General features: G+C 64.0%; 60 protein-coding genes and 1 pseudogene (1 of these 61 cut by a window edge). 31 read left to right on the forward strand and 30 right to left on the reverse strand.

Annotated features, from left to right (window positions below; genetic code table 11):
* Positions 1 to 99: 99 nt before the first annotated feature.
* From NKI20_RS20480 to NKI20_RS20495, 4 genes and pseudogenes are all read right to left on the reverse strand, one after another.
* Positions 100 to 1,221 carry a tetratricopeptide repeat protein gene (locus tag NKI20_RS20480; RefSeq protein WP_023760092.1) on the reverse strand — a complete coding sequence of 374 codons (1,122 nt, stop codon included), beginning with the start codon at positions 1,219 to 1,221 and terminating at the stop codon, positions 100 to 102.
* Entirely contained in the window at positions 1,218 to 2,123 is a 906-nt protein-coding gene (gene ku / locus NKI20_RS20485; protein ID WP_352833588.1) for a non-homologous end joining protein Ku, read from the reverse strand. Before ku ends, NKI20_RS20480 begins: the two co-directional genes overlap by 4 nt.
* 440 nt (positions 2,124 to 2,563) lie before the next feature.
* Positions 2,564 to 5,043 (reverse strand): annotated as a pseudogene (gene ligD, locus NKI20_RS20490) (DNA ligase D).
* A gap of 112 nt (positions 5,044 to 5,155) precedes the next feature.
* Positions 5,156 to 5,380 (reverse strand): hypothetical protein, encoded by a 225-nt coding sequence (locus tag NKI20_RS20495; RefSeq protein ID WP_031260456.1) that lies wholly within the window; start codon positions 5,378 to 5,380, stop codon positions 5,156 to 5,158.
* A 512-nt stretch (positions 5,381 to 5,892) separates the two neighbouring features.
* On the opposite strand from NKI20_RS20495, the gene NKI20_RS20500 reads away from it, so the two are divergent.
* Positions 5,893 to 6,207, forward strand: a complete 315-nt coding sequence (locus NKI20_RS20500; RefSeq protein ID WP_352833592.1) for an EthD family reductase — start codon at positions 5,893 to 5,895, stop codon at positions 6,205 to 6,207.
* A 58-nt stretch (positions 6,208 to 6,265) separates the two neighbouring features.
* Here the strand turns inward: NKI20_RS20500 and NKI20_RS20505 are convergent, their stop codons facing one another.
* From NKI20_RS20505 to NKI20_RS20515, 3 genes are read right to left on the reverse strand one after another with little or no spacing between them, the layout of a single operon-like run.
* Positions 6,266 to 7,483 carry a GNAT family N-acetyltransferase gene (locus NKI20_RS20505; protein ID WP_352833595.1) on the reverse strand — a complete coding sequence of 406 codons (1,218 nt, stop codon included), beginning with the start codon at positions 7,481 to 7,483 and terminating at the stop codon, positions 6,266 to 6,268.
* An 8-nt stretch (positions 7,484 to 7,491) separates the two neighbouring features.
* Positions 7,492 to 8,799 (reverse strand): lipopolysaccharide biosynthesis protein, encoded by a 1,308-nt coding sequence (locus NKI20_RS20510; protein WP_352833598.1) that lies wholly within the window; start codon positions 8,797 to 8,799, stop codon positions 7,492 to 7,494.
* Positions 8,796 to 9,965: a glycosyltransferase gene (locus NKI20_RS20515; protein ID WP_352833601.1), complete on the reverse strand. Its 1,170-nt coding sequence runs from the start codon at positions 9,963 to 9,965 to the stop codon at positions 8,796 to 8,798. Before NKI20_RS20515 ends, NKI20_RS20510 begins: the two co-directional genes overlap by 4 nt.
* Before the next feature lie 318 nt (positions 9,966 to 10,283).
* Here NKI20_RS20515 and NKI20_RS20520 point away from each other — a divergent pair, with 318 nt between their 5' ends.
* On the forward strand, positions 10,284 to 11,453 hold the full coding sequence (locus tag NKI20_RS20520; RefSeq protein ID WP_352833604.1) for a DUF1972 domain-containing protein: 1,170 nt from the start codon (positions 10,284 to 10,286) through the stop codon (positions 11,451 to 11,453).
* Complete coding sequence (locus NKI20_RS20525; protein WP_352833607.1) at positions 11,450 to 12,712, forward strand: glycoside hydrolase family 5 protein; 1,263 nt, start codon at positions 11,450 to 11,452, stop codon at positions 12,710 to 12,712. Before NKI20_RS20520 ends, NKI20_RS20525 begins: the two co-directional genes overlap by 4 nt.
* On the opposite strand, the gene NKI20_RS20530 is transcribed toward NKI20_RS20525, so the two are convergent.
* A complete protein-coding gene (locus NKI20_RS20530) occupies positions 12,675 to 14,030 on the reverse strand; it encodes a VpsF family polysaccharide biosynthesis protein (RefSeq protein ID WP_352833611.1) in 1,356 nt (451 codons plus the stop codon). The two genes, NKI20_RS20525 and NKI20_RS20530, sit on opposite strands and share 38 nt — an antisense overlap.
* Before the next feature lies 1 nt (position 14,031).
* Positions 14,032 to 16,125 carry a GumC family protein gene (locus NKI20_RS20535; protein ID WP_352833614.1) on the reverse strand — a complete coding sequence of 698 codons (2,094 nt, stop codon included), beginning with the start codon at positions 16,123 to 16,125 and terminating at the stop codon, positions 14,032 to 14,034.
* A 227-nt stretch (positions 16,126 to 16,352) separates the two neighbouring features.
* Between NKI20_RS20535 and NKI20_RS20540 the strand changes: the two genes are divergently transcribed.
* Both NKI20_RS20540 and NKI20_RS20545 read left to right on the forward strand, forming a co-directional pair.
* Positions 16,353 to 17,849 (forward strand): glucosamine inositolphosphorylceramide transferase family protein, encoded by a 1,497-nt coding sequence (locus NKI20_RS20540; protein WP_352833617.1) that lies wholly within the window; start codon positions 16,353 to 16,355, stop codon positions 17,847 to 17,849.
* Between the two features lie 116 nt (positions 17,850 to 17,965).
* Positions 17,966 to 19,204: an FAD-dependent oxidoreductase gene (locus tag NKI20_RS20545; protein WP_352833620.1), complete on the forward strand. Its 1,239-nt coding sequence runs from the start codon at positions 17,966 to 17,968 to the stop codon at positions 19,202 to 19,204.
* 103 nt (positions 19,205 to 19,307) lie between these two features.
* Here NKI20_RS20545 and NKI20_RS20550 read toward each other — a convergent pair whose 3' ends face one another.
* Positions 19,308 to 19,517, reverse strand: coding sequence for a hypothetical protein (locus tag NKI20_RS20550; protein WP_352608685.1), 210 nt, complete (start codon positions 19,515 to 19,517; stop codon positions 19,308 to 19,310).
* 94 nt (positions 19,518 to 19,611) lie between these two features.
* Positions 19,612 to 20,661, reverse strand: coding sequence for a LacI family DNA-binding transcriptional regulator (locus tag NKI20_RS20555; RefSeq protein ID WP_352833623.1), 1,050 nt, complete (start codon positions 20,659 to 20,661; stop codon positions 19,612 to 19,614).
* Between the two features lie 143 nt (positions 20,662 to 20,804).
* Here NKI20_RS20555 and NKI20_RS20560 point away from each other — a divergent pair, with 143 nt between their 5' ends.
* From NKI20_RS20560 to NKI20_RS20570, 3 genes are all read left to right on the forward strand, one after another.
* Complete coding sequence (locus tag NKI20_RS20560) at positions 20,805 to 21,836, forward strand: hydroxyacid dehydrogenase (protein WP_352833626.1); 1,032 nt, start codon at positions 20,805 to 20,807, stop codon at positions 21,834 to 21,836.
* A 232-nt stretch (positions 21,837 to 22,068) separates the two neighbouring features.
* Positions 22,069 to 22,788, forward strand: a complete 720-nt coding sequence (locus NKI20_RS20565) for a Crp/Fnr family transcriptional regulator (RefSeq protein ID WP_502898143.1) — start codon at positions 22,069 to 22,071, stop codon at positions 22,786 to 22,788.
* A gap of 122 nt (positions 22,789 to 22,910) precedes the next feature.
* The gene (locus tag NKI20_RS20570) at positions 22,911 to 23,108 is read left to right on the forward strand and encodes a hypothetical protein (protein WP_352833628.1); all 198 of its coding nucleotides are present in this window, start codon (positions 22,911 to 22,913) and stop codon (positions 23,106 to 23,108) included.
* 117 nt (positions 23,109 to 23,225) lie between these two features.
* Here NKI20_RS20570 and NKI20_RS20575 read toward each other — a convergent pair whose 3' ends face one another.
* Positions 23,226 to 23,441, reverse strand: a complete 216-nt coding sequence (locus NKI20_RS20575; RefSeq protein WP_352833631.1) for a hypothetical protein — start codon at positions 23,439 to 23,441, stop codon at positions 23,226 to 23,228.
* 441 nt (positions 23,442 to 23,882) lie between these two features.
* Here NKI20_RS20575 and NKI20_RS20580 point away from each other — a divergent pair, with 441 nt between their 5' ends.
* From NKI20_RS20580 to NKI20_RS20590, 3 genes are all read left to right on the forward strand, one after another.
* Complete coding sequence (locus NKI20_RS20580) at positions 23,883 to 24,623, forward strand: Crp/Fnr family transcriptional regulator (RefSeq protein WP_352833634.1); 741 nt, start codon at positions 23,883 to 23,885, stop codon at positions 24,621 to 24,623.
* 288 nt (positions 24,624 to 24,911) lie between these two features.
* Entirely contained in the window at positions 24,912 to 26,894 is a 1,983-nt protein-coding gene (locus tag NKI20_RS20585; protein ID WP_352833637.1) for an acyltransferase family protein, read from the forward strand.
* Between the two features lie 74 nt (positions 26,895 to 26,968).
* Positions 26,969 to 27,301, forward strand: coding sequence for a hypothetical protein (locus tag NKI20_RS20590; protein WP_023760069.1), 333 nt, complete (start codon positions 26,969 to 26,971; stop codon positions 27,299 to 27,301).
* A gap of 54 nt (positions 27,302 to 27,355) precedes the next feature.
* Here the strand turns inward: NKI20_RS20590 and NKI20_RS20595 are convergent, their stop codons facing one another.
* The gene (locus NKI20_RS20595; RefSeq protein ID WP_352833639.1) at positions 27,356 to 27,958 is read right to left on the reverse strand and encodes a DUF6456 domain-containing protein; all 603 of its coding nucleotides are present in this window, start codon (positions 27,956 to 27,958) and stop codon (positions 27,356 to 27,358) included.
* A gap of 261 nt (positions 27,959 to 28,219) precedes the next feature.
* Here NKI20_RS20595 and NKI20_RS20600 point away from each other — a divergent pair, with 261 nt between their 5' ends.
* The gene (locus tag NKI20_RS20600; RefSeq protein WP_031260436.1) at positions 28,220 to 28,501 is read left to right on the forward strand and encodes a DUF982 domain-containing protein; all 282 of its coding nucleotides are present in this window, start codon (positions 28,220 to 28,222) and stop codon (positions 28,499 to 28,501) included.
* Positions 28,502 to 28,609: 108 nt separating this feature from the next.
* Positions 28,610 to 28,918, forward strand: a complete 309-nt coding sequence (locus tag NKI20_RS20605; protein WP_352833738.1) for a DUF982 domain-containing protein — start codon at positions 28,610 to 28,612, stop codon at positions 28,916 to 28,918.
* A 163-nt stretch (positions 28,919 to 29,081) separates the two neighbouring features.
* On the opposite strand, the gene NKI20_RS20610 is transcribed toward NKI20_RS20605, so the two are convergent.
* Together NKI20_RS20610 and NKI20_RS20615 are read right to left on the reverse strand one after the other, a co-directional pair.
* Positions 29,082 to 29,789, reverse strand: a complete 708-nt coding sequence (locus NKI20_RS20610) for a GcrA cell cycle regulator (protein WP_352833642.1) — start codon at positions 29,787 to 29,789, stop codon at positions 29,082 to 29,084.
* 118 nt (positions 29,790 to 29,907) lie between these two features.
* Positions 29,908 to 30,075, reverse strand: a complete 168-nt coding sequence (locus NKI20_RS20615; protein WP_352833644.1) for a hypothetical protein — start codon at positions 30,073 to 30,075, stop codon at positions 29,908 to 29,910.
* A gap of 323 nt (positions 30,076 to 30,398) precedes the next feature.
* Between NKI20_RS20615 and NKI20_RS20620 the strand changes: the two genes are divergently transcribed.
* The 3 genes from NKI20_RS20620 to NKI20_RS20630 all read left to right on the forward strand — a co-directional run bounded on the left by NKI20_RS20620 (position 30,399) and on the right by NKI20_RS20630 (position 31,800).
* Positions 30,399 to 31,103 carry an XRE family transcriptional regulator gene (locus NKI20_RS20620; protein WP_023760063.1) on the forward strand — a complete coding sequence of 235 codons (705 nt, stop codon included), beginning with the start codon at positions 30,399 to 30,401 and terminating at the stop codon, positions 31,101 to 31,103.
* A 98-nt stretch (positions 31,104 to 31,201) separates the two neighbouring features.
* Positions 31,202 to 31,492 (forward strand): ribbon-helix-helix domain-containing protein, encoded by a 291-nt coding sequence (locus tag NKI20_RS20625; RefSeq protein ID WP_172226328.1) that lies wholly within the window; start codon positions 31,202 to 31,204, stop codon positions 31,490 to 31,492.
* Positions 31,489 to 31,800 (forward strand): type II toxin-antitoxin system RelE/ParE family toxin, encoded by a 312-nt coding sequence (locus NKI20_RS20630; RefSeq protein ID WP_502898142.1) that lies wholly within the window; start codon positions 31,489 to 31,491, stop codon positions 31,798 to 31,800. The genes NKI20_RS20625 and NKI20_RS20630 overlap by 4 nt, the downstream gene beginning before the upstream one ends.
* Before the next feature lie 11 nt (positions 31,801 to 31,811).
* On the opposite strand, the gene NKI20_RS20635 is transcribed toward NKI20_RS20630, so the two are convergent.
* Positions 31,812 to 32,114 (reverse strand): hypothetical protein, encoded by a 303-nt coding sequence (locus NKI20_RS20635; protein ID WP_031260430.1) that lies wholly within the window; start codon positions 32,112 to 32,114, stop codon positions 31,812 to 31,814.
* Between the two features lie 187 nt (positions 32,115 to 32,301).
* On the opposite strand from NKI20_RS20635, the gene NKI20_RS20640 reads away from it, so the two are divergent.
* Positions 32,302 to 32,676: a hypothetical protein gene (locus NKI20_RS20640; RefSeq protein WP_352833649.1), complete on the forward strand. Its 375-nt coding sequence runs from the start codon at positions 32,302 to 32,304 to the stop codon at positions 32,674 to 32,676.
* A 62-nt stretch (positions 32,677 to 32,738) separates the two neighbouring features.
* On the opposite strand, the gene NKI20_RS20645 is transcribed toward NKI20_RS20640, so the two are convergent.
* The 3 genes from NKI20_RS20645 to NKI20_RS20655 form a co-directional block, all read right to left on the reverse strand.
* Positions 32,739 to 33,749, reverse strand: coding sequence for an ABC transporter permease (locus NKI20_RS20645; RefSeq protein WP_352731030.1), 1,011 nt, complete (start codon positions 33,747 to 33,749; stop codon positions 32,739 to 32,741).
* Positions 33,746 to 35,311: a sugar ABC transporter ATP-binding protein gene (locus NKI20_RS20650; RefSeq protein WP_352833654.1), complete on the reverse strand. Its 1,566-nt coding sequence runs from the start codon at positions 35,309 to 35,311 to the stop codon at positions 33,746 to 33,748. The genes NKI20_RS20645 and NKI20_RS20650 overlap by 4 nt, the downstream gene beginning before the upstream one ends.
* A 232-nt stretch (positions 35,312 to 35,543) precedes the next feature.
* Positions 35,544 to 36,491 carry a substrate-binding domain-containing protein gene (locus NKI20_RS20655; protein ID WP_023760056.1) on the reverse strand — a complete coding sequence of 316 codons (948 nt, stop codon included), beginning with the start codon at positions 36,489 to 36,491 and terminating at the stop codon, positions 35,544 to 35,546.
* Between the two features lie 505 nt (positions 36,492 to 36,996).
* On the opposite strand from NKI20_RS20655, the gene NKI20_RS20660 reads away from it, so the two are divergent.
* Complete coding sequence (locus tag NKI20_RS20660; protein WP_352731025.1) at positions 36,997 to 37,695, forward strand: RibD family protein; 699 nt, start codon at positions 36,997 to 36,999, stop codon at positions 37,693 to 37,695.
* A gap of 74 nt (positions 37,696 to 37,769) precedes the next feature.
* Here the strand turns inward: NKI20_RS20660 and NKI20_RS20665 are convergent, their stop codons facing one another.
* Complete coding sequence (locus tag NKI20_RS20665; RefSeq protein ID WP_352833658.1) at positions 37,770 to 38,660, reverse strand: SDR family oxidoreductase; 891 nt, start codon at positions 38,658 to 38,660, stop codon at positions 37,770 to 37,772.
* An 88-nt stretch (positions 38,661 to 38,748) separates the two neighbouring features.
* Here NKI20_RS20665 and NKI20_RS20670 point away from each other — a divergent pair, with 88 nt between their 5' ends.
* The 4 genes from NKI20_RS20670 (at position 38,749) to NKI20_RS20685 (ending at position 41,007) form a co-directional block, all read left to right on the forward strand.
* Positions 38,749 to 39,594 carry a helix-turn-helix transcriptional regulator gene (locus NKI20_RS20670; RefSeq protein ID WP_352833661.1) on the forward strand — a complete coding sequence of 282 codons (846 nt, stop codon included), beginning with the start codon at positions 38,749 to 38,751 and terminating at the stop codon, positions 39,592 to 39,594.
* A 137-nt stretch (positions 39,595 to 39,731) separates the two neighbouring features.
* Positions 39,732 to 40,484 (forward strand): pseudouridine synthase, encoded by a 753-nt coding sequence (locus tag NKI20_RS20675; RefSeq protein WP_352833740.1) that lies wholly within the window; start codon positions 39,732 to 39,734, stop codon positions 40,482 to 40,484.
* A 122-nt stretch (positions 40,485 to 40,606) separates the two neighbouring features.
* Positions 40,607 to 40,765, forward strand: a complete 159-nt coding sequence (locus NKI20_RS20680; RefSeq protein WP_352833663.1) for a VOC family protein — start codon at positions 40,607 to 40,609, stop codon at positions 40,763 to 40,765.
* Complete coding sequence (locus NKI20_RS20685; protein WP_352833742.1) at positions 40,765 to 41,007, forward strand: VOC family protein; 243 nt, start codon at positions 40,765 to 40,767, stop codon at positions 41,005 to 41,007. Before NKI20_RS20680 ends, NKI20_RS20685 begins: the two co-directional genes overlap by 1 nt.
* A gap of 12 nt (positions 41,008 to 41,019) precedes the next feature.
* On the opposite strand, the gene NKI20_RS20690 is transcribed toward NKI20_RS20685, so the two are convergent.
* Positions 41,020 to 41,601, reverse strand: a complete 582-nt coding sequence (locus tag NKI20_RS20690; RefSeq protein ID WP_352833666.1) for a histidine phosphatase family protein — start codon at positions 41,599 to 41,601, stop codon at positions 41,020 to 41,022.
* Positions 41,602 to 41,800: 199 nt separating this feature from the next.
* Between NKI20_RS20690 and NKI20_RS20695 the strand changes: the two genes are divergently transcribed.
* Positions 41,801 to 42,250 (forward strand): universal stress protein, encoded by a 450-nt coding sequence (locus tag NKI20_RS20695; RefSeq protein ID WP_352833669.1) that lies wholly within the window; start codon positions 41,801 to 41,803, stop codon positions 42,248 to 42,250.
* A gap of 108 nt (positions 42,251 to 42,358) precedes the next feature.
* Positions 42,359 to 42,649 (forward strand): type II toxin-antitoxin system TacA family antitoxin, encoded by a 291-nt coding sequence (locus NKI20_RS20700; protein WP_352608557.1) that lies wholly within the window; start codon positions 42,359 to 42,361, stop codon positions 42,647 to 42,649.
* Between the two features lie 93 nt (positions 42,650 to 42,742).
* Here NKI20_RS20700 and NKI20_RS20705 read toward each other — a convergent pair whose 3' ends face one another.
* Positions 42,743 to 43,045: a hypothetical protein gene (locus NKI20_RS20705; protein ID WP_352608558.1), complete on the reverse strand. Its 303-nt coding sequence runs from the start codon at positions 43,043 to 43,045 to the stop codon at positions 42,743 to 42,745.
* A gap of 56 nt (positions 43,046 to 43,101) precedes the next feature.
* Positions 43,102 to 43,392: a TSUP family transporter gene (locus NKI20_RS20710; protein ID WP_352608559.1), complete on the reverse strand. Its 291-nt coding sequence runs from the start codon at positions 43,390 to 43,392 to the stop codon at positions 43,102 to 43,104.
* On the opposite strand from NKI20_RS20710, the gene NKI20_RS20715 reads away from it, so the two are divergent.
* From NKI20_RS20715 to NKI20_RS20745, 7 genes are all read left to right on the forward strand, one after another.
* Positions 43,378 to 43,602 (forward strand): LysR substrate-binding domain-containing protein, encoded by a 225-nt coding sequence (locus NKI20_RS20715; protein ID WP_352608560.1) that lies wholly within the window; start codon positions 43,378 to 43,380, stop codon positions 43,600 to 43,602. The two genes, NKI20_RS20710 and NKI20_RS20715, sit on opposite strands and share 15 nt — an antisense overlap.
* Positions 43,603 to 43,761: 159 nt before the next feature.
* Entirely contained in the window at positions 43,762 to 44,262 is a 501-nt protein-coding gene (locus NKI20_RS20720) for an Lrp/AsnC family transcriptional regulator (protein ID WP_023760043.1), read from the forward strand.
* Positions 44,259 to 45,422 carry a saccharopine dehydrogenase family protein gene (locus NKI20_RS20725; RefSeq protein WP_352608561.1) on the forward strand — a complete coding sequence of 388 codons (1,164 nt, stop codon included), beginning with the start codon at positions 44,259 to 44,261 and terminating at the stop codon, positions 45,420 to 45,422. Before NKI20_RS20720 ends, NKI20_RS20725 begins: the two co-directional genes overlap by 4 nt.
* 104 nt (positions 45,423 to 45,526) lie before the next feature.
* Positions 45,527 to 46,315, forward strand: coding sequence for an ABC transporter substrate-binding protein (locus NKI20_RS20730; RefSeq protein ID WP_352608562.1), 789 nt, complete (start codon positions 45,527 to 45,529; stop codon positions 46,313 to 46,315).
* A gap of 169 nt (positions 46,316 to 46,484) precedes the next feature.
* Positions 46,485 to 47,156: an amino acid ABC transporter permease gene (locus NKI20_RS20735; RefSeq protein ID WP_352608563.1), complete on the forward strand. Its 672-nt coding sequence runs from the start codon at positions 46,485 to 46,487 to the stop codon at positions 47,154 to 47,156.
* A complete protein-coding gene (locus NKI20_RS20740) occupies positions 47,153 to 47,827 on the forward strand; it encodes an amino acid ABC transporter permease (RefSeq protein ID WP_352833678.1) in 675 nt (224 codons plus the stop codon). Before NKI20_RS20735 ends, NKI20_RS20740 begins: the two co-directional genes overlap by 4 nt.
* 26 nt (positions 47,828 to 47,853) lie before the next feature.
* A complete protein-coding gene (locus NKI20_RS20745; RefSeq protein ID WP_352833681.1) occupies positions 47,854 to 48,597 on the forward strand; it encodes an amino acid ABC transporter ATP-binding protein in 744 nt (247 codons plus the stop codon).
* 10 nt (positions 48,598 to 48,607) lie between these two features.
* Here the strand turns inward: NKI20_RS20745 and arsK are convergent, their stop codons facing one another.
* The 7 genes from arsK to NKI20_RS20780 all read right to left on the reverse strand — a co-directional run.
* The gene (gene arsK, locus NKI20_RS20750; RefSeq protein WP_352833684.1) at positions 48,608 to 49,849 is read right to left on the reverse strand and encodes an arsenite efflux MFS transporter ArsK; all 1,242 of its coding nucleotides are present in this window, start codon (positions 49,847 to 49,849) and stop codon (positions 48,608 to 48,610) included.
* Positions 49,842 to 51,269: an NAD(P)-binding domain-containing protein gene (locus NKI20_RS20755; protein ID WP_352833687.1), complete on the reverse strand. Its 1,428-nt coding sequence runs from the start codon at positions 51,267 to 51,269 to the stop codon at positions 49,842 to 49,844. The genes arsK and NKI20_RS20755 overlap by 8 nt, the downstream gene beginning before the upstream one ends.
* Before the next feature lie 44 nt (positions 51,270 to 51,313).
* The gene (locus NKI20_RS20760) at positions 51,314 to 51,634 is read right to left on the reverse strand and encodes an ArsR/SmtB family transcription factor (RefSeq protein ID WP_352833690.1); all 321 of its coding nucleotides are present in this window, start codon (positions 51,632 to 51,634) and stop codon (positions 51,314 to 51,316) included.
* Between the two features lie 63 nt (positions 51,635 to 51,697).
* Positions 51,698 to 52,120 carry an arsenate reductase (glutaredoxin) gene (gene arsC / locus NKI20_RS20765; RefSeq protein WP_352833693.1) on the reverse strand — a complete coding sequence of 141 codons (423 nt, stop codon included), beginning with the start codon at positions 52,118 to 52,120 and terminating at the stop codon, positions 51,698 to 51,700.
* A complete protein-coding gene (locus NKI20_RS20770) occupies positions 52,117 to 52,848 on the reverse strand; it encodes an aquaporin (RefSeq protein WP_352833695.1) in 732 nt (243 codons plus the stop codon). Before NKI20_RS20770 ends, arsC begins: the two co-directional genes overlap by 4 nt.
* A 13-nt stretch (positions 52,849 to 52,861) precedes the next feature.
* The gene (locus NKI20_RS20775; protein ID WP_352608572.1) at positions 52,862 to 53,194 is read right to left on the reverse strand and encodes an ArsR/SmtB family transcription factor; all 333 of its coding nucleotides are present in this window, start codon (positions 53,192 to 53,194) and stop codon (positions 52,862 to 52,864) included.
* 74 nt (positions 53,195 to 53,268) lie between these two features.
* Positions 53,269 to 53,695 carry the 3' portion of an RES family NAD+ phosphorylase gene (locus NKI20_RS20780; protein WP_352608573.1) on the reverse strand. Its footprint extends 272 nt past the window's final position, so only the last 427 of its 699 coding nucleotides appear in the window; its start codon lies off the right edge, out of view; it ends in the stop codon at positions 53,269 to 53,271.

Raw genomic sequence — 53,695 nt, forward strand, 5'->3', positions numbered from 1 at the left:
ATTATTCCCCCTCCCGGCCCCCGCCCCCCCCCGCCCCCGGGGGTTGGCGCCCCGCCCCCCCCCCCGAGGGGGGTGTTCAAGCGCCAGCATAAATTCCACTCACCCCGCCGTCCGCGCCAGCTGCATATCCACGAACTGCACGCCTTTGGCCGCCACCCCAGCCCATTCCGAATCTGCATCGAGGTCGAGATATCGCACCCACAGCCTACGCGCCTCCAGCAAATTGCCGGCGTCGAATTCCAGCCTCGCCAGGTTGAACACCGGATCGGCATAGGTCTTGTCCAGTGCGATTGCCTTCTGCAAATGCCTTCGCGCCGAAGCCTCGCGGCCTTGCTCGCTCATCAGTCCGGCGAGGTTGAACCACGCCTCGACGAAAGCCGGATCAAGCTTTATCGCCCGGGCATAATCGTGTGCGGCGTCCGCCGCGTGGCCGCCGGCGCGCAGGCAGTTGGCGCGGTTGAAGGCTGCAATCGCGTCACTCGGATCGATGGTCAGGCAGCGCTGGTAGAGTGCGGCCGCCCCGTCATGGTCGCCCCCCTCCTCCGCCGCTTCGGCCTCGGCGAACAGCTCTTCCAGCGTGTCGTCGCCCTCCGCCCCGGCCGTCCCGAGATCGAACAGCAACTGCCCGTCGAGTTCGCTCTGGCCGTCCTCAAGGTAGATCGCATCCGCGCGCCCGTGCTGCGAGCCGACATTGAGCGACTTGGCGGTGAGCGAAGCGACCGGGCCGGAACGATGGACGGAGCGCGCGATCGCGCCCCATGTCGCACCACCGGCGATGAGCCCGGCATATTTGCGCGCCAGGATCAGGTCGCGGAAGGAGTACGGTTCTGCGTCATGCTCGAACGCATCGAACAGGCTGAGCAGGTCGAGGTCGGCGCCCGATAGCCGCGATTGCTCGATCAGCGATTGACGCGACAGCGAAGATGCTTCCGGCGCCTTCATCAGCCCGAGTAGCCGCAGGAAACCGTTCTCGCTGAGGAGTACGCGCCCGGCTGTGCGCTCGGCGGCGACGCGGCGCTCGATCTCGGAGTCGCCGTTCTTCGTCAATCCAGCCTTGGGGAGCAGCGTGCGGCCGAACACGACATGGGTCGTGCGCCGGGTAATACCACGCCGCAACTGGCCGTGCTGGCGTTCCACTTCGCGCGCGGCCAGCCTGAGCGGAAACGCCGCCAGCGCGCCGACAGTGCCGAAGACGGCCCTCGGGACGGCCGGTGCCGTCATTTCTTGCTCTTGCCGACCGCCTTCAGCAGATTGGCCTTCAGCGGATTTTCAGCAGCGCCGCCCGCTGCCGCCTTCCTGGCGGCGGGCTTGGCAACCTCGTCGGCCTTGCTCTTCGACTTGGCCGGCGGCTTCGATTGCGAAAGGCTCGCCTTCAGCGCATCCATCAGATTGATGACATTGCCGCGCTCGGGTGCCGCCGCGATGATCGGCTTGTGGCCCTTCAGCTTCTCGCGGATCATCGCCATCAGGGCGATCTCATAGCGGTCCTCGTAGTTCTTCGGATCGAAGGTGGTTTCCTTCTGCTTGATCAGGGCTTCGGCGAGCTGCAGCATTTCCGGATCGGGCTTGCCGGCCGGGATGTTGCCAAAATATTCAGCCGTGCCACGCACTTCGTTCGGGTTCCTCAACGTGCACACGAACATGCCGTTCTCGCGCGCGCCGATCGTCACCACGCGTTCCCTGCTGGACAGCACAAGGCGGGCGATCGCCAGCTTGCCGGATTTGCGCATGGCTTCGCGCAGCACGGCGAAGGTCTCTTCCGCCATCGCGCCATCGGGCGCCAGATAGTACGGCGCGTCCTGATAGATGACGTCGACCTCGCCCTCATCGACGAAAGCCTCGATGTTCATCGTGTGGTTGGATTCGATGCGCACCGCGTCGAGGTCGGCATCATCGATGATGATGTACTGCTTGTCCTCGTATTCGTAACCCTTGACCAGGTCAGAACGCTCGACGAGCCCGAGTTCGGGGTCGACCGGCTTCATATTGATGCGGTTATGGGTCGTCTTGTGCAGCTGGTTGAACGAGATGCGTTCGCTGGCACTGGTGGCGGGGTATAGTCGCACCGGACAGCTGACCAGACTGAGTTTGAGGTAACCTTTCCAACTTGCCCTGGGCGCCATGAAACACTCCTACGCGGTCATGCACTGACTTTTTAGCTTGAGCATGATCTTATCCGAAAACCGGTTCCCACTTTTCGGGATCATACTCTCTGCAGCGCTTTTCGTCCGAAGGACGAACGAGGCTGCGGAAATCCTACACCGACCCCGCACGATACAGGGAAATTCCTGACGAAATGTTCCGGTACGTCTTTGTGGTCGTGAGTGGAGAATAATTCAAATTGTCGGAAGCGTCGATGGACTCTGGGCTCGGCTTCGCCGGACCTGGGTTCCTCGCCCCCATGAAATGGGGGAGAGGTGGCTCGGCGAAGCCGAGACGGAGAGGGGGAATGGCGCAACCCTATCCCAAGCTGGATCAGAGAAGCCATCTTCAACCGCTGGCGCCGCCCCCCTCTCCGTCCGCTTCGCGGACACCTCTCCCCCATTTCATGGGGGCGAGGAACTTAGTTCTTCAAGGTAGGCAAATCCCGCGCGAACTCGTCAATCTCCGCCCATGGATCCCCCGACGTCGCCAGCAGTCCCGGCAGCGAGGAATAATTCAGGTCCTGCGGCGCATCGATGGATTCGAGGTCGCTCCAGCTCACCGGTGTCGAGGCCGGCAGATTGGTGCGGGCGCGCAGCGAATAGGGCGCCGCCGAGGTGTGGCCGCGCGCGTTGCGGTGATAGTCGATGAAGATGCGCTTTTGCGGTTGTCCTTGCCCATGGTGGTGGTGAAGGTGTCGGGCGCGGTGGCGGCCAGATGCGTGGCTATGGCGCTGGTCGCCTGGTGCAGCTTCTTCCAGTTCTGCTTGCCCGTCACCGGCACGGTGATGTGGATGCCGCTGCCGCCGGAGGTCTTGGCGAAGGGCACCAGCCCCAGCCCCTCCAGCTCGCCTTTGATGTGCACGGCGGCCTCGATCACCTCGCGCCACGAAATCCCCTCGCCGGGATCGAGGTCGAAAACGATCTGGTCGGGCCTGTCGAGGCTGGTGCGGTGGGTGCCCCAGGTGTGGAATTCGACGACGCCGAACTGCGCCAGCGCCAGATAGCCTTTTGCGCCTTCGACCGAGAGGTAGGATTTGGTCTCGCCCTCGGAGTTGGTCGCCTCGAACGTCACCACCGAGGGCGGCATGCCGGTAAAGGCATGACGCTGGAAGAAACAGTCCTTCGGCAGGCCGGTCGGGCAGCGCACCAGCGACACCGGCCGCCCGAGAATGTGCGGCAGCATGAAGTCGCCGACCAGCGCGTAATAGACGGCGATGTCGAGCTTTGTCGGGCCGGTCTTGCCGAACAGCCGCCGCGTCGGGTTGGTCACCCAGATGGTGGCGAGATCAGCTTCCGAGATCAATCGCTTGCGTGTTGACGACACCGGCGTCGACAGGCCGACATCGCGCAAGCCCCGAAAAACCGCGTGGCGCAACGCATTGTCCGAAGTGCGGTTGGCGTAGTGGATGCGGGCCGAGAGCAGCGGCTTCACCCAGTTCATCTCGCGCATGATTTCGCGCGGCGCCCCCTCCGGCGCCCTCGCTCCTGCCGTGAGCGGCTCCAGCCTGGCGAGCAATTCAGCGGCGGTGCCGGCATCGAAGCCGGTGCCGACCTTGCCGCGATAGTGCAATTCACCGTCCTCGAATTCGGCAAGGCCGAGGGCTGCAAGACCTTCGGCCGCATCCGATGTGGTGTAGCCGGCAATGACGAAGTCATCGCTTTGCAGTGCCTTGGTCTTGGTCCAGCTCTTGGTGCGGCCACTCTGATAGGTTGCGGTGGCGCGCTTGGATACGATACCCTCCAGCCCGAGTTCCGACGCCTGGTCGTAGAGCCCCTGCCCGGAGCCCTCGACGTGGTCGGAGAACTGGATGGCGGAATTGGCGCCGAGGCCGGACAGCAATTGCGCCAACAGCGCCTTGCGCCGGATCAGCGGCGCCTTGGTAAGGTCCCAGCCGTCGAGATGTAGAAGGTCGAAGGCGTAGAAGTGCAGCTTGCTGCCGGCGCCCACAGCCAGCGCGTCCTGCAAAAGCGCGAACCGGCTGATGCCCTTGGCGTCGAGCACGACGATCTCGCCGTCGATGATGGCATCGCGGCATGGCAGCTTGGCGAAGGCGCTGGCCAAGTCGCCGTAGCGTTTCGTCCAGTCGATGCCGCCACGGGTGATCAGCCTGACCACACCCTCAGCGACATGCGCCATGGTGCGGTAGCCGTCGAATTTGATCTCGTGGACCCAGGCCTCTTTGGTGCCCTCGCCATCCGGTGGTTTTGGCACCTGCGTTGCCAGTTGCGGTTCGATGCGGCTGAGTGCCGGGGCCTTGAACGCGCCTGGCAGCGCGCCCGGCTTCAGCGAACCCTGCTTGGGTGCGGGTTTGGCGGCCGGTTTCGCTGGCGCCACGAGCTCCTCGATGCGTTTCCCGGATTTGACGCTTTCGGGCCGCGCTGTGAGAATGTCGAGCGCGGTGTCGGAAGCGAGGTCACGCTCCTTGAACAGCAGCCAGTTTTTCTTGCTCGGGTCGTCGCCGGGTTTCGGCTTCAGCCTGGTCAGCATCCAGCCGCCATTGAGCTTCTCGCCGGCCAAACGGAACTTGAAGGCACCGGTCTTGAAACTCTTCTCGACGTCGTCCATCGGCGCCCAGGTGCCAGTGTCCCAGACGATCATCGGCCCGCCGCCGTACTCGCCCTCGGGGATGACACCCTCGAAGTCGATATATTCGAGCGGATGATCCTCGGTCTCGACCGCCAGGCGCTTGTCGGCCGGATTGAGCGAAGGCCCGCGCGGCACCGCCCAGCTCTTCAGCACATCGCCGACCTGCAGGCGCAGATCGTAGTGATCTGCAGTGGCGTGATGCTTGTGGACGACGAAGCGGTTGCCTTCGCTGGCAATGAGCCCACCGGCCGGTTCCGGCGTCTTCGAGAATTCGCGTTTGGCGCGGTAGGTTGTGAGCTTGGGGGGCGGCAAAGCTGCCGATCTCCCCCCTTGCGGGGGAGATGTCCGGCAGGACAGAGGGGGGTGCTGTCCCACCAGCATTTCGGATTTCCCGGCGCGGTGCGAACGGATGGAAGTCACGCTCTCAATCGTCGGTGGCCGGTACAAGTTCCAGTTCCGCCGGTGACAGCCCCTGCTGCAGCTGGCTCAACCGGAATTCATCGACCCAATAAGCCTCGCCGTCGACCAGAACGCGGGCCTGGTATGTGCCGGCGGAGAAGCTCTGCGCGGTGATGTAGACCTTGTGGCGATCGAGCGCCTTGCGAACTGCTGCGCGCTTGGAGTTCTGGCCGATGACGGGACTGAACATGACGCTGCCCTCGGTCGCCCTGACACTTAACGCGGCCGCTTCCGCAGCCTGGCGACTGGCCTCAAGGATGACGGAGACGCGCAGTCCTGTCAATTTCAGGCGTTGGCGCTAGGCACGAACGCAACGCGGCGAACTTTTCGCCATGGGTTACGGGCGGCCCTTATTGGAGCTGTCTTCAGCTGCCGACAGGGACCGCCCACCCGCCTTGCGTCCTTCCCAAGACAGGAGATCAGATAAGCGCATCGACCCCGACCCGCTTTGACCTGGATCAACCGCGAAATGCGGCGATGGGTTTTCCCCTTGGCAAGCGGCGCTTGCCCACCCGGCGCGACGATGCCGGAGCCATGCTTGCACCGGCCGCCATAAATGGCGAACGATCATGGCGCCGGCGCAAAGCTATTGGTCCTGCGAAAAACTCCGCCGCTGTCGAAATCCGCTCCCAGCGAACGACATTGGTGCGGCGCCGACGGACATCGCGGCGTTGATCACGCCAGATAACAAGGAGTCCCAGCATGGCCAAGATGCTTGTCATCTACAAAACCCCCGCCGATCCGGCGGCCTTCGACCGTCACTATTTCGATATCCACCTGCCGCTCGCAAAGCAGCTTCCCGGCCTGCGGCGCTACGACGTCAGCAAGCAGCCGATCGTGAACCTATCGCCGGGCGAGGTGCCCTACATCGTGGCGACCCTCTATTTCGACAGTCTGGAGGCCATTCGCATCGCCTTTGCCAGCGAGATCGGCAAGGCCTGCGCCATTGACCGGCGCATATACGCACCTAAAGACGACGATGCGATGATGCTGCTTTTCGATTCAGAGGCGATGTGAAGTGTAAGACGGTCGGTCCGGAGTGCGTCAAACAAAGAGTTTGCAGGGGTAGCCGCCCTCAGGGCTTCAATCGGCGCAGGCCGCGCACCAGGCTTTGAACGGTCGTGAACAGCCGCGGATTGGATCGCACCGTGCGCTCGGCCCGTCCGCGAAGCGAAGCGACGGCCGCCACGCTCTTGCCGAGCAGCGTCGGCGTTTCGTCGATCTCGGCCAGAACGGAACCCTCGGCGCCGAACTGATCCTTGTAGGACTGCCCACCCACCGAAAGGTCGAAATAGTCGAAGCCCTTCTGGCGCGCCCATACCATCAACCGACCCATGATCAAAATGCCGGCCGAGACGTTGCCCACCAGGTCCTGGTCTATCCCGATCACGAGCGTGTGCAAGGTGCCTCGTCGGACCAGCGTGTACTGCGCGGCGACCCAATCCTCACCGGTACGCAATCCGAAGACCCGCACCGATCCGTCTGACAGGCCCTGAAGGGCGGCATCTCGATAGAAATCGACAACCGCCGGCTGGGCCAGCAGGTCGAAACGCCCCAATCGGCGAAAGCGCTTGAGCCGCATCTCGACAAGCGTCGCGAAGATAGTCGACACCAGGGCCGGCGTGTCGGCCTCGACCAGATCCGTCAGGCCGTGCCGCTCAAGCCGGCGCCAATCCTTGTTGAAGGTTTTGACAAAGGACGGCCTGCCATTGCGCTTGATCAGAGTTTCCGGGTCGCCGTCCAGGACGAGGCCGGATGTGATCTGGTTGGAATCGCGGGAGGCCGCCAGCATCGCCAATGGATTGGCCACGCCGTACAGCTGGCGCGGAATTCCCCTGATAAGGATCCGATCCGCCGGCGGCAGGACGGACCGCACCGCCGCCCATGCCGCTTCGGCACCCTGGCTGGTCCATGGGCTCGCGTCCGCCAAAAGCGGCGCTGAATAATCGCAGACATCGCAGCTCAGCCATTCTATCACCCGATGTCCGAACCTCGAACTCCGCATCAGCGGCATGAGCATTTTAAGGTCGCCGGTTCCGGCGTCAGCCACCTCAACGACCAGCAGTTCGGCGCCTGCGGGCATCAGCCGCTTGGCGACCTCCTCGACCCACGCGTAATGCTGATGGGCGGTGCAAACACCATCTGCCTGGCATTGAAGCCAGAGTGGTTTGACCGCTTCGAGGCTGGCGTGCAGCCGCGCTGTGTAGGCATCGTTGGCGACGGTTACGGGACTGGAAGCCTGCCCTTCGGACAAGCCGGTCGCCGCAGCACTTTGCGCTGCCTGGCCTGCCATATCTTCTCCTATCGTTTTGCCGTTGCGAACGGGACTGCCCGCCGCCACGAACCCAATCGGCTGTAACGCGCCTCATCTGGATGCTCGAGATTCCATATGCGGTGATGCGCAAAATACCATGATGCCGCGAGCACGAAGGTCTCGGAGACGGCTGAACCCACCAACGCCCATGGCGGAGACGCAATCGCCAGCAGGATCGCGATCAGTACTAGCCCGACGACCGCACCGCCCATCGTGGTGAACGCAACGATCCGGAAATCGCCGAGTATTTCAAGCACGATGCGGGGCATGATGTAGAGCATGATCGGGACAAAATTCGCGATCACGAAAAACCCGATGAAGCCGACCGAGGCATCCTGGAGGGCCTGGGATTTTATTGTCGGCAGGACGAACATGATCGCGCACCCATAAACCAGGCCGCCGAGCCCCATGACGATCGCCCACATCTTTGCCTGCGCCCAAACACGGCCTGTTTCGTGGTTCCGCATCAGCCTCGCCAGTTCTGGCTGCGTCATGTTTACGAAAGCAAGACTGATGATGCGCAGCGGCGCAAACAGCACCAGGACCGCCGCCAGCGGTGCATAGGCGGCAGGCCCGGCAATGCCCGCGACCAGCAGCGCCAGACATTGACCCTGGATGTTGGTTGTGGTCGCGCTGAATGCCGACCAGCGCAGCTGGTGCCAGAGCCTGATATAACGTCGTCGCGTCGGCATACGGAAGCTGACGCGAAGTGTGCGCCGAGCCAGCCGAACCAGGACGAAAATGCCGAACACATTTGCCACGGCAAGTGCATAGAACACCATCTGCAGCGGCTCTTGGGCCAGCCAGATCGTCAGCCCTGTCAGGAAGGTGCCGACCATAGTAAAAGCCGCATCGCTGATGGAAACGACCACCTGCTGGCGACGCGCGAAGAATGCCGTGCGCATATGGCTGCGCAGCGACCACGCGCCGACGAAGCAGCCTGCGGCAATTCCGCTTGGATCGCCAAGCAGATGCATCAAGATTGCCGTGCCGACGGCCATCAGCAACGCCACGATCAGCGCCGCCGTTCCGAAGGCCACGTCATGGGCGTCGACGCCGGCGCTGTTGGTGCTTTTGCTCATCCATATGCTGGCGGGAACGGCGGTGAGCGACCTGATGTAGGACAAGCCGACGCCGCCCATCACCATGGCAATGGCGAAGAGGCCGTAGCCCTGCGCCGACAGCAAGTGCAAGAGCGCGATGTTGAGGGCAAAATGAAAGCCGCTCTGCATCGCCTCGCCGCCGATCATCAGCACGAGCCGTCGAACCAGATGGCTCGGGAACGCAAACGTCACGGCCTTGTCTCCGCTTCGCGGGCTGCCCGCGCCCGGCCCGGCCTCGCCATGGTCGTTCTCAGCTTGTCGGCGGCGAGCGCCGCGATCGCGGCCGCGGCGACCGGCTCACTGAAGATCGTCTCGTAACGCTTGCGGCCGGCTGCGACGAACCTACGCCAGGCCTGGGGTCGCAGGATGATCTCCTGCAATTTCACGGCAAGAGCTCCTGCGTCGCCAGGCGGAACATGCCAGCCGGTCTCGCCGTCGCTGACCACTTCCACCAGCCCGCCGATCGCCGATACCAGTGGCGGGCGGCCATAGGCCATCGCCTCGATGGCGACGCGCCCCAGCGATTCCGGACGCCGCGACGGCACGGTGACGATATCGGCCCAGCGGTAGTGCTCCGAAGGGTCAGGCACGAAAGGCAAGACGCCGACGCGCCCGGTGAGACCCATGGTCTCGACCAGTTCGGCCAACGCGCGCTCGCGCTCGGTACTTTCGAAGGCTCCGCCGACCAGCCGCACTTCGATCCTCGCCTGCAGAGCCGGCGGCATCGCGGCAATCGCCTCCAGCAGCACCTCCTGCCCCTTGATCCTGTTGATGCGGCCGAGCAGCAGCACGCGCAACGGGCGCTTGCCATCATAGGTCGTCGGCTCGACCGCCGCCGGCCCGGCGACACCGTTGTAGACGACATGCGTTCGCACGGCCTTGTGTTCGCCGAACGCGGCGCGCGTTGCGCGCGAATTGAAGATCAGATCCGCATGGCTCCAGTGCATCAGGCCGACGAGTATCCTGCGCATGGTGCCTTCGGGAATCTCATGGATATGCAGGACGGCCTTGCGGGGAAGAAGGCGCGCGGCCAACGCATAGTCGGCTACGATCGAGGTGTTGACGTAAACCAGGTCGCAATCCCTGAGACGCCGGTACGCCCTGAACACGGCAACCGGCAATCGAGCCATCTCTACCGTCGCAAGGCGCGCTATCGCCTGACGTCTCAGCACCCAGAGCGGTTCGAAGACGATCCGGCTGGCATGGGCTTCCAAAATTTGCACGATCGGTCCACCGCGCGGCAGAACCACCTCGATGTCGGCCGACGGAAACGCCGAGCGCAACGCAGCAACGCTCTCCGCGAAGCTGCGGTCCGAACCATAGAGTTCATAGCCCTGATGAACGCAGGCAATCCGCATCTTTGTTTCCCGCCAGGTGCTACAACCATCGCGCTGGACGATATGTGCAGAGGCATTTCCGCAAGAATCATGCCGGGCTCGGCAGGCCGACTACCGGCCGCACGACCCTGGCACTGCTTCGTCTCGATACAGCTAAGCACAGAAGAGTTGACCGAGAATGAAACAACCACCGGGTCCAACACCGTTTTTTTACAACCCAGCGCGATGATCGCCCCCTGGGAACGCTGAAACAGGGAGACGGCACGGAAGTTGCCGTCTGTTTCCTAAAAATTCAGCAATTACTGATATGTAGAAGACGACCTGAAAGTGCCGCCGGCCATGAAACCAGAGACGCCTGCTATTCTGATCCTGGGGACCCGCGGCATACCCGCGGCCCATGGCGGCTTTGAAACCTTTGCCGAAAGACTGGCACTGTTTCTTGTCGCGCGAGGCTGGAAGGTCGCCGTCTATTGCCAGGACGAGGTCGAGCGGATCGACCAGCGGGTGCGCAGCGAAACCTGGCGCGGCATCGAACTCATCCACATCCAGGTTGCCTCCAAAGGGCCGCGTGCGACTTTGGAATTCGACTGGCAATGCGTCCGCGACGCCGCCGGGCGGCAGGGCGTCTGCCTCGTACTCGGCTACAATGGCGCAATGTTCCTGACCTGGCTCAGGCTGAAGCGGCGCAAGATCTTCACCAACATGGACGGCATCGAGTGGCGGCGCCCCAAATGGGGCATGGCGGCACGCGCCTGGTTCTGGCTCAACGAGTGGATCGGCGCCTGGGCCTCGCATCGGCTGGTGGCCGATCATCCCGCCATCGCCGATCACCTGGCGACGCGCCGGCCACGCAGTGCCATCGCCACCATCGCCTATGGCGCCGATCCGGTGACATCGGCACCGGAAGCGCCGGTCCGTGCGCTCGGCCTGGAGCCCGGGCGCTATCTGGTCTCGATCGCGCGCATCGAGCCAGACAACAACATACTGCCGATCGTCGGAGCCTTTTGCTCCGCCAAGCGCGACATGAAGCTGGTGGTGCTGGGAACGCTGTCCGACGACATCCCCTATCATGTCGCCATCCGCAAGGCGGCGAACGACTCGGTGGTTCTGCCGGGCGCCATTTACGACCAAGCGACCGTCAAGGCGCTGAGGTACCACGCACGCGCCTATCTGCATGGCCACACGGTGGGCGGCACCAACCCGTCGCTGGTCGAGGCGCTGGCCGCAGGCAACATGGTGATCGCGCACGACAATCCCTATAACAGGTGGACCGCGGGTGCGGCGGCAATCTACTTCACCGACAAGGACAGTTGCGCCGAACGGATGCAGCAGGCGCTGGACGATGACGATCTGGTCCGCAACTGCGGCAATGCAGCGAGGGCGCGCGCCCGCGAAGCCTTCCGCTGGGACGATGTCCTGACTGCTTATGAAAATGAAGCCTATCGGCTTCTCGGTGTCACGGCCCCAGACGCCATCGCGACCAATCGCGCATCAGCCGGCACCGCATGACAGGCTGGTCGCGCCGGCGGGTGCTGCGGACGGCGCTGTCCACGGCGGCCGCCCTTGGCTCGCTCCCGATCCTACCTACCGCTCGCGCCGCCGACGCGCCGCAGTTCCGGCGCGGCGTCAACGCCTGGCCGTGGTTCTCCCTGACGCGCGAATTTCCCGCACCGCGGACCGACTATGACTGGCCGCCCTTCCAGTCGCAGCGGCCGGTGCCGACCCCAGACGACCTTGGTCGGCTGCGCAGGACCGGGCTCGATTTCATCCGTTTGCCGGTCGATCCCGGTCCCTTCCTGGCCGCCGACACCGCCACGCGCGGCCAGTTGCTGGACATGCTGGACGCGGCCGTCACCGCCACGCTCGATGCCGATCTCGGCATCATCGTCAACGTCCAGGCCAATGGCGCCACCCATTACTGGAACCCCGACCGCATGATCTCCAGCACCGCGGCACCCGCCTTCGATCTCTATCGCGGGCTGGTGAGCGAGCTTGCTGGCAGGCTCGAGCGGCTCCAACCCGGCAGGATAGCGCTCGAGCCGGTCAACGAGCCGACGCAGGCCTGCGCGTCGAACGTCTGGTCGCAGATCCAACTCGCTCTTCTGACCGCGGCAAGGTCTTCGGCAGCAACCCTGCCGCTGGTCGTCACCGGCGGTTGCGGCTCGATGGTGAGCGGACTGACCGCTCTCGATCCGGCGCCGCTGTCACGGTTCGAGCCGATCCTGTTCACCTTCCATTTCTACGAGCCCTATCTGTTCAGCCATCAAGGCGCGCCGTGGATGCGCGAGCCCGTCTACCGGTCGCTCAACAATGTGCCATGGCCGGCATCCGCCGGCTCGTTGGAACAGACGCTGGCGTCGGTCAGGGCGCGCATGGCGCAGGACACCGAAACCCCTGAAGACGCCAAGCAGGCCGCCTATGCCGAAACCGAGCGGGTACTGAAAGTCTATTTCGACGCCCGTCCCGACCGCTGGTTCGTCGACAAATATCTTGGCGAGGTTCGCGCCTGGGCCGACGGCCACGGTCTAGCGCCGGAACGCATCGTCATGGGCGAGTTCGGCGCGCTGCGCACCGACGCCCGCTATGTCGCCGCACCCAATCCGGACCGGGCACGCTACATCGCCGACGTCAGGCAGAGCGCCGAGGCGTTCGGTTTTGGCTGGGCGTTCTGGGATCTCTTCGACGGCATGGGGATGATGGATGACACCACGCGGGCGCTGGACCCTGATATCATCGCGGCGCTTGGCCTGGCCATGCCGGCGGACTGACCGGTCTCACCATCGCCTTTGCCGGCCGGTACAGCACCAAAGCCAGCACCACGAACTTCGTCAGCAGCGTCGTCTTCGAGGCGACGCTTTCCGAGGTGTTGATCAGGATGATCCAGCCCAGCATCGGCAGCCAGATGCCGGGATGGCAGCGCCGCGCCACCTCAAACAAGAACAGCACGAAGCCAAACGTCAGCAAAAGGGTGAAGAAGGCGCCCTGGTAGACGATCGTGCGGATGATCGGGTTCTCGATGCCCTGTTCGAGACCGTTGATGCGGCGCAGGCTGTCGACCAGTTCGACATCCGGCCCAACGATCAGATCGCGCCATTCCAGATACTTGAAGAGCTCGAACATCTCGACGCGGGCATTGGCGCTGCCGCTGTCCGACACGAAGCGCTCCAGCAGCGCGTCGAAAAAGCCATAATATGCCGCCACGACGATGACGACCGGCAACAGCGCGGCAAGCATGAAGCCCAGTGCTGCACCCAGCAGGTTGACGCGGCCCCGGCGCAATTTGGTGATGCCCTGAAAAAGCAGATAGAAGCCGCCGAGCACGATCGTCGTCACCATAGCCGTGCGGCCTCCGAAGGCGACGAGTGCCGCGCATTGGAGGCCGATCAACCCTATCCGCACAGGCATAGATAGGGATCTGGCGCCGGAGAGCAGCGCAAGCACGTAGATCGCTGTCACCATGGCATTGGCAAGCGGATGACCCTGCAGCGCGCTCGAGCGCAGATCGGTGGTAAACGCCACGCCGTCGAGGCGATAGGGGAAAAGCAGCGTCTTGGTCGCGAACTCGAAAAGGGCAAGCAACGCATTCGCCGTCATGACCACGTGAATGACGGTCTGCAGCCCGGCGAATGTTCGTTCGTCGTCCTCGCTGAGTATCAGCACCAGAAGTGCCGCGGCCACGAACGTATCGATCATGCCGGCCATGCCAGGACGCTGCCTGGCGATGACGACGAACAGCAGCAGGATCGAGATGGCGGCCATCAGCGCGCTGGCCGGCCGCCTGTCGGCGATATGGACGATATAGCCGACCGGATTGCCTGATGTGCAGGAGCGCCAGGCAAACATGAGCACAAGGAGATAGGTGGACGGGTGGATCTTGGTCGCCGGGTTGCCGAACAGGCCGTCGTAATTGTAGCCCACCAGCCACAGCATGCCGCCCGAGACGCCGAACAGAATCGCAACCGTTGCGATCAGCCCGAAGCGCGTCAGCGCATCGACCGATACGCCGGCGCGTCGCGCGGCAGCACCATGGTTCGAAGCGCTTCCGCTCCAACTGGTGGCCCAAGGGGTGGCCCAAGGGATGGCCATCTCAGGCCGCCTCGTCGACCAGCAAGGCGGCCGTTGGCAACCGCCCCATGACGGAAACGGCCTGCGACGTCGCGGTAACGTCGCGCATCGGCGTGGCGTTCAGAGTGGCGACGAGCACGATCTCGTCGACCATGGCAACCAGCGGCGAGGCATTGAGATTGTCGGCCAGCGCGCCGCCGTCGATGACGACGAGCTCGAAGCTCCGGCTGGCGTGGGCCAGCATTTGCTGCGCGTAGTAGATGCCATGCGCTTCCTGGAAGGCCGCCTTTGAACGGCCTCTACCCAATACCGCAACGTTGCTGCCGGCCGCGTAGTGACTGACGGCCTCGAACGCATACTCGCCGCGCAGCACGTCGAGGACCCCCGGCTGCGGATCCTTCTGGCCGCCGCTGCCATCGGCATCGATGAACAGCACGCGGCTGCCCCTGGATGCCGCGACATTGGCCAGCAATCGCGCCACCCGGCTGCGCTGCGCGCCTTCGCCCGGCGACGATGTCACCAGGATGGACGGTACCAGCGGCCAGTCCGGCGGCCGCTGGCCCGAACTGAACATGCGTCTCAGCGCGAGGCCGACGACGGCATCGGTCTTCTGGCTGGAGACGGCCGCACTCCCGCCGAACAGCCACCTGCGACGGCCTGGCTTTGCCGGCACCACGCCCAGCACCGGCGCCTCGATGGCCGACTGCATCTGCGCGCTGGAAAGCACCGTCGGCGAGACATATTCGGCGATCAGCGCCAGACCGGTGCCGAGCCCCAGGCCGCCGAAGATCGCGCCGAACAACAGCAGCGAGAAAGGCGGCCAGCTCTTCTTCAGGGCCGGGATGGCGCTGGAGATGATACGCGCATTTGTGCTGTCGACATTGATCTGCTCGCGTGTCTCCTGCGCGCGCTGGAGATAGTTCGCATAGACGGACCGCACCGCCTCGAGATCGCGCTGCAGCTCGCGCAGCCGCACGGAGGCCTGGTCGGTGTCGAGCGACTTGCTCTTCATACCGGCGACCTTGGCTTCCAGCGCCTGCTGGTTGGCCAGCGCCCGTTCGTAGTCGGTCTCTGTGGCGGTGGCGATGCGGCCGAGCTCGCGCGCAATGAGCTGGCGCGTGTCGCGCAGCTGCTGCTGGGCTGCGATCAGCGAGGGATGACGCGGCCCCAGTTCGGTGCCAAGCTGGGAGACCTGGTCGACCAGCGTCGCCTCTTGGGCCCGCAGGCTCGAGATCACCGCCGAGCGCATCGCTTCCGAGGTTGCGTCCGCCGTACCGCTCTTGCGGCGCATCTGGTCGACCTGCGCCTTCAGCGCCGCCGTGCGGCTCTGCGCCGCCGAAAGCTGCGTGTTGATCTCGGTGAGCTCCTGGTCGCTGACCAGATTGCCTGCCGCCATCACCATATTGTTGGCCGACTTGTAGGCCTCGACGGCGTTTTCGGCTTGCTGGACGCGTTTGCGCTGCTCGTCCAGCCGCGCGGTGATGGACACGGAAGCGTCCTTGGCCATTTGCGCTCGCGCGCTGGCCTTGTCGACCAGATAGGCCTGGGCGATGGCATTGGCCAGAAGGGCGGCCTTGTCGGCGCTCTTGGCGGTGACGATGACGTCGAGGACCAGCACCTTGTCGGCCCGCTTCACCGCCAGGCGTCGGCGTAGCGCGTCGAGCGTCTGCGCCGACCTGTCGCCTTCGGCCGATCCCGAACCGAGCAGGCCCGACAGCAAGCCCTGCCCGTTGAATTCGGGATCCTGCGTCAGGTTTGTCGCAGCGATCGCCCGCATCAGCACGCCTGTCGACTGGACCACGCTGACCTGGCTCTCGACCTGCGTGATGCCTCCGTCGGGTGAGATGCGGCTCGGATTGACGTCATTGGTGACGACCTGCAGGTCCTGCGGATCGATGAGGATTTCCGCCGCCGAACTATAAAGCGCTGGCGTTAGAAGGCCGTAGAGCAGAGCTACCAGCGTCAGCAGCGCGACGGTGCCGAAAATCCAGAACCGGCGGCGCACCAGGATGCGCTTCAAATCGCCCAGTTCGACAGTCGAAGCCGCATATGATCCCGCGGACCGTCCCGCATCCGGAGAGCTTTGCTGAGGAACCATGGGCAGGGATGATTGCATGGCTGCCTCCGACAATACTCTATCAGTCCGCAAGCTCAGATTGCGGCGCTAAGCTAGCTATTCCTCCAACTGTTAAAAGATTGTTAATTATGTTGAGAAGTCGTGTGAATTTTGGCACGCGGTTTGCTTAAAAATATACATACCTGGGTGTTGGCTACGCAGCGAGCGGAGATGTACTGGATGGGGCTACAGTTTGACCGGATTGGCGACCTTGTCGGGCCGCCAACATGCAGGTAAGCCTGCGCCTGGACGGCGACTGCGTCCGCGCCTTTCACATCGCACTGCTGGAACGCCTCGCAGCACTTGACGATGTCGAACTGTCCGTCGACGCCAAGCCTGCGGGCGGCGGCATCCCGCGCAGCGCCGCGGCGCTGTTTCAACTCGAAACGGCGATACACGGGCTGTCCCATGATGGGCTGGCGAAGCGTGTGCCGTTTTCAGCACTAGCTCCCTACCGGACGCAGGCGCCCGCTTCGCCCGACCTGGTTGTGGACCTCTGCGGCGATGTCGAATTGGAAGGCACGCGGGTCTGGCGCGTCACCTATGATCGCGCCAGCGGCGAAGCAGCCTTGCTGGCCTTGATCCTCGCCGGTCGCACGCCGCTTGCCCGTATCGAGGAGAACGGCGTTGCAATCGCCGCCGGGCGCCTGGGAACCGAATATGGCGGCATCGCGCTCGCTTCCTTCCAGGACATGCTGGCGCGCACCGTCAGCCTGATCGTCGCTGCAATGACAGGCACGGCAAAATCCGTGCCTGATCTGCCCGAGCCGGCGCAACCCAATGCCCCGCCAATGCCCTCGGCCGGCAAGCTTGGCGTAAGAGCCGGCAAGGCGCTGGCGCGGCGCATCGTCCAGAAGATCTACCACCTTTGCTACAACGCGCCGCACTGGAAGGTCGGCTGGCGGCAAACCAACGGCCGCGATCTGTTCGACCTGCGCGCGCATCCGGCATCGGGCTGGCAAGAGTTGCGGGACGATGGCAGCCGCTTTTATGCCGACCCATTCCCGATCCTCTACCAAGGCAAGCTGACCCTGTTCGTCGAGGACTATATCCACCGGCTGGGCCGGGCCATCATCTCGGCCGTGCCCTTCGGTCCGGCCGGCCCGATCGGACACCCTGAACCGGTGCTCGACCTGCCCTACCACCTCTCCTACCCCTTCGTCTTCGAACGTGACGGCGAAGTCTGGATGGTCCCGGAAAGCTGCGCCAACGGCACCGTCGATCTTTACCGGGCCACCGCCTTTCCCGGCGGATGGGTCAAGGAGGCGACGCTTCTATCAGGTGTCGTCGCCAGCGACGCCACCCTGGTCGAGCATGGCGGCGCCTGGTGGATGTTCGCCACCGTCAGGGACGGCGGGGGCGCCTTCTCCGATGCACTGCATCTATGGTCGGCGCCGGATTTTCGCGGTCCCTGGACGCCGCATCCGAACAATCCCGTGCTGATCGACATCGCCTCGGCGCGGCCAGCCGGCCGCATGGTCAAGCGCGGCAACGACCTGCTGCGCCCGGTCCAGGACTGCCGCAGGAGCTATGGCGCGGCTCTCGGAATCGCACGCATTTCTCACTTTGATTTGATCGGCATGGAGCAGGTCGTTGAAACCATCTTAAATCCAGGTGCGCTATGGAGTGGGCGCAAACTTCACACACTCAACGAGGCGGGCGGGTTTGAATTCATCGATGGTTCGGCGATCGCACCGCGCTGGAAACGACGGGTCCGCGATTAACCTAAACATTGGTTACTACCAGACACGCGCTTCGGTTGCTTGAGGTTGATTCGGGTCCGGAAGATATCTTTCTAACGCATTGTAATCTTGAAGTTGCTACCGGAAAGGGCAGCGAAATGAGTACCGCAGAGGCTGGCCAAACCGAAGTCGAAGTGGCGATCGTTGGCGCCGGGCTGGCCGGCACCACTTTGGCAACCGTGCTGGGCAAGGCCGGGCGCAAGGTGGCGTTGATCGATCCGCACCGCGTCCATCACGACGAGTTCCGGGCCGAGAAAACCCGCTTGGTACAGATGCAATTATTCGACAAGATCGGCCTCGGTCCCGTCATCAGGCCCCTTGTCACTCCGACGACCGACATCCATGTCTTCCGCTTCGGACAGTTCTTCAAGCGCAAGCAGGACTCGGAATTCGGATTCTCCTACGGCCCGCTGGTAAACGGCCTGCGCGAGGCCCTGCCGCCGGAAGTGCCGCTCACTGTGGGCAAGGTCGCCGAGGTCTCGACTGGGCCGGACCGGCAGCGCCTTGTGCTCACCAACGGCACCGTCATCGACGCCAGGCTGCTGGTTGTTGCCACCGGCTACAGCGAAGCGGTGCGCCGCGCCATCGGGGTGGAGCGCGTTGAGAATTCGAAGGCGCATTCGCTGTCGATCGGATTCGATCTGGCGATCTCTCCGCAGGAATTCGGTTCTCGTTCCCTCACCTTCTATCCCAGGCGCATTGGGCAGCGCATTGCCTTTCTTACCGTCTTCCGGATCGGCAACCGGATGCGGGCAAACATGTTTGTCTACCGGACCGTTGCCGAGGCGTGGACGCAAGCGTTTCGCGCGGATCCGCAACAAATGCTTCTGCAATTGATGCCCGAGATATCAGCGCAATGCGGCAACTTCGCCGTCGCCAGCCCGGTCGAATTGAGACAGGTCAGCCTGACGACCACCAGTGGCCATCGCCGGAGTGGCGTCGTCTTCATAGGCGACGCGTTCTCCACGACATGCCCAGCGCAAGGTGACGGCATCTTCCGGGTAGCTACCGATGTCGATCGCCTGTCGACGCACATCCCCGCTTGGCTGGAAACGCCCGGCATGGGCGTCGATAAGATCTGTACGTTCTACGACGACCGGATCAAGATCGCCGCCGACGCGACCGCCATGCGCTCCAGCCTCTACGCCAAGGCAATCTCCACCGAGGCCGGATTGGGATGGCGTATCCGCCGGCTGCGCAACAACACTGCCCGCCGACTGATGATAGTTGGCCGCAAGATCAGACATTTTTCGCCGAAGCGGGCACTTGAGGCTATTCCGGAGGAGCCTAGATTGGACGTCCTGCCCCCCGCTCGACAACATCTAGAGCAGCAGTGAGCGCCAGGCTGAAACAGCTCGATTGCGTTTCCGGAGAGCCCCCGCGCGATGCGCGTCCCACCATTTCGACGGCATGCAATAACTCGACAGCATCCAGCAGGAGTCAGCGCCAGGCGGCCTCATTCTTTTGTTCGTAATCACTGAAGGCCTTTTTCAGGCCGCCGAGGACTTCTGCCGCGGTTTCGAACATCGCCTTGAATTTGGGCTCGTCCACCTTGCCGATGTCCTCGCGAAGATGATCTATGGTGTCCTGCAGGCGTGCCTGCATCTTCTGGGTATGATGCAGTGGATCGCGGTCGGCTTCGCTGGCCATGACTCTCTCCTTCGTTCTGCTGGCTCGAATTGCCACTTCAACGAACAAGACTGAAGTCCGTTCCCGACATCGAAACCCGACCGCGGGGCCTCGCTCAGATCGGTTTTGGCTGTGACAAGCTTGGCGAGCCAACGGATTCCCGCATCAAGACTTTGCAAGGTTCGAGCCGCGCGATCGGCGGCTCCTCCCCGCCCGCGATCCTGGCAAACAGCGCCTCCATGGCGTGGCCGGCGATCTGGCGCACCGGCTGCACCACGGCGGCGATAGCCGGCCATGTCACCTGCATCCATTCGGCGTCGTCGAAGCCGATAAGCGAAATGTCGTCGGGGCAGTGCCAGCCGCGGCGGCGAAATTCGGACAGCGCCACCAGCGTGCCCTTGAGGAACAGCGAATAGACCGCCGTCGGCCGTTCGCCTTTTGCAAAATAGTCGCGCAATTGCGCCCGCAGCGTTTCGACATCGGCTTCGGCAAGCACGACGTCGATGCGAACATCCGGCACCAGCGCCCGCGCGGCGGCGCGAAAGCCCTCAAGGCGGGCGCGCCCCGTCGCCGCCTGTTCGCTCAGACCGACGACCAGGATGTGGCGATGGTCCTTGCCGATCAGCTCGCGCGCGACCTCAGCGCTAGCGGACGCACTGTCGGCCGACACGGTGTCGAAGGCGTCGTCGGACAGCACGCGGTCGATCAGCACGCCAGTCATGCCGTTTGCCTTCATGAATGCGGCAGCCGGACCATGTTCGTTGCGCACCGGCGCCAGCACCACGCCTGCCACCCGCCAGTCATGCATGCGGGCCAGGATCTCGGTTTCGCGCGCCTCGGATTCGCGGCTCGATGCCGCCACCAGCGTATAGCCGCGCTGCTCGGCGAAGCTCTCGAGCTGCGTGACCATCTGGCCGAAGAACTCGCTTTCGAACTCAGGCATGATAGCGCCGATGATGCGGCGCTTGGCCCGGCGCAGGTCGGAGGCAAGCGGATCGATGCGGTAGCCCAACAGCTCGACGGCATCGATGACGCGCTGCGCATTCTCCGGCTTCACCGTGGTGACGCCGGCCATGACCTTGGAGACGGTGGCGGCCGACACGCCGGCGCGGCTTGCCACGTCGTGGATCGACGGACGCCGCTGCTGGGCCTGCCTACGCGCCATTGGTTGTTTTCCCGAGGCGGGGCAAACGCATTTCTCGCCCGCTGCGAATGAGTAAATCGATTTTTTGTGGTTGTAAATCGTTTAATCCAAGGTAACAGTCCCCCGAGAGAGCGCGATCCAGATCATCGCCGGGAGGAATCGTCATGTCAAACAATACCTTGCCGCTGGTCATCAGCGCGCCGGAACCGCGCACGCTCGAACTCATCTTCACGCAGCCGCAACTCGCGCGCTTGAAGACGCGCTACCGCATCGTCGAGACGACGGCCGAAGGCGTCGCGAAGCTGCCAGCCGATGTGCTCGGCGAGGCCCGCTACATCATCGGCCAGCCGCCGATCTCGCCGCAGACGCTGGAACAGATGAAGGCGCTGCGCTGCGTCTTCAATGTCGAGACCAATTTGATCAACAACATGCCCTACGAGACGCTGTTCCAACGCGGTATCCATGTTGTCACCACCGGCCTGGTGTTCGCCGAGCCGGTGGCCGAGCTTGGCCTTGCCATGGCGCTCAACCTCGCCCGCAACATCGTCGATGCCGACCTCGCCTTCCGCCAGGGTCGGGAACTTTGGGGTGGCGACGGCAACCTGACGGCGCGGCTGTTGTCGGGCGCCGATGTCGGCATCATTGGATTCGGCGATCTCGGCCGCGCGCTGAACCGGCTGCTGTCGGGCTTCCGCACCCGCACCAAAGTCTTCGATCCCTGGCTGCCACCCTCGATCCTCATCGACAATGGCGTCGAGCCGGCCTCGCTCGACGACGTGCTGTCGACCAGCGACTTCGTCTTCGTCGTGGCTTCGGTGACCAGCGAGAACCAGGGTTTTTTGGGCGCCGAGGCCTTTGCCAGCATGCGCAAGGGCGCCGCCTTCATCCTGCTCAGCCGCGCCGGTGTGGTGGATTTTCCGGCGCTGATAGCGGCAGTGAAGAGTGGCCATATTGTCGCCGCCAGCGACGTCTTCCCAGAAGAGCCGCTGGCGCTGGACCATCCGGTGCGCGCCCTGCCCGGCTTCCTGCGGTCGGCCCACCGCGCCGGCGCGCTCGACATCGCCTTCAAGCGCATGGGCGACATGGTGCTGGAGGACATGGACCTGATCGACCGCGGCCTGCCGCCGCTGCGCTCCAAGCGCGCCGAGCGCGAGACGGTTTCGCGCATGCGATCCAAGCCGGCCGACAGGAATTGAAAGGGATTCGGTCACTATCCAGTCGGGCGCGTTAGCGCTCGGTACCCACCCCTCCTGAGAATACATGCAGCGTTTCTAATGACTCGCTAACCCATTGTCGAAAGCGTACAGTGGTGTTGTCGCCAGCTACTAAACGGGCACTGGCGCTTGAGAGTGTCGATCGCGCTCCCGCCCCTGCGGGAGCTGTACATTGAACTACGAACTTCCAAAAACGACTGTCACCGGCCAGGCACTGGCTAGCGAGACCTCCTCAAGATTCCGAAATGAACTGTTGCGGAGGATGACCGCCAAGGACCTTGCGCTGCTTGAGCCAAGTTTGCGCCGGGTAGTGCTGCCGCTGAGAATGTCCCTCGTGACGCCCGACGTGCCCATTGAAGCCGTTTATTTCATCGAGCGCGGAATTGCGTCGGTTATCGCGCGCACGTCCACGGGATACGAGGCCGAGATCGGGTTCATCGGCTATGAGGGGATGGCTGGATATTCGCTGGTGATGGCCGACGACCGCACACCGCAGGCGTGCTTCGTGCAACTCGAAGGCGAAGCAATGCGCATCGACGCAGGCAGCTTCAACGCGGCTTTAACGACCAGTCGCACGTTGCGACTGCTCCTGTTGCGGTACGTAAATTGCTTACAAATCCAGACCGGATGTACTGCGCTTGTCAATGCGCGGCTGAAGTTGACGGGTCGCCTGGCTCGGTGGTTGCTGATGTGCGATGACCGCGTGGTGGGAGGGCAGTTTTCCATCACCCACGAATTCCTCGCCACGATGCTGGGCGTAAGACGGCCAGGCGTGACCATCGCCCTCCAAGAATTGGAAGGTCTTGCCCTGATCCGGTCGCGCCGAGGAGAGGTCGTCATACTGGACCGTCCTGGACTGATCGCGCTGGCCAGTGGCGGATATGGCGAGCCGGAAGCTGAATATGTCAGGCTTTTGGGAGGTTCGGAGGATTGAAGATCGAGACAGAGCCTGTTGCCCTTGATCGCGAACGATATTTTTTTCTTACTAAGCGACTTGTCGCTGGAACGTTTCCTCTCGGCCCGCATTTTGAGTGCCACCGAAGGAGGAGAACTTCCTTGACCCGACTGCCTCAGGACAAGGACCGGATTGAACGTGCAACCCGCGAGGCGCAATCGATCATCGCCATCGAGCGCCAGGCGCGTCAGGCAAAGACAGCCCGGCTGCGAGAACTGCGGCTTTCGTCGCAGGCCTTGACGGGGCGGCAAAGCGCAAGCCCGGCATCCGAAAAGCGACAAGCAAAGCTATCGACGTGAGGTGAGCTTGTGCTCGACGCTGTTTCGAACACGCTGCCCTTTGCAAAGATCGCGGTGTCGTAAGGCTCGCTTTCAAATCCGGGCGTTGCGGACGTGACCCCTGTTCACTGGCGCGGGTTATTGGCGTGTTCGCCTGAAACTGTCGAGCAATTCGGTTTCAATCCTGCAGCCATTCTCGAAAAGAACAAACACCGTGGCTGCCAGCTCCTGCACGTCCGGCTCCAGCGACATCCGGTCAAGTTTGCGTTCGAAGCAGACCTGATCGAAGACGCGTTGGCACAGCTGCAGGTCGGAAGGATGAAAGTAGGGATGGCGCTTGTTAAGGCTCGACATGAGAACCCCCACTCCGAGCAGCGCCCCACTTGCCAGACGCTGTGGGTCAAAAATCTAGTTTGGCTGCGGGGAGAGTCAACATTGGCGTAGTCACTGTATGGATCGTACAAATCTCCCGCCGGAAGACTGTGTCGTAGGCTGGCTTTCGGAGAGTTCGCAGGACCGGGTGCAGCGGGCGCCTTTGTCGTTAGCCGACAATTTTTATCGGCCTGCCCGTGATCCGCGCTGTCCGCCAGTATGTCGGTTTTGTACTAAGCGGGACTTGGTACGTTTCCGACACTAACGTTTGGGTCGATCTTTTCGTATGCGAGCGGCGTTAGGGGGCGCCGTGCACCGAATTCGTAGCCTTTTTTGTCCAGTACATAGGCGATCGTCCGCACGTTTTTACGGGCACGGACGGCTGGGAGATCGGATGGCTCTTGCCCTGCATTCGGCTGCGTCATGACTAATTCCGATAGGCCGGACCTCGGCAAGAACCAGCAATACCGAAATGAGCTGTTGAGGCGGATGAGCGCGGATGACCTTGCGCTGCTCCAGCCGCATATGCAGCGCTGCGATTTGCCGTTGCGCAAGATGCTGGCGACTCCCAACATCCCGATCGAGGCCGTTTACTTCATCGAACAGGGCATTGGCTCGGTGGTCGCCAGGACGACGAGCGGCCAGGAGGCCGAAGTGGGCTTCATCGGCTTCGAAGGCATGACAGGTACTTCACTGGTGATGGGCGACGACCGTTCCCCGCATGCCTGCTTTGTGCAGCTCGAAGGGGAAGCGATCCGCATCGAAGCCGGCCCTTTCAATGCGGCATTGACGGCAAGTGCGACCTTGCGCATGTTCCTGCTGCGCTTCGTCAACACGCTCCAGACCCAGGCCGGCTGTACCGCGCTCGTCAATGCACGGCTGAAGCTGGAGGAGCGGCTGGCGCGGTGGCTGCTCATGTGCGACGACCGGGTTCGCGGCCAACACCTCGCCATCACGCACGAATTCCTGGCCATCATGCTTGGCGTCAGGCGGCCAGGCGTCACCGTCGCCCTCCAACTGCTCGAAGGTCGCGCGCTGATTCGGGCGCGCCGGGGGGAGATCATCATTCGCGACCGCGCCGGGCTGATCGAGCTCGCCAATGGCAGTTACGGCGACCCCGAGGCCGAATATGTCAGGCTGATCGGCGAGACCGGCGCAGCTTGACTTATCAAGCTTCGCTGACCAGCCGCAGCGGCGACGGGCAAGATGGCATGCTGATCTGGTGCCAGAGACCCTTCGACCTCGTCTCTGTACCCGGATGCTCGAAGATGAAGTGCTTGTCGAGAATGCCGCCTGGAACATCGGCCAGTCTCCATGCGGCTGGATGTCCTCAGGATCAGCCACCCCTCTTTTCACCATGTTGCACTGCGTTAGATTTGTTGCATTGCGATATCAGCCCGACCGGCCGACACTGCCAAGGACTCGGGGCTGGGCTTGCACGAAGGATTTATCGTGGCGGCAGCGTTCCGGCCGGACATACAAGGATTGCGCGCGCTCGCCGTCGGCGGCGTCGTCGCCTATCATTTCGGCCTCACCGCGCTGCCCGGCGGCTTTGCCGGCGTCGATATCTTCTTCGTGATTTCCGGCTGGCTGATTTCAACCCACCTCATGCGGGAGATCGCTGAGACCGGCCGGCTCGATCTCTGGCGCTTCTATGCCAGGCGCGCGCGGCGGCTCCTGCCGGCAGCCCTGTTCGTCATCCTGGCCACGCTTGCCGCCGGCTACTTCATCCTGGCGCCGCAAGAGCAGACGCTCTACTCGCGCGGTGCCATGTTTGCCTCCGCCTACACCATCAATTTGTGGCTGCTGCGCTGGTCGTTCGATTATTTCGCCGCCGATGCCGCCAGCAATCCGTTCATTCACTTCTGGTCGCTGTCGGTGGAGGAGCAGTTCTACCTGGCCTGGCCGGCACTGCTTCTGCTGGCTGCCTGGCTGCGTCCTGGCCAGCGAACGGCTGCCGCTGTAATCGGAGTCGCTGGCCTCGCCTCCATGGCCGCCTGCTTGTGGCTGACCAGCGCAGCACCTGCGTGGGCCTTCTATTTCTCGCCGCTGCGCGCCTGGGAGTTCGCCGCCGGCGGCCTGGCGACGCTGGCCCCAGTGGCTTTCCTGCGGTGGCGCCCAGGGCTGCTGGCGGCATTGGGCTGGCTCGGCCTGGCACTGATCACGGCGGCCTATCTCTTGTTGAGCGAGAGCCTGCCCTTCCCAGGCTGGCGTGCCCTGCTGCCGGTTGCCGGCACCGTGCTGGTGCTGCTGAGCGGCGCCAGCGCGGAACAGACCGGCAGGCAGGCCCAACAGCGGACCGGCTGGCAGGCTTTTGCGCCGGCCACCGCTCTGTCGCTGCCGCCTTTGCAATGGATCGGCACGCTCTCCTATTCACTCTATCTCTGGCACTGGCCGGTCATCGTCTATGCCGGGATGCTGGTCCCAGACCTGTCCGTCCCGCAGCGACTGGGCTGCGGCGTGCTGGCGCTGTCGCTGTCAGTGCTTACCTATCACCTGATCGAGAACCCGGCCCGGCGTGGCGCTTGGCTGGCGGCAGGCGTTCGGGCGCTGATCCCGGCCGCTGCCCTGACCGGTGCCGGCGTGGCGGTCGCCTATGCCAATGCGCATCTGGCCGCGCGCAACATCGACACTGCGCAGCGCGGCATCGAGCAGGCCGCCGAAAAACCTTCCATCGTGCGCGCCACCGACAAGAGCTGCCTACTCGACTTCCACACGGTGACGCCAAAACCTTGCGTGTTCGGCGCGGCGGACGCCGCCCACACCATCGTGCTGTTCGGCGATTCGCATGCCGATCACTGGTCGACGCCGCTGATTGAAGCGGCGAAGCGCAACGACACCAAAGTGATCACCTATCTCAAATCCTCGTGCCGCGCCTCGCGGCTCTCCACCTTCAATGCCGTGCTGAAGCGCGACTACTCCGAATGCGACGCTTGGCGCGAGCAGGCTATATCGGACATCATCCGCCGCAAGCCGCGCCTGGTCGTGATCTCCGAATTCTCGATCGGTAATTTGATCCGCGACATGCCCGCCGCCAGCCGCGCAGCCGAAATCGCGCGCTGGCAGGCCGGCCTGCGCTCGACCTTGCAGGCGTTCAGCCAGGCAGGGGTCGAGACGGCTGTCATTCGCGACACGCCGATCAACGCCAGCTTCGCCGACTCCTGCGTGGCGCGCGCTTTATGGTGGCGCGAAGCACCATCGCCGCACTGCGACACGCCCAGGACAGAGGCCGCCAACGACAGCACCGCAGCCGCCGAGCGCGCCGTGGTGAACAGCGTGCCCGACACGCGCTACATCGACTTCACCGACCGCTTCTGCGACCCGACCGCCTGCCATGTCGTCATATCAGGCCAACTCGCCTTTCGTGACAGGCATCATCTGGCAACGGCGTTTGCCGAGACGCTGGAAGGGCCGTTGGAGGGGGCGCTGTTCTAGCGGGTGAGACGAATCCATGGAACGAGGTCGCCTCTCGAGGGTTATATTAGGTCAACCTTGAAGAGGAGGCAGCTATGAAGAAGCTCCTGCTTGTTTCGGTTATCGCCATTGCTTCCGCGGCGGCGATGATCGCCCCCGCTGATGCCCGCAGTCATGTCTTTATCGGCATTGGCGCCGGCTACAACGACTATTACGGCAACGACTATTACGATGGTTATGGGGCCTATGGCGGCCGCTACGTCTACAGCCCGCGCTACGTCTACAGCCCCTATGACGACTACGACAATGGCTACAGGCCGCTTTATTTCCACCGGCACCACCGTTATTTCCACCGTTGCCACATCGAAGTGGTGAGGCACTGGCGCCACCATCACAGGATCATCGAAGAGATTCGCATCTGCCGATAACCCTGATGTTGAATGATCCGACCGGCATTGCCGGCCGGATCAGTGCGCCGCCTCTCATCCCATCCGCCTCCCGATCATCATTCCATAATGCACCGCCAGTAAATCCAGCCCCACCTTCAACATCTTTGTCACCACATCCCTATCCTCCCCCGTCTGCTCGGCCACGCCCTTGATCGACCCGCCCGCGCAGCAGACTCGTCGCACCACGGCGGCCACTTCCCAATGGCCCAGCGCCCTGGTAGCGGCGGCGTAGGCGCGGCCTGCGTCCAGCACGCTATCGACGATTCCGCCGCCGTGGCGGCCGCCGTCGACGCGCTCGGTCCAGCGCATCGGCTTGACGCTGGCCTGCTGGCTGCAGCGAAAATCCTGACGGTAGCGCAGGCCGGCTTCGCGCTGCTGGCTCGACAGCGAGGTGATGCCTAGCAGCGGATCGATAGTGCCCACCCGCACGATGCCGCCGGTGGCGGTGAAGCCGTCGTTCGACACCTCGTAGACGCGGGCAGCCTCCCGCGTGCCGGCGGTCAGCCGCTTGCGGCCGAAGGCGTCGTCCTTCAGTGCGAAATCATGGCCGATCTCGCGGCGGATGCGCACCTGCTCGGCCTCGCCCTTCGGCAGTTTCGGCGCTTGGGGTTTGGCGGGTTTGGTTTTCCTGGACATGGGTAGGATCCTCGGTTGGGTGGGTGTGCGGGAGCTGGCATGGAGGCGAGCCTTCGCGCCCCTCTGGCGTGCCGGCCATCTCTCCCCACGCGGAGGGAGACTGGCAGCTTCGTCCTCGCCGCCCTTCCCACGACGCTGACGATTGGCGAGAGCCGAGAAACGTTCGACTCATCACAGCACCTGCCCAGCCGTGCCGGCATTCGGTGTGATGGAACCAGCGCGAATTTTCGACGTTATGCGGCGTCTACGGGAGACATGTCGATGACAGCTTTCGTGCCGATAACCCTGCGCTTTTGCGACAACAGAACCATGCTGGTCGGGTCGGTGGCCGAGGCAGCCGGGGCGCTCAAGCAGCAATGGCCCGACAAGACTTCGCCGGTCTATGTCGAGGCAGCCCGGCTGGTTGCGCTCGCCGTCGATGGTACCTGCAGCCAGCGCATCGCCTTCGAGGCTCTGACCAAGGCGGCCAGGCAACAGAACATATTGGTGGCCAAGCCGAAAAGCCGCGCCCGTGACTGGCTGGATGCCGTGGTCAGTCCGTGAAAGGCGCGCGCTGACCGGAGAATTGATGCAACCGCCCGCCCGCGCGGCGCGTTTAGTGGAGCGGTAAGTGAAGCCGCGCGCAAAGCGAAGGTGAACGCCGTGGGTACCATGAAGACCGGAGTGCCGCTTAAGGTGCGAATGAACGGAGATATCGAAGAGATCGACAGCGTCAGCGAAGCCGCCGATTTTCTGCAGCGCTGGCCGCTCGAGCGGCGCGGCCATGTCTACCGCAGCGCGCTCAACGCCTGCAGCGCTGCAATCGCCGCGCAGATTTCCGAAGCCGATGCCATGAAAGTGTTCACCGGCTTTGCCCGGGTGGCCAATATTCTGGTGGCCGATGGCGGCCCGACAATGACGCCCGAGGCCAAAACCATGCAAGGCCACATGCCCAAGCAGGGCCGGCAGGCGCCGAAATAGGGCGACGAGGCTTCTTTCTCGCCGTTTATGGGGAGAAATGCCCGGCAGGGCAGTGAGGGGCGGCGCTTCGGTCGGATGATTGAAGTTCATATCTGCTTTCCACTTCAGTGCTGCCCCTCATCCGCCTGCCGGCACCTTCGCCCCGCGAACGGAGACGCTTCCCTCACCCCGCCTCCACCGAAAAAACCCTGCGGCGGAAGCGCGCTTGGTGATAGGTGCAGTAGCTTTTCAGCGCACTGGTCCGCATGCCGCAGCACAGCATGTCGGCGCCTGGCCGGTGGCCGGGCGCATCCCGCTCTTCAGCAATGGAAACGTCGGTATCCTCTTCCACCGTTAGTTCCAGCGGCGCGCGGCAGCGGGAGAACAGGCAGTCGATGAAGCGCATCGCCACACCATGAGGCTGGCGGCCCACGGGTGCACGCGGCGGCACCGGCATCGTGAAACGATAGGTCTGGCCGTCGGCGATCAGCACACCCGCCTCGGGCACCAACAGGCGCGGCGGCAGCCGGCCAGGCGAAGTGTCGCGCCTGGCGGCCGCCTTACGCATGCCGGCCCCATTGGCGGCGTTCGCGGCGTCGACCGTGCCGGCGACCGGCCTGGAGCTCTCTTTGCCGTGCGTCGGCATTGTGCTCGCCAGCTTGCTTCCAGCGTGTTTGCCCACGGCCTGCTTGGCTCCGACCGGCAGCCCTTTGCCATTGCCAAAGCCGATCGCGCCCAGCATGGCGTTGCGGTGCACGATGCCGACAATGGCATCGCGCGATACCGCACTGCCGCGCAGCGCGCTGAAAGCGGCGGCGATCCTCGAAGCGGAAAGCCCGGCCTCCAGCCAGCGGGCAATCTCCTGCAAGTCCGCCTCGGTGTAACTTGCCATTTCCAGGCTCCATCCAAAGTTCTGCCTTCGGCCGAGCGCCGCCAGGCAAGCGTCAAGGTTGGGCCCATTGGGCCGCACTCAGTGTTGTGTGGTTCGACGCCCGGCTTGCGCCGCCGGCTCAGCCGGACCGGGTTCGCTGTCCGGCCGCTTCGACGAGGCGCGAAAGCCGCGCCTCCGCCGTCTTTCTGTCGGGGGCCGAAACCGCCCTGCCGATCGCCCTGTCGCAAAGGATGACGGTGCCGTCTTCGGTGCGGATGTAGGATCGGCCAGATGGACCCGAAGACATCGGGCCGGCGCCATGCCGGTCGAATTGGGGGCCGGAGCCGAGGGGAGCGGCGGCTCCGGCCGTTCCGGTCGCCGTTGACGGGCCGACCGGACCCGGGGCTGGTGCCTTGGAGCACCGGACCTCGGGCTTCGCCCCGGCCGGGGAGGAGGACGGCCGGGACGGAAGGGAATGGGTGCCGGCGACAGTCGCCGGATGCGCCCCATGGGAGTCAGGCGCCTCGGCGCCATGAAAGCTGGACAGGTTTTGCATGACCAGATATAAGCATAACTCAAAACATAATGCAAGCCATTCTTTCATAGACGAGAGCCGCTTTCATCGATCACATGGGTGTCATGGCTAAAACGGAATTGTCGATCAAGGTCGGGGCGGCTATCCGCAAGGCGCGCAAGCAGCGCGGCCTGGTCATGCGCCACATCGCCGAGCACAACGACACCGATGTCGCCGCCGTCGGCAACTGGGAAACCGGCCGCAACCTGCCCAAGACCGAGAACCTCTTGAAGACCGCCGCCTTCCTGCGCGTCGACCCGGTGGCACTGGGCCAAGGGCAGGTCGTCTTCCTCGACGATGCCGGCCCGGTCGCCGACGCCGAGATCGTCACCGATGCCGCCCCCCTGCCCGCCGGGTCGATGGATATCGAGGTGCTGGGCGCGGCCGTCGGCGGCGACGATGGCGATTTCACCTTCAACGGCGAGCCGGCGGGCTATGTCCAGCGCCCGCCGGGCGTCCGCAACGTGCCAAAAGTATTCGCGCTGCACGTGCTGAGCGATTCCATGGTGCCGCGCTACGAGCCCGGCGACCTGATCTATTGCGGCGGCCGCGACGCCGTGCCGGGCGACCATGTCGTGATCGAGACGTTTCCAGAAGAAAACGAGCGCAACGGCAAGGCCTTCATCAAGAAGCTGGTCAAGCGCACCGCAGCCGAGCTGGTCGTCGAGCAATACAATCCGCCGAAGACGCTAACCTTCGACCGCTACGCCATAAAACACGTCTGGCGCGTGATTCCGCTGAAGGAATTGCTGGGGTATTGAAGAGCCATCGCGCCCAAGTGCCATCATTCCACTGGCCGCGGCTTGCGCAACAGCGTATGATTAAGTCATACGCATCCCATTTGCCCAGGGGAGTGACAATGCGCAGCACCCAGCCACTGACCATTACCTTGCCACTTGAGATGGCGCAGATGGTGAAGGACAAGGTTTCATCCGGCGAGTACGCCACCGAAAGCGAAGTTATCCGCGATGGCTTGAGAACTCTTGCCGCACGCGACGCAGCGGTCGATCGCTGGCTGCGGGAAGAGGTTGCGCCAACAATGGATGCGCTTCAGAAGGATCCTTCGCTCGTCTCACCTCTCGAGGAAGTACGCAAGCGACTTCACAACCGCATTGATGCACTGGCGGGCAAGCGTTCACGCCAAGCATGACGCACAGGGTCGTCTTCAGTGAGGCCGCAGAAAATGACCTGCTGCATTTGCTGATCTATCTGGTTCCACAAGCTGGCGAACGAATTGCGCGAGCCTATGTCGATCGCCTCATCGATTACTGTTCGGACTTTGATACTTTTCCCGAACGCGGGACGCGCCATGATGATGTCAGGCCAGGCCTCCGCACCGTGGGCTATCGCAGGCGGGCGACGATCGCATTCACCATCAAAGACAAGACCGTGACGATCGTTCGAATCTTTCACGGCGGGCGAGACGTCATCCTCTCCGACGAAGACGACGCCTTCTGACGGCCACCTCATCAAGCCCGTCTCGACCCCTCCAGCGGCACCTCGCGCTCATTCAGCATCCGCGCTTCGCTGCGCACCCGCTGACGCTCGTCGATGAACGCCGCTTGGATCGTGACGGTTGCCCCCGGCAGCCCGTCGGCACGGCAGGCCGAGCAGACGATGCGGCCCGACAATGCGGCCAGCGGTGTATTTCCCGTCACCCCGAACCGCTTCAACTGATCGGGCCGCCACCATCTGTTGCGGCCGCAATCGGCGCACTCGACCGAGATCGAGGCGACATGCGCGATCACTGGTTCCCTGCCAGGCAATGCCATCGCCCCTCCTCACCTTTTTTGTTCCTGATTTGTTCGCATATTCCTGTGTTTTGCGCCGGGAGTCGAGTCGCAGTTTTCAAACAGCCATAAAAGTTTTTCTTCTATAATTTTTTGAGTTATGCTTATGTATCTTTGCAAATGTGAGTCGGGACACGAAGCCACCGCTAAATTAGCCCTGGGAGTGACAATGGACGCCGCCGATTTCGCCCGTGCCTGCGGTTATACCGGCGACAGCCCCGCCCTTCTCGAAGCCTTCGAAGCAATCCGCCGCAACGGCATCGCCCATGCCCGCCAGGATCACATCAGGCGCAAGGCTGTTATCGACGAGTTGAAACACTCGGAGATCTTGTTCCTGGCCGCGATCGGCCCCGCACTTTCAGCCGAGGAAGCTCTCGAGGATGCCGCCCGCTTCATCGCCTGCTGGCGCAACATGCCGCGCTGGCGCCAGGAGCGGCGCCTGCCCGACCTCATCCGAGCCAAACAGCAGCGTCTGGTGGCGCGCTACTTCCGCCGTTACGGCCATCTTCTGTGGGCATGCGAGGCTGAGAAGCGGTTCGCATAGCGCGGGCGAGATGTCCGGCAGGACAGAGGGGGTTGACGGGCGCTAACCGCTCCTCGTTGCCCTCACCTTCGCACCCGCGACTTCAGCCACCGGTCGAACGCCACCGCCAGGATCAGGATCAGGCCGATGACGATGCTTTGCGTGTAGGATGACACGTTGTTGAACTGCAGCCCGTTCTGCAGCACGCCGATCAGGGCCGCCCCGACCACCGTGCCGCCGACCGAGCCGATGCCGCCGAACAGCGAGGTACCGCCGATGACGACGGCCGAAATGACCGTCAACTCGTAGCCAATGCCGGCCACCGCTTCCGAGGAGTTGAGCCGCGCCGATAGCACGAAGGCGGCGAGGCCTGCGAAGAAGCCGACGATGACATAGACCGAGACCAGGATGCGGTCGACGCGCAGGCCGGACAGCCTTGCCGCCTCGGCATTGCCGCCGACAGCATAGACGGCGCGGCCATAGCGCGTGTAGCGCAGCACGATGTGGCACAGGATGGCGGCCGCAGCGAAGATGAGCGCCGGCACCGGCACGGGGCCGATCAGCCCGGTGCCGAACCAGCGCATCGAGGCGTCGAAGCCCGAGATCGGGCCGCCGTTGGAGATGGTCAGCGTCAGCCCGCGAAATACCGTCAGCCCGCCCAGCGTGACGACGAAGGGCGGCACTTTCAGCCGGGTGATGACAAGCCCCTGCACACCACCGGCCGCCGCCCCCACAACTACGGCGGCGAGCAGAGCGGCGAACCACCCAAAACCTTGCGTGCCGGAGGTCGACAGCGACAGCGTGTTGGCGGTGCCGCCCTTGGCGACCACCGCGGCGACCATGCCGCAGAAGGCCAGCAGCGAGCCGACCGAGAGGTCGATGCCGGCGGTGAGGATGACGAAGGTCATGCCGAGCGCGATCAACCCGGTGATCGAGATCTGCCGCGTTATGTTGAACAGGTTGATCGGGTCCATGAAGCTCGGCTTCAGCATTGTGAAGACCACGATCAGCGCCAACAGGAACAGCAGCGGCCCGAAGCTCATCAGCAGGCGCGCGAAATTGATGCCGCCGCGCTGTTCCTCCGCCACGCTCATGGTGTCTCCTTGCGGTCGAGAGCCATCAATTCCATCAGTCTTTCCTCGTTAGCCTCGACGCCCGGCATCTCGCCGGTAATGCGTCCCCGGCGCATGGTGACGATGCGGTCCGACACGGCCAGCACCTCGGGCAATTCGGACGAGATCATCATCACCGCGATGCCGCGCGCCGCAAGCTGCACCAGGATCTGGTGCACTTCCGTCTTGGCGCCGACATCGACGCCGCGCGTCGGTTCGTCGACGATCAGCACCTTCGGATCGCGCGCCAGCCAGCGCGCCAGGACCACCTTCTGCTGGTTGCCGCCTGATAGGCCCTCGATCGCCTGCTCGGCCGAGGCCATGCGGATCGACAGCATCTTGCGAAATCCGGCCAGCGCATCGCGCTCGCGCCGCTCAGCCATGAAACCGAAGCCGTTGCTGAAGCTGGCCAGCGATGCGACGGAAAAATTCGGCAGGATGCCGAGTGCGGCAAAGATCGCCTGATGCTTGCGGTCCTCCGGCACCAGGCCGATGCCGAGCGCGATGGCATCGGCGGGTGATGCCGGCGCAATCTGCTTGCCGTCAAGCGTGATCGTGCCCGCCGCGATACGGTCGGCGCCGAAAATAGCGCGCGCCAGTTCGGTGCGGCCCGAGCCGACGAGGCCGGCGACACCGAGGATCTCGCCGGCCTTGAGATCGATGTCGACGCCGTCGAGCACGATGGCATGCGGCGCCTCTGGATCGCGCACGGTGCGCAGTCCGCGCACCGACAGCACGACATCGCCGGCAACCGCGCGCTGCGCCGGCCGCGCATAAAGTTCCGATGCCGCCCGGCCGACCATCTTCTCGATGATCCTGGGCAGCGCGATCGGTCCGCCTTCGCGGTCGAGATGCCCGGCCAGCCTGCCGTCGCGCAGCACCGTCATGCGGTCGCAGATGGCGGAGGCCTCCTCCAGCCGGTGGGTGACGAACATGATGGCGACGTTGTCCTTGCGCAGCCTGTCCATGATCGACAGCAGCCGCTGCACCTCGGTCTCGGTCAGCGCCGAGGTCGGCTCATCCATGATGATCAGTCGGCTTTTCAGCGACAGCGCACGCGCTATCTCGACCAGCTGCTGTTCGGCCACCGACAGAGCCGACACCGGCGTCGTCGGATCGATGGAGAGGCCGACGCGGGCGATGATGTCACGGGAGTCCCGCTCCATGCGCCGCCAACTGACCAGCCCGAGCGGACCAACTGGCGCGCGGCCGATAAAAATATTCTCCGCCACCGTCAGCGTCGGGATCAGGCTGAGCTCCTGATAGATGGTGACGATCCCGAGCCGCTTGGCATCCTGGGGGCTCGATGGCTGATAGTCGGCGCCGTCGAAAATGATGCGGCCGCCCGACGGCGGCATGACGCCCGACAGGATTTTCAGCAGTGTCGACTTGCCGGCGCCGTTTTCGCCAAGCAGGCCGAGGATTTCGCCAGGGCGGATGTCGAGCGAGACATCGCTGAGCGCGGTGACGCCGGAGAAATGCTTGGTAATGCCCTCGACGGCAAGCAGGATAGGTTCGGGCGATGCGGCTTCAGCAGGCGACAATGGTTGCTTCCTCGATGCAGTTCATCACGGCTCCATCAGCGCTTGAGCACCCCCCTCTGTCCTGCCGGACATCTCCCCCGCAAGGGGGGAGATTGGCTGCCCGTTCTGCTTTCGCCAATCTCCAACTTAGCAGGAAAAAGCGCCGCCAATGACACTGCCGATCTCCCCCCTTGCGGGGGAGATGTCCGGCAGGACAGAGGGGGGTGCTGTCCCGCCGGCTTACCAATCACCCCTACTTCGTCTCGCCGATCCTCTCCGCCTTGTCGAGATTGTCCTTGCCGATGACGATCGGTGTGAGCAGCACCAGCTTCTCCTTCGGCTCGGTCTTGTCCTTGGCAAAGGCGACCGCGATGCGGACCGCCGTGCGCGACTGCTCACCGGGGAACTGCTCGACCGTGCCGGCTAGCTTGCCGTCCCGCACCGCGACCAGCGCTTCCGGCAGCGCGTCGAAGCCGTAGATCTTGACGTCGGTGAAGTTGCGCGCCGCGCAGGCTTCCATGGCGCCGAGCGCCATGTCGTCATTGGCGCAGACGATGGCGTCCGGCTTGCCGTTGGCGGCAAGGCCGGCCTCGGTCACCGACAGCGCCTCGGCGCGGGCGAAGTTGGCGGTCTGCTCGAAGACGATCTGGTACTTGTCCTTCAGGGGATCGAGCACATTGTGCACGCCCTTGTTGCGGTCGATCGCCGGGCCGGCGCCTGGCTGGCCCTGCAGATGGAAGAGCTTGGCGCCGTTGGGGAACGCCGCAACCATCGCCTGGGCTTCGGCCTCGCCGCCCTTGACGTTGTCGGCGCCGACATGGGCCAGAATACCCTCGACGCCGTCGACGCGGCGGTCGATCGTCACCACGGGAACGCCGGCCTTGACCGCTTCCTCGATGGCCGGCGCCAGCGCGTTGACGTCGAGCGGCGAGATGACGATGGCGTTGACCTTCTGCACCAGGGCCGCCTCGATGTCGGCGGTCTGTTTGGTGGCCGAGTTCTGGCCGTCGCTTTCCGTCAGATTGACGCCCTGCGCGGCGGCTTCCGCCTTGATCTCGTTCAGCATGTGCACGAAGAACGGAAAGCCGAGATTGGGCACGGAGCCCAGGATGGTGAGCTTGTTCTGCGCAAAGGCCGAGGGTGCGGCAAGCATCATGGCGCCAAAGGCCGCGGACGACAGCAGGAATTCGCGTCTGTTCATGAGATCCTCCTCCACAAGGACGCACGACCCCGAGAAACCGGGATCGGTTTCAGGAAGTATCATGCGTCGGTTCAAAGTGTTGGAGCATCCTCCCTGCGCCCGAAAACGCATGCCGCTCCAGCCGGCCGCCGCTGTAAAAAAGAGCCTCCCATCGACGCCTGCGCGGGGATGCTAGCCCGGGGTCAACCATTTGTGCAACATCGATATAACGGAGCTACCGGGCAACTTATCGGAATTGTCGGATTTTTGGATTGCGGCTTCCTGCCCTTTGGCGATCGGCTCGGGTCGGCCGGGCCTTGCAGTCCGTTCTTTTTCTGGGCCAGGAAGCGAAAGCGCTGCTCCGACACGTGCGGCCGTCTCGCGTGGTCGGGGCGCCTGACTTCCATTCCCTTGGTCCGGCACTACTTTGGGACAAGGCAGATCGTCAAAAGTGGCACCGGTTTGGGAGAACGATATGCACGACAACAAGACCTGAATTTTCGAAGCCCACGATTTGGAGAATTGCATGAAGCCGCAAATCATCTGCCATATGCTGGCATCCCTTGACGGCGGCCTCCACCCGAGCCGCTACACCAAGAGCCCCGACGGCACCCTGGCCGAATGGTCCAGCCTCTATGAGCATATCCACAATGACCTCGCGGGCGATGCCTGGATCGTCGGCCGCGTCACCATGGCCGAGATGAGCAAAGCCGTCGCGCATCCGCCGGCCAATGCCGGCAAGGTCGACCGGCCCTATCATTTCGCGCAGGCCGGTGCGGGCATTTATGCCGTGGCGCTCGATCCCTCGGGCAGGCTTCACTTTTCCAAACCCGACATCGGCGGCGATCATGTCGTGGTGCTGCTTGGGCGTGACGTTGCCGACAGCCATCTCGCCGAACTTGCCGCCGACGGCGTGTCCTATATCGTCGCGGAAACCGCCGACATCGATCTCGCGTCGATGGTCGAGGTACTCGGCCGCGAATTCGGCATACGCAGGCTACTGCTCGAGGGCGGCGCCGGCATCAACGGTTCTTTCCTCGCGGCAGGGCTCGTCGATGAGCTGAGCCTTCTCGTCGCGCCGGCGCTCGACGGGCGGGCGGCAAACCAGGGTTTCGTCGAGTTCGGCGAGAGCGGCCTGGCGGGCAAGATGCAGTTGTCCCTGACGAGCTGCGAAGCGCTCGCGCATGGGCTCGTTCATCTGCGCTACGCCGTCACCCCTGGCTGATCGCTCGCAAAACGGCCGGTAACCTGACTGTTACCGGCCGTATCTCGCCAGCCTTGGCGCCGAGGCTTCAGCCGTCAGTCGGCGTATGGCATGGCATCAAGATCGGCGATCAGTGTTGGGCCGGTCGGATGCCAGCCCAGCCGTGCCTGGGTCAGCGCGCTGGAGGCCGGCAGATCCATCGGCGCGAACATCGCCATCCTGCCGAAATGCTCCTCCGCCTTTTCCGGCGGTATCGAAACGACCGGCAATTTCAAACTCCGGCCAAGCGCCTCGGCGATTGTGCGCGCTTCGACACCCTCCTCGCCGACCGCGTGATAGCGCGCGCCCGGCTGCCGCTTTTCCACGACGAGCCGGTAAAGGCGCGCCGCGTCGAGGAGATGGCCCGCGGAGAAGCGGTTGCGGCCTTCGCCGATATAGGCCGAGACGCCTTTCTGGCGCGCGATTTCGATGAAAAGCGTGATGAGCCCCTGCTTGACCGGATTGTGAACCTGCGGCAGGCGCACCACCGAGAGGTTGATGCCGGCCTCCAGCAACGCATTGCCGGCGAGTTCCGAGGCAATGCGCGGATTGGGATGGCTGGGGTTGAAGATGTCCTCGACTGCCGGTTGGCCATGGCCGGCGCTGCCCGCGCCAACGCCGGAGGTGATCACCAGCGGCCGGTCGGACCCCGCCAATGCCTGGCCGAGGGCCGCGATGACGCGCTTGTCCTTTTCGCAATTCTCGGCAAATCGAGAGAAGTCATGGTCGAACGCAGTATGGATCACGGCTTCCGCCCTGGCCGCGCCATCGCGCAGGCCGTCGGGCTCTTCAAGCGTTCCCCGATGTACTTCGGCGCCAGCGGCGGCAAGCGCCTCGGCGCCGGCGTCGGAGCGGGCGACGCCGACCACCTGGTGGCCCGCCTTGATGAGTTCGGAAACCAGCGCCGAACCGATGAAACCGGTCGCGCCGGTGAGAAAGATACGCATGCAAAATCTCCTGTAGTTGCCTGCGTAATATTGCTCGTCTATTATTCCATTAAAGTAGTGACCTTATCATGGTATAATGCCTAACAGGATGCCCATCAATTCGGCCGGCTCACTGGCAGCGTTCCTCAAGGACCGGCGCACCCGCCTCGATCCGGCGTCCTTCGGCTTCTCGGGGCGCAGGCGAACTCCGGGATTGCGCCGCGAAGAGGTCGCCCAGCGCGCCAACATCAGCCCTACCTGGTACACTTGGCTGGAACAGGGCCGCGGCGGCGCGCCCTCGGCTGACGTGCTGAACCGCATCGCCAAGGGGCTGATGCTGACCGAGCCGGAGCGCGAACATCTTTTCATGCTCGGGCTGGGTCGCCCGCCCGAAGTTCGCTACAAGGGCGTCGAGGGGGTCAATCCGCGGCTCCAGCGACTGCTCGACACACTCGATGCCAGCCCAGCTCTGATCAAGACCGCCACCTGGGACGTCGTTGCCTGGAACCGCGCCGCGCAAGTCGTGCTGACCGACTACAGCGCCCTGCCCGCCGGCCAGCGCAACATCCTGCGCTTCATGTTCCGCAGCCCTGTCATCCGCGCCAAGCAGCACGATTGGGAAAGCCTCGCCCGGTTCGTGGTGGGAGCGTTCCGGGCCGATGCGGCACGCGCCGGCGCGGTGTCGGAGGTCGCCCAACTGGTCGACGAACTTTGCAGCGTCAGCCCCGAGTTCGCCGCCTTGTGGCAGGAAAACGACGTGCTCAGCCACGGTGACGGGACAAAGCGCCTGAAGCACCCGCAGCTCGGCGACATCGAGCTGGAATACTCGGCATTCTCGGTCGATGGACGCCCGGACTTGAGCATGATCGTCTACAACCCGATCGACGGCACGGTCGCCGACCGTATCCGCGCCCTCGCGCGGCATCCCTCAAGGCAAGGGTTGGACCAGGGCTGATATCTGCGGCGACGGCGACCGTTACGGACGGCGCGGATGCCGCCATAGCCCCATGCCCTGCGTACAAGGCAGCAGCACGACTTGCGAAGCCTTCGCGGCCCGTGGCATCTGTCGGCTTCACCAACACAAATGGCGCCATGACACCACGGCAGACACGACAAAGCGGCAGGCAGGCGGCGTCCGGCGTCAGCCTGAACCGGGCGCTGTCGAAGCTTGGCCTGTGCTCGCGCACGCAGGCCGAGGCGCTGATTGCCGAAGGCCGCGTGCGCGTCGGGGGCAAGGTGGTGCGCAATGCAGCGCTGCGCGTCGACCTCAACCGCGACCGCATCGTCGTCGACGGTGAGCAAGTCGTTGCCGAGCGCAAGGTCTATCTCATCCTCAACAAGCCGCGCGGGCTGGTCACCACCCGCGACGATCCGCAACAGCGCGACACCGTCTATGCCTGCCTCGAGGGGCTCGATTTGCCCTTCGTCTCGCCGGTCGGCCGCCTCGACAAGGCGAGCGAAGGTCTGCTGTTGATGACCAACGACACCCGCTTTGCCAACCGGCTGATGGACCCCGCCTCGCATTTGCCCAAGACCTACCACGTGCAGATCGGCACGGTGCCGGATGAGACGATGCTGGACAAATTCCGCGCGGGCGTCACCGTCGACGGCGAGACCCTGACCGCCAGCTCGATCCACCTCTTGCGCAGCGGCGGCCGCACAGCCTGGCTGGAGATCGTGCTCGACGAAGGCCGCAACCGCCACATCCGCCGCCTGCTCGCGGCGCACGGCATCGAAGTGCTGCGCCTGATCCGCATCGCCATCGGCCGCCTGCAGCTTGGCGACCTCGCCAAGGGCACCGCGCGGCATCTGACACCGGAAGAACTGGCTCTGCTGGTGGATTGAGTGAGGCGTGTCGCCGGTGTCGGCGCACCGCGTCGGCGCTCTCCTGACGGAGGGCTGTCAGGAGACTTGGTCTATATCTGCCCATGGGGCGGCAGCGGCTCCAGCAATCCAGGAGCCATGCGATGAATTTCGTCTCTGTCCGCATCATCACGTCAGATGTCCAGCGCCTCGTGCGCTTCTACGGCGAAATCACCGGCATGCCGGTGACCATGTATACGGAAGACTTCGCCGAACTCGCAACACCTTCCTGCACGCTGGCGATCGGCAGCACGGCACTTTGATGCTGTTCGGCGGCGACATCGCCCGCCCGGCCGACAACCACACGGCAATCCTCGAGTTCCGCGTCGGCGACGTCGATGCGGAATTCGCCCGGCTCTCCGACACCTTAAGGGATGTCACGGTCCAGAAGCCGACCACCATGCCCTGGGGCAACCGCTCGCTGCTGTTCCGCGACCCGGACGGCAATCTGGTGAACTTCTTCACGCCGGTGACCGCCGAGGCGATCAGGAAGTTCGACAGATAGGGCGCTTGCACCCTACTTCTGGTTCCACTTGCGCACGACCGGCTCGCTCAAATCATGCTCGTAGCCGAGCACGCTGACACTGGCCGTATCGAGCACGAACAGCGCACCATCTTCGGGCGGCAAGCCGAGCCAGCGCGCCCCCAGCACGCGCAAAAAATGCGCGCTGGAAAACACCAATATGTCGGCATTGGCCTTGCGCAATTCGGCGATGATCCTGTCCGCCCGCGCGCCGACATCGGCCGCAGTCTCGCCCTTCGGGCAACCATCGCGAAATACGGTCCAGCCGGGCCGCTCGGCCTGGATCTGTCTTGTCGTCAGCCCCTCATAGGCGCCGTAGTCCCATTCCTGCAGATCGTCCTTCTTGACGCTCTCGGCACCGAAGCCAGCCAGCACGCTGGTGTTGTAGGCGCGCTGCGAAGGGCTCGACCACACCGCAGAGAACGACAGGCCTTTGAGTCGGTCCGCGACACCCCGCGCCGCGGCCTCGCCGACCGGCGTCAACGGCATGTCGGTGCGGCCGGTGTGCTGCCCCGAAAGGCTCCACGCCGTCTCGCCATGCCGGACCAGATGTATCTGCGGAAACGCGCTGCTCATTGGATGCCCTTCGCCCGCACCTTAGGGGACGATCCCGCAAAGGGGAATCCTGCTGACGCAAACGTGTGTGCAGCCTGGCCCTGATCCGCATCGAGTTGGCCCTGTGATCAGCCCGATGGCGCGACTATATCAGGGGTAGCCTCCCAAGGCTCCCGCCACCACAAGGGCATCGGCCCTTGCACAATAGGTCGAGATCATCATGTACAAACATCTGCTCATTGCCACGGACGGATCGGAACTGGCCGACAGGGGCGTTGCCCAGGGTCTGGCGCTGGCCAGCGGCATTGGTGCCGCCGTCACTTTCATCACCGTCTCCGAACAATTCCCGATCTTCGCCTGGGGCGGCGCCATGGCCGGCTTTGCCGCTGGCGATGAACTGGCCGCCTATCAGGAAGAAGCGCGCAAATATGGCAAGCAGGTTCTCGACAAGTGCATGGCATCGGCGGATGTGGCCGGAGTCTCCGCCGAGGTCGTACATGTCGAGGATAAAAGGCCGGCCGAGGCGATCCTGGAGCTGTCGCAGGCTCGAGGCTGCGACTTGATCGTGATGGCCTCGCACGGGCGTCGCGGACTGGGCAAGCTGCTTCTGGGAAGCCAGACGGCGGAAGTGCTGTCCTACACCGAAATCCCGGTGCTGGTGGTGCGGTAGGGTCTGCTGCGGATCACGAGTTCCATCGAGCCATTGTGCCGTCCTCGCTTCACCGTAGTGACATTGTCGTAACGATCTGCTGTGCCTGGGCGATGAAGGGAGCTACCGATGCCACCGTCACGTGGTCTGTTGCCGAAGAGCGTTCCGATCAATATCCGCGTTAGGCCGGAAGTTCGCAATCTGATCGACCGGGCAGCGGAACTGCTCGGCAAGAATCGTGCGGACTTTGTGCTTGAAGCGTCGCAGCGCGCCGCTGAGGACGCGTTGCTTGGTCGTCTCGTGTTTACCGTCGAGCCGGATGTCTACGCTGTGTTTCTGGCACGTCTTGACACACCGCCGCAACCGAACGATCGATTGCACCGCACCATGACGACAAAGGCTCCATGGGACTCCGCGTGACGCGTCGGCTCCGGTTCCGCTCGCCGAGGCCCGGTTGTGCCGCAATTGCACCTCAGCTGCAGTTACCTCCACGGGTGGGTGGGTTGGTTGAATTTATGAGCTAGGGTCCGCGATAGGCGTCGCATAGACGACGATCGCGTATCCATCCCGAAGGGCTGCCTCCGCGGCATTTCGCAAAACGTCATCGCTTATTGAAGAAACTCCAACCGCTAATTCCTTAGCATCCCGCATCTCGGCACGCTGCCAGCCGCAGGTCATAAGATACGCCGGCGTTGCGGATAGGGCCGACTCCAGACTATTGGCATTGGCAAAAACCAAGAGCGCGTAGCGCTCGCCATCAATATATTGGTCGTGCCCGTCCGCGCATGCCACCAATTTCAGCACATGAAGGCTCATTTCGTCAGTCTGCTCTTGTACGGTCGGTAGGGCCGTAGTTGATCCAAGGGATAGGTCTACAACAACACCTCGCCCGCAAGATAGACCCCCAGCGCTAGCAACCCGACGAAGAACACCATGCGGAAGGTCTCGACGCTCATCTTCTGGCGCAGCGCCTGGCCGGCGAACATGCCGGCCAGAGCCGGCGCCAGGGCCAGGACCGAACCCGCCAGTTGCGCCGTCGGCGACTTGAGAGCGCCGGTCCTGAACAGCCCGATAGCGAGCGCTGCCGTCGACACGGTGAAGGAAAGGCCGAGCGCCTGGATCAGGTCTTCTTTCTCCAGCCGCAGCGATTGCAGATAGGGCACCGCGTGCCTGGCCTCGACAATGTCTGCCGGCTGGTCGCACAAGGCGGCGGCCTCGCCGTCGTGCCGGAAAGTGTCGCGCGCCGCTCGGCACGCTCAGTGCGTAGCCTGCGGCTGACCGACGACTGGGCGACGCGCCAGCTCCACCTCTGTGCCCGCCGCTTCGACGAGTTGACGCCGCAGGCGAAGCTGCTGGCCGCCGCGCTGGTCTGAATTCCACAGCCGAACAGCAAGCGGCTGCATCCCCGCCGGCGACCATTGTCCCCGTCAATGCGAAAACAACGCCTTGCATTTCAAAAATCCGTGACATAGCTTGTTTGCACATTGGCAAAGAAATTGCCGAAGTTTTTTCCTTTTGTGAAAGACGGGGACTTGCGGGAACATCTCGATCTGACCGATCGGCGGCTGGTCAAACAGCTGTCGCAGGACGCCCAACCGGGCATCAACCGTATCGCCGAGATCTTGGCGGTTTCGGTGCCGACGGTGCGCTCGCGGCTGCGCAACCTGCTCGACCGCAACCTGCTCAAGATCGTCGGGCTGCTGAACCTGACCGAGCGCCCCGAACTGATCTCGGCGATTGTCGGCATCAACGCCCAAGGACGCGGCCGGGCCCGCGAGCTGGCGCAGCGCATTTCCGAACTGCCCTTCGTGAACTCGGCTTCGGTGGTAACCGGGCGCTTCGACATCATCGTCGACGTGACGGTGGCCGGTGATGTCGCCGATCTCTACCGCGTCACCAGCGAGCTGATCCCCGGCGCAGGCGAGCCAGGAGAAGTGGTGCGCAGCGAGACCTTCGTCGTCATGGCGTCGTGCAACAAATGGGTCAGCCTGCCCGAAGGCTGCTGGTCGGACGACCGCAAGGAGCCGGCATGAAGATCGCGGTTCTCGGTGGGCTCGGCCTGCAAGGCCGCGCGGCCATCGCCGACCTCGTCGCCAGCGCCGGCGTTGAGGAAATTGTCTGCGTCGACACCGCAGCGGACGGTCCTGCACGGCTTGCCGGCCTGACCGACCTCGCCCGCGTGCGCTTCGTCGTGCCCGATGGCGCCATCGGCCCGGCGCTGGCCAATGTGCTCGATGATGTCGACGCCGTCATAGATCTGTTGCCGCAGCCGCTGATGCGCGAAGCGGTGCAGGTCGCCATCGCCACGCGGACGCCGCTGGTCACCACCAATTACGCCAAGTCGATCGCCGACCTGGCGCCGGCGGCCGAACAGGCCGGCGTCCCGATCATGACCGAATGCGGGCTCGACCCCGGCATCGACCTCGTGCTCTACGCCCGTGCCGCAAAGCAGTTCGACTCCATCACGGCAATCGATTCCTACTGCGGCGGCATCCCCGAGCCGAAGGCGATGGCCAAGCCGCTTTGCTACAAGGTGAGCTGGAATTTCGACATGGTTCTGGTCAGCCAGAACCGCGACAGTGTGATGATCGAGGACGGAAAACGCGTCGCTGTCCTGGCTGGTCGGCAGCACGCCAACCCTTTCATCCATGAGATCGAGGTCGCAGGCTTGGGCAAGCTCGAAGCCTTCCCCAATGGCGATGCGCTGCATTATGTCGAGATGCTGGACGCCGCCAGGGGGCTGCGCCGCTCCGGCCGCTACACGCTGCGTTGGCCGGGATGGTCGGCCTTCTGGGCGCCGCTGAAGGAGCTCGGCTTCCTCTCCGAAGACAAGGTGCCCGGCACCTCCAACAGCCCGCGCGAATTCCTCGGCCGGCTGCTCGGGCCCCAATTGCAATATGGCCCCGGCGAAAAGGATCTTTGCGTGATGCGCAATGTCTTTTCCGGCCTCGAAGGCGGCCGCGCCAAGACGGTGACATCGGACCTGATCATCGAGCGGGACCTCGTCTCCGGCCTGTTCGGCATGAGCCTCGGCGTCGGCTACCCCGCCAGCATCGTGGCGCAGATGCTGGCACGCGGCGAGATCAGCAAACCCGGCCTGCTCAACCCACTGCTCGATGTGCCTGACGAGCCCTTCTTCGACGCGCTGGCCGGACGCGGCATCAAGGTCACTGAAACGGTGGCCTGGGACTGAGGATTTTCGAACGGTGGCCGCCGCCGGCAACGGTGTCGCCGCTCAAAAAAAGGCCCGAGGAAATCCGCGGGCAGATATCAACGACAACAGGGAGGACTACCGAAATGAAGATTGCCAGACTTTTCATCGCCGGACTTGCGCTCGCCGGGCTCACCACTGCGGCCACAGCCGGAACACTGGACGACATCACCAAGCGCGGCGAACTGCGCGTCGCCGTGCAGACCCAGGGACCCCCCTTCTCGCTGGTCGGCGCCAATGGCGAACGCACCGGCAGTTCGGTTGAACTGGCCGAACTGATGGCCAAGGAAATGGGTGTGAAAATCACCTTCCTCGACTTCGACTGGGACGGCCTGATCCCGGCGCTCTTGTCCGGCAAGGCCGACCTTCTGGTCGCAGACATGACGCCGACATTGGCGCGCGGCATGAAGGTCGCCTTCACCACGCCTTACATGTATACGGGCAGCACCGTCTTCACCAAGGCCGACAGCAAGTTCAAGACCACCGAGGATTGCAAGGCCAAGGGCACCAAGATCGCCGTGCTGCTGGGCGCCACCGGCGAGAAGGAAGCCAAGACCGCCTTCCCCGATGCCGACATCAAGAGCTACAAGGGCGGTGGTCCGCTGCTGCTCGATGCCGTCAACAACGGCCAGGCCGATTGCGGCGTCAACGACATCTCGGCGGTCAAGGGCCAGTCGACCGCTTATCCGGCCGGCTCCTTCACCATCATGCCGGACCTTTTGTCGAAGGAACCGCTTGCCTTCGCCACCCGCTATGACGAGCCGGACCTGCTGGTCTGGATGAACCTGTTCCTCAACCAGGTCAGCATCGACGGCCGCCTGCAGAAGAACCTCGACTACTGGGTCAATTCCGACGCCTGGAAGAAAGACCACTGAGGAATTAGGAAGTAGCGAGTAGCGAATAGGGAGTGGTGAACGGCCGTTCCGGCCACGCTTTGCTGCTCCCTACTTCCCTACTTCCCTACTTCCCTACTTGCTACTCGCTACTCGCTACTCGCTATTCGCTATTCGCTAGTCACCCTTCCCTCTTCACCGCCGCGCGCCCATGCTCGAGAATTTCAGCTTCCGCACAATCGTCGAATATCTGCCCCTGTTCGGGCACGGCCTGATCACGACCGTCTGGCTGTCGGCGCTGTCCTTTGTCGGTGCGCTCGTCGTCGGCATAGTGCTGTGCGCGGCGAACCTGCAGCGCGGCTGGCTGTTCCGCACAACGGCCAAGGCCTATATAGACGCCGTGCGCGCCACGCCCCTGCTGGCGCAGCTCTATTTCCTCTATTTCGGTTTGCCCAGGCTCGGCTTCGTGCTGCCCGAGCTGGTCGTCGGCATCCTTGCGCTATCGCTCAACAGCGGCGCCTATATCGCTGAAATCATTCGCGCCGGCATCCTGTCGATCCCGCGCGGCCAGGTCGAAGCCAGTGTCGCCTCGGGCATGACCTATGTCCAGCGCATGCGCCTGGTCGTCCTGCCGCAAGCCTTCAAGGTGACGATCCCGCCGCTGCTCGGCCAGGCGATCGTGCTGGTCAAGGATTCCGCACTGCTGTCGCTGATCTCGGTTTCCGAACTGACGCGCGCCGGCCAGTTGCTCGCCTCCGACCGCTTCATGCCGGCCGAAGGCTTCCTCACCATCGCCGCCTTCTATCTGCTGCTCTATTACGGACTGAAGGGACTGGCTGGCCTGTCCAGCCGCTGGCTCGGCGCAGCGGGGGCCCGCACATGATCTGGCAACAGCTGCAAAGCCTCGCCGGCTCCTATCCGCTGGCCCTGCGCGGCCTCGGCATGACCGTGGTGCTGTCGCTGATCAGCCTGGTGCTCGGCACCTCGCTCGGCTTCGGTCTCGGCGTCTTGCGCACCGGTGGCAATCGGCTGATATCAGCCATCATCGGCGCCTGGGTCGACCTGATCCGCGGCACGCCCTTCCTAGTGCAGATCTTCCTGATCTTCTTCATTCTGCCGGAGTTGGGCATCGAGCTCGACGCCTTCACCGCCGGCATCATCGCGCTGACCAATCTGGCCGCATGCTTCATCTGCGAGATCGTCGCCGCCGGCATCCGCTCGGTGCCGACAGGCCAGGTCGAGGCGGCACTCGCGTCCGGCCTGTCGCGCTGGCAGCGCATGCGCCAGGTGGTGCTGCCGCAGGCAATGCGCATCGTGCTGCCGCCGCTGGTCGGGCAGTATGTGCTGTTGATCAAGGATTCTTCCGTCGTCTCTGCCATCGGTCTGACCGATCTCACCCGCGTTGGCTGGCTGGTGGTGCAGCGTGTGCCGAACGGCCTCTTGGTCTTCTTCCTCGTCGGTGTCGGCTATTTCATCGTCTGCTATCCCCTGATCATGCTCGCCCGCCGGCTTGAGCGCCGCATGGGTGCGGCGCATGGCGAGGTGCAGCTGTGACATCGAACCCGAAGAGCCCAAAAGATATGACCAAAACGGGCATGATCGACTTTCGCGGCGTCAACAAATGGTTCGGCTCGCTCAACGTGCTCAGGGATATCACGCTCAGCGTCGAGCCGCGCGAAGTGGTCGTCGTCTGTGGCCCGAGCGGCTCCGGCAAGAGCACCCTGATCCGCTGCGTCAACGGTCTGGAAGCGATCAAGGACGGCGACCTCACCGTCGACGGCCAGCGCCTCGGCGACCCCGCCACCAACATGACGCAGCTGCGCACCGAGATTGGCTTCGTCTTCCAGTCGTTCAACCTCTACCCGCACAAGACCGCGCTCGAAAACGTGACGCTCGCCCCCATCCATGTCCGCAAGATCCCGCGGGGCGAGGCCGAAAAGGCCGGGCGCGAATTGCTGGCCAAGGTCGGGCTGGCCGACAAGGTCAATGCCTATCCGGCACAGCTCTCCGGCGGCCAGCAGCAGCGCGTGGCGATCGCGCGTTGCCTCGGCATGCGGCCCAAGATCATGCTGTTCGACGAGCCGACCTCGGCGCTCGACCCCGAGATGATTTCCGAAGTGCTCGACGTCATGGTGGCGGTCGCAGAGGAAGGCATGACGATGATGGTGGTGACGCATGAGATGGGCTTTGCCCGCAAGGTCGCCCAACGCGTGGTGTTCATGGACGCCGGCGCCATCGTCGAAAGCGGCACGCCCGACGAGTTCTTCTCGCACCCCAAGACCGACCGCAGCCGGGCTTTCCTCGGCAAAATTCTCAGGCATTGACGCGAAGCAGTCAAGCCGCCTCTTCCGGACTCCCGCCCATCACAAACGCAACCCGGCCGCCACGCCGCCTCAGCAGCGCGATGGCGAGGAAGGCGATGACGCCGCTCGCGGCGACGGCCACCAGCACCCACAGCGAATTGGCGACCGAAGTCCGCGCCATCATGAAGGCGAGCGCGAACGGCGCGAAGGACGAGGTGAACTGACGGGCGGCGCTCGCCCATCCGAGCCGCGCGCCATAGCCCTCGCGGCCGAAGAGTTCGAGCGGCAAGGTGCCGCCGACGATGCTGGTGAGGCCGGACCCGAGGCCAAACAGGAACACGAACAGGAAGGCGCCGGGCAGCCACGGTGTGGTCAACAGCAACGCGCACAGCCCGGCCGTGAGCAGCGAAGCTGCGATGACGGCAAGGTGCGTTTGCGGCAATCGCCCGCCAAACAGCATGTTGATCAGCCGGCTGGCGACCTGTGACGGGCCGAACAGGGTCGAGACGAAGAGGCCGGCGGTGCCGAGCCCAAGAGCCGCTGTCAGCGGCACCATGTGGATCAGGATCGCAGACAGCACGAAGCCTTCGGTCGCGAAGCCCGCCAGCATCAACAGGAACGCAGCCCGGCCGCGCCGCGAATCGAGCGGCGCGCCCGCTTCCGGGGCAGGCCCGCGCTCTTGGCTCGCGGCCGTCGCGTGATGGCGCGACAGGCGCATCAGCCAGGCGTGGATCGGCAGGCAGAGCCCGAGATTGAGTGCCGCGAACAAAAGATAGACCTCGCGCCATGTCAGCTGCGCATGCAGCGCCGAGGTCAGCGGCCAGAACAGCGTCGAAGCGAACCCGGCGATCAGTGTGAGGTGGGTTATGCTGCGCTGCGGACTCGGAACCCCGATCTGCACGATCGCCACGAAGGCGGCGCTATAGAGGACGAAGCTGGAGGCCAGTTCCATCGCCAGCAGCGCCAGAACGAAACTCACGCGGCCGGGCGAGACGGCGCACAGCGCCAGCGCCAAGGCTGCCGCGACCGAGCCCATGGTCATGATGCGCCCAGCGCCGAAGCGGTCGGCCCAGCCTCCAGCCGTCGGCGCGAACAGGCTGCCGGCGAACAGCGAGGCGGACAAGGCGCCGAACACCCAGCCTTCGGTGAGGTCGAATTCGCGGGCCATAGCCGGCGCCAGGATCGAGAAGCTGTAGTAGAGCGTGCCGTAACCGATGATCTGGGTCAGCCCGAGCGCCCAGATCGCCTTGCGCAGGACAGATCGGTCAGGCATCGCTGGCTGCCATCGTCTCTCGCGCCTCGATGCCGGCCGGCGCGGTTGCACAGCCGCAGCCCGACGCGCCGTTTGCCTTGGCGTCCGCATCCCTGACGCAGCAGGCATCGACATTGGCGGGCGCGGGGCCGCCGCAGCAGCCGGCGCTTTTCGACACCGTCACGACGCCGGTGGCGCTGCACACGCCGGTTTCCGGCAGCACCAGCCGCACCTCGCGAGCCGCGGCATGGTCTCCGGCAATATCGGCGACCACCGAGCGGACCTGTTCGTAGCCGGTCGCCATCAGGAAGGTCGGCGCGCGGCCATAGGATTTCGAGCCGACGATGGCAAAACCCGGTTCGGGATGGGCGAGCTCCGAGATGCCATGCGCGGGAACCGTGCCGCATGAGTGGAAATTCGGATCGATCAGCGGCGCCAGCGCCGGCGGCGCCTCGACGGCGGGATCGAGTGCGATGCGGACTTCGCCGAGGAACGACAGATCGGGCCGGAAGCCGGTGGTGACGACGATGCGGTCGACGGCCAGGTTGAACGGCTTGCCGGCCAGGCTGGCGTCGACGACGAGCCCCTCGCCTTGCACCTCGATGCGGTTGACGGCGAAAGGCGCCAGCATGTTCAGCCGGCCATCCGCCATCGCCTGCTTGGCGGCCAGCCCGAGCGCGCCGCGTTCCGGCAACTGGTCGTTCAGCCCGCCGCCGAGCAATCTTTCGACGCTGGCGTGGCGCAGCGCCCAGAAAATCTCGGTGCCGGGTGCGGCGTCCCGCAACTCCATCAGCGCCAGGGCGACGTTGATGGCCGAGTGCCCGCCGCCGATGACGAGGACGCGCTTGCCCGCATAGTCTTTTCTCGCCTTGCCGACTACGTCGGGAATGCCGTAGGCGATGCGCCCGCGAGCCTCGCCCTCGCCTGGAACCGGCAGTCCATCGACGCCGATCGGGTTTGGCCGCCACCAGGTTCCGGACGCGTCAATGACGGCGCGCGCGTGGGCGCGGTGCTCGCCGCGGGCATCGCGGTAGCGGATGACGAAGGGCGCTTGCTTGCGGCCTTCATTGGCGATCTTGTCATGCCCCTGACGGGTGATCGCGGTGACCTCGGCGCCGAGCTTCAGATTGGCGGCGATCGCGGGAAGCCGGCCAAGCGGCGCCAGATAGTCGCGTACGATCTCGCCGCCGGTCGGCAGGGCTTGGCTGTCGGGCGCCGTCCAGCCGGAGCGGTCGAGCAGCGCCCGCGCCGCCGCGTCGATGTTGTATCTCCACGGCGAAAAAACCCGCACGTGACCCCATTCGAGCAGTGCAGCACCGACACTCTCGCCGCGCTCCAGGATCAGCGGGCGGATGCCGCGCTCGACCAGGTGCGCCGCGGCAGCGAGGCCGACCGGGCCGGCGCCGATCACCGCGACGGGAAGATCTGCCATCATGTCCATCGGTTCGATCCTTCCGGTATCTTCGAATTATACGTCCAAAAAAATCAGGCCGGCGCTTTGCTGGCGGCAGGCGCGCAGGTGGCGTCGGCGCAGCACTCGTCGGCCAGATAGCCGATCAGTGCGTTCATGCCGGGATAGTTGGCGCGGCAGATCAGCGTCGTCGCCTGCCGCTCCTGCGTGACAAGGCCGGTGTCGACCAGCCGCTTGAGGTGATGTGACAGCGTCGAGGACGGAATGTCGAGCTTGCCCTGGACGCTGCCGACGGCAAGCCCCTCCTCTCCGGCGCGCACCAGGATGCGATAGAGCTGAAGCCGTGTCGGGTTGCCGAGCGCTTCGAGCTGCGCGGCTGCTTTTTCGAGTTTCATGGAAATAAGCTATGCGACACTTTTCGCGTCGTCAATCAAATTTCGAAAAATATGGAAATAACGTCAGACGACACGCTTGCCCAAGGCGTCGATGACCACCTCGCCGTCCTCCTTGGTGAACGCGCCGATCTCCGGGTTGGGCAGGATGTCCAGCACCTTTTCCGACGGTCGCGCCAGGACGACGCCGAGCGGACTGACCACGATCGGCCGGTTGATCAGGATCGGATGCTCGAGCATGAGATCGAGGATCTGCTCGTCGGTCCATTTCGGGTCGGCAAGCCCGAGTTCGGCATAGGGCGTGTCCTTCTCGCGCAGCAGGTCGCGCGGTGTCATGCCCATCGCCGCGATCAGTTCGACCAGCCTTTCGCGCGACGGCGGCGTCTTCAGATAGTCGATCACCTCCGGCTCCTCGCCCGACTGCCGGATGATGGCCAGCGTGTTGCGCGACGTGCCGCAGGCCGGGTTGTGATAGATGGTGACGGTCATTGCGCGGCCTTCATCTGTTTGATCGGTTTCGGCTCGGCGAGCAGCCAGCCCGCCAGGGCCATGGCCAGCAGCGCCCCCAGCAATTCGGCGGCTATGAAGCCTGGCAGGTCGACCGGACGGATGCCAGAAAAAGTGTCGGAAAAAGCGCGGGCGATAGCGACGGCCGGGTTGGCGAAGGAGGTCGAAGCGGTGAACCAGTAGGCAGCCGTTATGTAGAGCCCGACCAGCCAAGGGATCGAGTCGGAGCGGAAGCGCAGGCCTGCCAGGATGGTGAAGACAAGGCCGAAGGCGGCGACTGCCTCCGCGAGCCATTGCCCGGTTCCGGTCCGCACCGTCGCCGAGGCCTGCAGGATCGGCAGTTCGAACATGGCATGGGCCAGAAATGTCCCGGCGATGCCGCCCGCGACCTGGGCGATGATATAGGCAAGCGCCGCGTTCGCCTCGATCTCGCGTCGAAACGCGAATACCAGCGTGACGACGGGATTGAAGTGCGCCCCCGAGATCGGTCCCAGTATCGTGATCAGCACGACGAGGATCGCTCCCGTCGGCAAGGTGTTGCCGAGCAGTGAAACGGCGACGTCGTGTGTCAGCCGGGCGGCCATGATGCCGGAGCCGACCACAGTCGCGACCAGCAGCGCGGTTCCCAAGGCTTCCGCGACGATGCGGCGTGGCAAGTCACCTTCGGCAGGTTTCGGCCGAACTCGTCCACGCGCTTCTGGATCGCTCATCGGTGGTTGCCCCCTAGCAGTCACAGGTCACGGCATTGATGACAGGTCGACAGAGTTCCGGCGCGCCGTTGCAGCAATCTTCCATCAGATAGGCCAGAAGGTCGCGCAAGCCGGTCATGTCGGCGACGTAGCGCACGATCCGGCCGTTGCGTTCGGGACGGATCAGCCCGGCATGGGCGAGCACCTTCAGGTGCGCCGACATGGTGTTCTGGACCGTGTCCAGCCTTGCCGCGATCTCGCCCGCCGGAATGCCTTGCGGCCCGGCGCGCACGAGCAGCCGGAAGACATCCAGCCGCGTCTCCTGGCCAAGTGCGGCCAGCGCGTTCAAAGTGCCTTTCTTATCCATATATCCGAATCCTTGGATTTATGGATTTCCGGATATCGGGTTCGCCGCGATCTGTAAAGCGTGTTTGCACGTCGTCAGGTGACCGCCAGCACCTTTCCTGTATCGTGCTGGCGCACGAAGTCCACGCGGGCACCGTCCCAGTGATAGCTGTAATGTCGGCCCTGCACCGGAATGGTGATGACGTCTGGCCAGAAGATGCCGATGCAGCCGCCGCCCGGCATGCGCACGCTGTTCCACACCAGCCCGTCGCTGCCTGCCGCCCGCAGCGCACGCCCTTCCGCCTGCGAGGCGGAATAGTCGTCCGGGTCGAGCACATCAGGTACCGCGTTGACGTCATCGAGGTCGCGGTCGACGCTGCCGATCAGCACGCGGAAATCCGCCGTCCAGCCTGGATCCTCATGGGTGGCTCGCATGAATTTCTGGTGGTGATGGATGGTCTCGGCCAGCGCCACGTCCTCGCTGTCACCGGCATAGTAGATGCCGTAGCTGCCGTCCGAGAAG

It is taken from the genome of Mesorhizobium sp. M0830, assembly GCF_040319965.1.
Classification (GTDB): Bacteria; Pseudomonadota; Alphaproteobacteria; order Rhizobiales; family Rhizobiaceae; genus Mesorhizobium.

Excerpts from the sequence above, each read along its gene's own strand:
- NKI20_RS20535 (WP_352833614.1), bottom strand. The coding sequence starts at position 16,125 with ATGCAATCATCCCTGCCCATGGTTCCTCAGCAAAGCTCTCCGGATGCG.
- NKI20_RS20740 (WP_352833678.1), top strand. The coding sequence starts at position 47,153 with ATGATCTGGCAACAGCTGCAAAGCCTCGCCGGCTCCTATCCGCTGGCC.
- NKI20_RS20525 (WP_352833607.1), top strand. The coding sequence starts at position 11,450 with ATGACAGGCTGGTCGCGCCGGCGGGTGCTGCGGACGGCGCTGTCCACG.
- ku (WP_352833588.1), bottom strand. The coding sequence starts at position 2,123 with ATGGCGCCCAGGGCAAGTTGGAAAGGTTACCTCAAACTCAGTCTGGTC.
- arsC (WP_352833693.1), bottom strand. The coding sequence starts at position 52,120 with ATGACCGTCACCATCTATCACAACCCGGCCTGCGGCACGTCGCGCAAC.
- NKI20_RS20670 (WP_352833661.1), top strand. The coding sequence starts at position 38,749 with ATGCCCATCAATTCGGCCGGCTCACTGGCAGCGTTCCTCAAGGACCGG.
- NKI20_RS20665 (WP_352833658.1), bottom strand. The coding sequence starts at position 38,660 with ATGCGTATCTTTCTCACCGGCGCGACCGGTTTCATCGGTTCGGCGCTG.
- NKI20_RS20600 (WP_031260436.1), top strand. The coding sequence starts at position 28,220 with ATGACAGCTTTCGTGCCGATAACCCTGCGCTTTTGCGACAACAGAACC.
- NKI20_RS20685 (WP_352833742.1), top strand. The coding sequence starts at position 40,765 with ATGCTGTTCGGCGGCGACATCGCCCGCCCGGCCGACAACCACACGGCA.
- NKI20_RS20540 (WP_352833617.1), top strand. The coding sequence starts at position 16,353 with ATGCAGGTAAGCCTGCGCCTGGACGGCGACTGCGTCCGCGCCTTTCAC.
- NKI20_RS20495 (WP_031260456.1), bottom strand. The coding sequence starts at position 5,380 with ATGTTCAGTCCCGTCATCGGCCAGAACTCCAAGCGCGCAGCAGTTCGC.
- NKI20_RS20690 (WP_352833666.1), bottom strand. The coding sequence starts at position 41,601 with ATGAGCAGCGCGTTTCCGCAGATACATCTGGTCCGGCATGGCGAGACG.
- NKI20_RS20660 (WP_352731025.1), top strand. The coding sequence starts at position 36,997 with ATGAAGCCGCAAATCATCTGCCATATGCTGGCATCCCTTGACGGCGGC.
- NKI20_RS20505 (WP_352833595.1), bottom strand. The coding sequence starts at position 7,483 with ATGGCAGGCCAGGCAGCGCAAAGTGCTGCGGCGACCGGCTTGTCCGAA.
- NKI20_RS20625 (WP_172226328.1), top strand. The coding sequence starts at position 31,202 with ATGCGCAGCACCCAGCCACTGACCATTACCTTGCCACTTGAGATGGCG.
- NKI20_RS20725 (WP_352608561.1), top strand. The coding sequence starts at position 44,259 with ATGAAGATCGCGGTTCTCGGTGGGCTCGGCCTGCAAGGCCGCGCGGCC.
- NKI20_RS20560 (WP_352833626.1), top strand. The coding sequence starts at position 20,805 with ATGTCAAACAATACCTTGCCGCTGGTCATCAGCGCGCCGGAACCGCGC.
- NKI20_RS20480 (WP_023760092.1), bottom strand. The coding sequence starts at position 1,221 with ATGACGGCACCGGCCGTCCCGAGGGCCGTCTTCGGCACTGTCGGCGCG.
- NKI20_RS20635 (WP_031260430.1), bottom strand. The coding sequence starts at position 32,114 with ATGGCATTGCCTGGCAGGGAACCAGTGATCGCGCATGTCGCCTCGATC.
- NKI20_RS20580 (WP_352833634.1), top strand. The coding sequence starts at position 23,883 with ATGACTAATTCCGATAGGCCGGACCTCGGCAAGAACCAGCAATACCGA.
- NKI20_RS20630 (WP_502898142.1), top strand. The coding sequence starts at position 31,489 with ATGACGCACAGGGTCGTCTTCAGTGAGGCCGCAGAAAATGACCTGCTG.
- NKI20_RS20550 (WP_352608685.1), bottom strand. The coding sequence starts at position 19,517 with ATGGCCAGCGAAGCCGACCGCGATCCACTGCATCATACCCAGAAGATG.
- NKI20_RS20645 (WP_352731030.1), bottom strand. The coding sequence starts at position 33,749 with ATGAGCGTGGCGGAGGAACAGCGCGGCGGCATCAATTTCGCGCGCCTG.
- NKI20_RS20500 (WP_352833592.1), top strand. The coding sequence starts at position 5,893 with ATGGCCAAGATGCTTGTCATCTACAAAACCCCCGCCGATCCGGCGGCC.
- NKI20_RS20545 (WP_352833620.1), top strand. The coding sequence starts at position 17,966 with ATGAGTACCGCAGAGGCTGGCCAAACCGAAGTCGAAGTGGCGATCGTT.
- NKI20_RS20640 (WP_352833649.1), top strand. The coding sequence starts at position 32,302 with ATGGACGCCGCCGATTTCGCCCGTGCCTGCGGTTATACCGGCGACAGC.
- NKI20_RS20755 (WP_352833687.1), bottom strand. The coding sequence starts at position 51,269 with ATGGACATGATGGCAGATCTTCCCGTCGCGGTGATCGGCGCCGGCCCG.
- NKI20_RS20730 (WP_352608562.1), top strand. The coding sequence starts at position 45,527 with ATGAAGATTGCCAGACTTTTCATCGCCGGACTTGCGCTCGCCGGGCTC.
- NKI20_RS20590 (WP_023760069.1), top strand. The coding sequence starts at position 26,969 with ATGAAGAAGCTCCTGCTTGTTTCGGTTATCGCCATTGCTTCCGCGGCG.
- NKI20_RS20705 (WP_352608558.1), bottom strand. The coding sequence starts at position 43,045 with ATGAGCCTTCATGTGCTGAAATTGGTGGCATGCGCGGACGGGCACGAC.
- NKI20_RS20675 (WP_352833740.1), top strand. The coding sequence starts at position 39,732 with ATGACACCACGGCAGACACGACAAAGCGGCAGGCAGGCGGCGTCCGGC.
- arsK (WP_352833684.1), bottom strand. The coding sequence starts at position 49,849 with ATGCCTGACCGATCTGTCCTGCGCAAGGCGATCTGGGCGCTCGGGCTG.
- NKI20_RS20515 (WP_352833601.1), bottom strand. The coding sequence starts at position 9,965 with ATGCGGATTGCCTGCGTTCATCAGGGCTATGAACTCTATGGTTCGGAC.
- NKI20_RS20620 (WP_023760063.1), top strand. The coding sequence starts at position 30,399 with ATGGGTGTCATGGCTAAAACGGAATTGTCGATCAAGGTCGGGGCGGCT.
- NKI20_RS20745 (WP_352833681.1), top strand. The coding sequence starts at position 47,854 with ATGACCAAAACGGGCATGATCGACTTTCGCGGCGTCAACAAATGGTTC.
- NKI20_RS20760 (WP_352833690.1), bottom strand. The coding sequence starts at position 51,634 with ATGAAACTCGAAAAAGCAGCCGCGCAGCTCGAAGCGCTCGGCAACCCG.
- NKI20_RS20700 (WP_352608557.1), top strand. The coding sequence starts at position 42,359 with ATGCCACCGTCACGTGGTCTGTTGCCGAAGAGCGTTCCGATCAATATC.
- NKI20_RS20605 (WP_352833738.1), top strand. The coding sequence starts at position 28,610 with ATGAAGACCGGAGTGCCGCTTAAGGTGCGAATGAACGGAGATATCGAA.
- NKI20_RS20735 (WP_352608563.1), top strand. The coding sequence starts at position 46,485 with ATGCTCGAGAATTTCAGCTTCCGCACAATCGTCGAATATCTGCCCCTG.
- NKI20_RS20680 (WP_352833663.1), top strand. The coding sequence starts at position 40,607 with ATGAATTTCGTCTCTGTCCGCATCATCACGTCAGATGTCCAGCGCCTC.
- NKI20_RS20520 (WP_352833604.1), top strand. The coding sequence starts at position 10,284 with ATGAAACCAGAGACGCCTGCTATTCTGATCCTGGGGACCCGCGGCATA.
- NKI20_RS20575 (WP_352833631.1), bottom strand. The coding sequence starts at position 23,441 with ATGTCGAGCCTTAACAAGCGCCATCCCTACTTTCATCCTTCCGACCTG.
- NKI20_RS20770 (WP_352833695.1), bottom strand. The coding sequence starts at position 52,848 with ATGAGCGATCCAGAAGCGCGTGGACGAGTTCGGCCGAAACCTGCCGAA.
- NKI20_RS20595 (WP_352833639.1), bottom strand. The coding sequence starts at position 27,958 with ATGTCCAGGAAAACCAAACCCGCCAAACCCCAAGCGCCGAAACTGCCG.
- NKI20_RS20615 (WP_352833644.1), bottom strand. The coding sequence starts at position 30,075 with ATGTCTTCGGGTCCATCTGGCCGATCCTACATCCGCACCGAAGACGGC.
- NKI20_RS20655 (WP_023760056.1), bottom strand. The coding sequence starts at position 36,491 with ATGAACAGACGCGAATTCCTGCTGTCGTCCGCGGCCTTTGGCGCCATG.
- NKI20_RS20775 (WP_352608572.1), bottom strand. The coding sequence starts at position 53,194 with ATGGATAAGAAAGGCACTTTGAACGCGCTGGCCGCACTTGGCCAGGAG.
- NKI20_RS20610 (WP_352833642.1), bottom strand. The coding sequence starts at position 29,789 with ATGGCAAGTTACACCGAGGCGGACTTGCAGGAGATTGCCCGCTGGCTG.
- NKI20_RS20530 (WP_352833611.1), bottom strand. The coding sequence starts at position 14,030 with ATGGCCATCCCTTGGGCCACCCCTTGGGCCACCAGTTGGAGCGGAAGC.
- NKI20_RS20555 (WP_352833623.1), bottom strand. The coding sequence starts at position 20,661 with ATGGCGCGTAGGCAGGCCCAGCAGCGGCGTCCGTCGATCCACGACGTG.
- NKI20_RS20695 (WP_352833669.1), top strand. The coding sequence starts at position 41,801 with ATGTACAAACATCTGCTCATTGCCACGGACGGATCGGAACTGGCCGAC.